Annotated in this window: 62 protein-coding genes and 1 tRNA gene (1 of these 63 cut by a window edge); 21 read left to right on the top strand and 42 right to left on the bottom strand. The window is 60.5% G+C overall.

Translation table 11 applies throughout. The features are described 5' to 3' along the window. A protein-coding gene (locus tag MESCI2_RS0116900) for an acyl CoA:acetate/3-ketoacid CoA transferase (RefSeq protein ID WP_027037608.1) crosses the window boundary here: on the bottom strand, nt 1-1028 show its 5' portion. Its footprint begins 574 nt before the window's first position; only the first 1028 of its 1602 coding nucleotides appear in the window; the start codon lies at nt 1026-1028; the stop codon falls past the left edge of the window. Next, nucleotides 1025-2083 carry a LacI family DNA-binding transcriptional regulator gene (locus MESCI2_RS0116895; RefSeq protein ID WP_027037607.1) on the bottom strand — a complete coding sequence of 353 codons (1059 nt, stop codon included), beginning with the start codon at nt 2081-2083 and terminating at the stop codon, nt 1025-1027. The genes MESCI2_RS0116900 and MESCI2_RS0116895 overlap by 4 nt, the downstream gene beginning before the upstream one ends. Before the next feature lie 239 nt (nt 2084-2322). On the opposite strand from MESCI2_RS0116895, the gene MESCI2_RS0116890 reads away from it, so the two are divergent. Continuing rightward, nucleotides 2323-3477, top strand: coding sequence for a dihydrodipicolinate synthase family protein (locus MESCI2_RS0116890; RefSeq protein ID WP_027037606.1), 1155 nt, complete (start codon nt 2323-2325; stop codon nt 3475-3477). A gap of 55 nt (nt 3478-3532) precedes the next feature. On the opposite strand, the gene MESCI2_RS0116885 is transcribed toward MESCI2_RS0116890, so the two are convergent. Continuing rightward, nucleotides 3533-5767: an alginate lyase family protein gene (locus MESCI2_RS0116885; protein ID WP_245270375.1), complete on the bottom strand. Its 2235-nt coding sequence runs from the start codon at nt 5765-5767 to the stop codon at nt 3533-3535. A 442-nt stretch (nt 5768-6209) separates the two neighbouring features. On the opposite strand from MESCI2_RS0116885, the gene MESCI2_RS0116880 reads away from it, so the two are divergent. The 3 genes from MESCI2_RS0116880 (at nt 6210) to MESCI2_RS0116865 (ending at nt 7536) form a co-directional block, all read left to right on the top strand. Then, on the top strand, nt 6210-6416 hold the full coding sequence (locus MESCI2_RS0116880) for a hypothetical protein (protein ID WP_027037604.1): 207 nt from the start codon (nt 6210-6212) through the stop codon (nt 6414-6416). A gap of 350 nt (nt 6417-6766) precedes the next feature. Continuing rightward, the gene (locus tag MESCI2_RS0116870; RefSeq protein ID WP_027037603.1) at nt 6767-7126 is read left to right on the top strand and encodes a lysozyme inhibitor LprI family protein; all 360 of its coding nucleotides are present in this window, start codon (nt 6767-6769) and stop codon (nt 7124-7126) included. A 14-nt stretch (nt 7127-7140) separates the two neighbouring features. After that, a complete protein-coding gene (locus tag MESCI2_RS0116865; protein ID WP_027037602.1) occupies nt 7141-7536 on the top strand; it encodes a hypothetical protein in 396 nt (131 codons plus the stop codon). A 386-nt stretch (nt 7537-7922) separates the two neighbouring features. Here the strand turns inward: MESCI2_RS0116865 and MESCI2_RS0116860 are convergent, their stop codons facing one another. Next, nucleotides 7923-9047: a glycosyltransferase family 9 protein gene (locus tag MESCI2_RS0116860; protein WP_155936627.1), complete on the bottom strand. Its 1125-nt coding sequence runs from the start codon at nt 9045-9047 to the stop codon at nt 7923-7925. Nucleotides 9048-10023: 976 nt separating this feature from the next. Here MESCI2_RS0116860 and MESCI2_RS0116850 point away from each other — a divergent pair. Continuing rightward, entirely contained in the window at nt 10024-10332 is a 309-nt protein-coding gene (locus tag MESCI2_RS0116850) for a hypothetical protein (RefSeq protein ID WP_027037600.1), read from the top strand. Between the two features lie 11 nt (nt 10333-10343). Here MESCI2_RS0116850 and MESCI2_RS0116845 read toward each other — a convergent pair whose 3' ends face one another. From MESCI2_RS0116845 to MESCI2_RS0116780, 9 genes are all read right to left on the bottom strand, one after another. Then, nucleotides 10344-11012: a Crp/Fnr family transcriptional regulator gene (locus MESCI2_RS0116845; RefSeq protein ID WP_050596582.1), complete on the bottom strand. Its 669-nt coding sequence runs from the start codon at nt 11010-11012 to the stop codon at nt 10344-10346. A gap of 938 nt (nt 11013-11950) precedes the next feature. Then, on the bottom strand, nt 11951-12160 hold the full coding sequence (locus MESCI2_RS0116830) for a hypothetical protein (RefSeq protein ID WP_027037597.1): 210 nt from the start codon (nt 12158-12160) through the stop codon (nt 11951-11953). A 497-nt stretch (nt 12161-12657) separates the two neighbouring features. Continuing rightward, entirely contained in the window at nt 12658-13065 is a 408-nt protein-coding gene (locus tag MESCI2_RS0116820; RefSeq protein WP_027037595.1) for a response regulator, read from the bottom strand. A gap of 340 nt (nt 13066-13405) precedes the next feature. Beyond that, complete coding sequence (locus MESCI2_RS0116810) at nt 13406-13918, bottom strand: hypothetical protein (RefSeq protein ID WP_027037593.1); 513 nt, start codon at nt 13916-13918, stop codon at nt 13406-13408. A gap of 95 nt (nt 13919-14013) precedes the next feature. Continuing rightward, nucleotides 14014-14679 carry a hypothetical protein gene (locus tag MESCI2_RS0116805; protein ID WP_210164813.1) on the bottom strand — a complete coding sequence of 222 codons (666 nt, stop codon included), beginning with the start codon at nt 14677-14679 and terminating at the stop codon, nt 14014-14016. Nucleotides 14680-14730: 51 nt separating this feature from the next. Then, nucleotides 14731-14889: a DUF3309 family protein gene (locus MESCI2_RS1000000136940; RefSeq protein WP_081738767.1), complete on the bottom strand. Its 159-nt coding sequence runs from the start codon at nt 14887-14889 to the stop codon at nt 14731-14733. 12 nt (nt 14890-14901) lie between these two features. Then, on the bottom strand, nt 14902-15090 hold the full coding sequence (locus tag MESCI2_RS1000000136170; protein WP_245270373.1) for a hypothetical protein: 189 nt from the start codon (nt 15088-15090) through the stop codon (nt 14902-14904). After that, complete coding sequence (locus tag MESCI2_RS0116790; protein WP_032900899.1) at nt 15053-15346, bottom strand: hypothetical protein; 294 nt, start codon at nt 15344-15346, stop codon at nt 15053-15055. Before MESCI2_RS0116790 ends, MESCI2_RS1000000136170 begins: the two co-directional genes overlap by 38 nt. Before the next feature lie 103 nt (nt 15347-15449). After that, nucleotides 15450-16301: a glycoside hydrolase family 108 protein gene (locus MESCI2_RS0116780; protein ID WP_027037589.1), complete on the bottom strand. Its 852-nt coding sequence runs from the start codon at nt 16299-16301 to the stop codon at nt 15450-15452. Nucleotides 16302-16362: 61 nt separating this feature from the next. Between MESCI2_RS0116780 and MESCI2_RS0116775 the strand changes: the two genes are divergently transcribed. Then, nucleotides 16363-16560, top strand: coding sequence for a hypothetical protein (locus tag MESCI2_RS0116775; protein ID WP_027037588.1), 198 nt, complete (start codon nt 16363-16365; stop codon nt 16558-16560). On the opposite strand, the gene MESCI2_RS1000000138840 is transcribed toward MESCI2_RS0116775, so the two are convergent. After that, complete coding sequence (locus MESCI2_RS1000000138840; protein ID WP_245270371.1) at nt 16557-16940, bottom strand: hypothetical protein; 384 nt, start codon at nt 16938-16940, stop codon at nt 16557-16559. The genes MESCI2_RS0116775 and MESCI2_RS1000000138840 overlap by 4 nt on opposite strands. Next, the gene (locus MESCI2_RS0116765) at nt 16940-18142 is read right to left on the bottom strand and encodes a hypothetical protein (RefSeq protein WP_155936625.1); all 1203 of its coding nucleotides are present in this window, start codon (nt 18140-18142) and stop codon (nt 16940-16942) included. Before MESCI2_RS0116765 ends, MESCI2_RS1000000138840 begins: the two co-directional genes overlap by 1 nt. A 210-nt stretch (nt 18143-18352) precedes the next feature. On the opposite strand from MESCI2_RS0116765, the gene MESCI2_RS0116760 reads away from it, so the two are divergent. Then, nucleotides 18353-18613 carry a hypothetical protein gene (locus tag MESCI2_RS0116760; protein WP_155936624.1) on the top strand — a complete coding sequence of 87 codons (261 nt, stop codon included), beginning with the start codon at nt 18353-18355 and terminating at the stop codon, nt 18611-18613. Between the two features lie 44 nt (nt 18614-18657). Further along, nucleotides 18658-18879: a hypothetical protein gene (locus tag MESCI2_RS0116755; protein ID WP_027037584.1), complete on the top strand. Its 222-nt coding sequence runs from the start codon at nt 18658-18660 to the stop codon at nt 18877-18879. Here the strand turns inward: MESCI2_RS0116755 and MESCI2_RS01000000134825 are convergent. The 10 genes from MESCI2_RS01000000134825 to MESCI2_RS1000000136150 form a co-directional block, all read right to left on the bottom strand. After that, entirely contained in the window at nt 18859-20889 is a 2031-nt protein-coding gene (locus tag MESCI2_RS01000000134825; RefSeq protein ID WP_050596576.1) for a hypothetical protein, read from the bottom strand. The two genes, MESCI2_RS0116755 and MESCI2_RS01000000134825, sit on opposite strands and share 21 nt — an antisense overlap. Then, complete coding sequence (locus MESCI2_RS1000000136165; RefSeq protein WP_050596575.1) at nt 20886-23276, bottom strand: glycoside hydrolase family 24 protein; 2391 nt, start codon at nt 23274-23276, stop codon at nt 20886-20888. The genes MESCI2_RS01000000134825 and MESCI2_RS1000000136165 overlap by 4 nt, the downstream gene beginning before the upstream one ends. Nucleotides 23277-23279: 3 nt before the next feature. Continuing rightward, nucleotides 23280-24293, bottom strand: coding sequence for a hypothetical protein (locus tag MESCI2_RS0116740; protein ID WP_027037583.1), 1014 nt, complete (start codon nt 24291-24293; stop codon nt 23280-23282). Beyond that, nucleotides 24286-24696, bottom strand: coding sequence for a GNAT family N-acetyltransferase (locus MESCI2_RS0116735; RefSeq protein WP_081738779.1), 411 nt, complete (start codon nt 24694-24696; stop codon nt 24286-24288). The genes MESCI2_RS0116740 and MESCI2_RS0116735 overlap by 8 nt, the downstream gene beginning before the upstream one ends. 26 nt (nt 24697-24722) lie before the next feature. Then, nucleotides 24723-26309 carry a hypothetical protein gene (locus MESCI2_RS0116730; RefSeq protein ID WP_032900898.1) on the bottom strand — a complete coding sequence of 529 codons (1587 nt, stop codon included), beginning with the start codon at nt 26307-26309 and terminating at the stop codon, nt 24723-24725. Beyond that, nucleotides 26306-27007: a hypothetical protein gene (locus MESCI2_RS1000000136160; protein WP_027037580.1), complete on the bottom strand. Its 702-nt coding sequence runs from the start codon at nt 27005-27007 to the stop codon at nt 26306-26308. Before MESCI2_RS1000000136160 ends, MESCI2_RS0116730 begins: the two co-directional genes overlap by 4 nt. Nucleotides 27008-27013: 6 nt before the next feature. Further along, a complete protein-coding gene (locus MESCI2_RS1000000136155) occupies nt 27014-27817 on the bottom strand; it encodes a hypothetical protein (protein WP_050596574.1) in 804 nt (267 codons plus the stop codon). A gap of 80 nt (nt 27818-27897) precedes the next feature. Then, nucleotides 27898-28413: a hypothetical protein gene (locus tag MESCI2_RS01000000134800; protein WP_050596573.1), complete on the bottom strand. Its 516-nt coding sequence runs from the start codon at nt 28411-28413 to the stop codon at nt 27898-27900. Nucleotides 28414-28425: 12 nt separating this feature from the next. Next, nucleotides 28426-29442, bottom strand: coding sequence for a phage major capsid protein (locus tag MESCI2_RS0116710; RefSeq protein ID WP_027037579.1), 1017 nt, complete (start codon nt 29440-29442; stop codon nt 28426-28428). A 20-nt stretch (nt 29443-29462) separates the two neighbouring features. Beyond that, nucleotides 29463-30641, bottom strand: coding sequence for a hypothetical protein (locus MESCI2_RS1000000136150; protein WP_027037578.1), 1179 nt, complete (start codon nt 30639-30641; stop codon nt 29463-29465). Between the two features lie 117 nt (nt 30642-30758). Here MESCI2_RS1000000136150 and MESCI2_RS0116700 point away from each other — a divergent pair, with 117 nt between their 5' ends. Then, nucleotides 30759-31022 (top strand): DUF6894 family protein, encoded by a 264-nt coding sequence (locus MESCI2_RS0116700; RefSeq protein ID WP_027037577.1) that lies wholly within the window; start codon nt 30759-30761, stop codon nt 31020-31022. Nucleotides 31023-31165: 143 nt separating this feature from the next. Here the strand turns inward: MESCI2_RS0116700 and MESCI2_RS01000000134790 are convergent, their stop codons facing one another. From MESCI2_RS01000000134790 to MESCI2_RS01000000134765, 13 genes are all read right to left on the bottom strand, one after another. Beyond that, nucleotides 31166-31486: a hypothetical protein gene (locus MESCI2_RS01000000134790; RefSeq protein ID WP_155936623.1), complete on the bottom strand. Its 321-nt coding sequence runs from the start codon at nt 31484-31486 to the stop codon at nt 31166-31168. A gap of 162 nt (nt 31487-31648) precedes the next feature. Beyond that, nucleotides 31649-32011: a hypothetical protein gene (locus MESCI2_RS0116685; protein WP_027037576.1), complete on the bottom strand. Its 363-nt coding sequence runs from the start codon at nt 32009-32011 to the stop codon at nt 31649-31651. Nucleotides 32012-32374: 363 nt separating this feature from the next. Continuing rightward, nucleotides 32375-33388: an acyltransferase family protein gene (locus MESCI2_RS0116670; RefSeq protein WP_027037574.1), complete on the bottom strand. Its 1014-nt coding sequence runs from the start codon at nt 33386-33388 to the stop codon at nt 32375-32377. Nucleotides 33389-33426: 38 nt separating this feature from the next. Further along, on the bottom strand, nt 33427-35349 hold the full coding sequence (locus MESCI2_RS0116665; RefSeq protein WP_027037573.1) for a hypothetical protein: 1923 nt from the start codon (nt 35347-35349) through the stop codon (nt 33427-33429). Next, on the bottom strand, nt 35346-37688 hold the full coding sequence (locus MESCI2_RS01000000134785; protein WP_050596571.1) for a hypothetical protein: 2343 nt from the start codon (nt 37686-37688) through the stop codon (nt 35346-35348). The genes MESCI2_RS0116665 and MESCI2_RS01000000134785 overlap by 4 nt, the downstream gene beginning before the upstream one ends. Next, nucleotides 37685-39214: a terminase family protein gene (locus MESCI2_RS01000000134780; RefSeq protein ID WP_197031559.1), complete on the bottom strand. Its 1530-nt coding sequence runs from the start codon at nt 39212-39214 to the stop codon at nt 37685-37687. Before MESCI2_RS01000000134780 ends, MESCI2_RS01000000134785 begins: the two co-directional genes overlap by 4 nt. Continuing rightward, on the bottom strand, nt 39189-39695 hold the full coding sequence (locus MESCI2_RS01000000134775) for a terminase small subunit (protein ID WP_245270369.1): 507 nt from the start codon (nt 39693-39695) through the stop codon (nt 39189-39191). The genes MESCI2_RS01000000134780 and MESCI2_RS01000000134775 overlap by 26 nt, the downstream gene beginning before the upstream one ends. A gap of 768 nt (nt 39696-40463) precedes the next feature. Then, nucleotides 40464-41048, bottom strand: a complete 585-nt coding sequence (locus MESCI2_RS01000000134770; RefSeq protein WP_032900894.1) for a DUF6456 domain-containing protein — start codon at nt 41046-41048, stop codon at nt 40464-40466. Continuing rightward, nucleotides 41048-41185: a hypothetical protein gene (locus MESCI2_RS1000000137955; protein ID WP_155936622.1), complete on the bottom strand. Its 138-nt coding sequence runs from the start codon at nt 41183-41185 to the stop codon at nt 41048-41050. The genes MESCI2_RS01000000134770 and MESCI2_RS1000000137955 overlap by 1 nt, the downstream gene beginning before the upstream one ends. 14 nt (nt 41186-41199) lie before the next feature. Then, complete coding sequence (locus MESCI2_RS0116625; protein WP_197031558.1) at nt 41200-42048, bottom strand: hypothetical protein; 849 nt, start codon at nt 42046-42048, stop codon at nt 41200-41202. Beyond that, nucleotides 42015-43460, bottom strand: coding sequence for a replicative DNA helicase (locus tag MESCI2_RS0116620; protein WP_245270367.1), 1446 nt, complete (start codon nt 43458-43460; stop codon nt 42015-42017). Before MESCI2_RS0116620 ends, MESCI2_RS0116625 begins: the two co-directional genes overlap by 34 nt. After that, the gene (locus MESCI2_RS0116615; protein ID WP_027037569.1) at nt 43457-43651 is read right to left on the bottom strand and encodes a hypothetical protein; all 195 of its coding nucleotides are present in this window, start codon (nt 43649-43651) and stop codon (nt 43457-43459) included. The genes MESCI2_RS0116620 and MESCI2_RS0116615 overlap by 4 nt, the downstream gene beginning before the upstream one ends. Continuing rightward, on the bottom strand, nt 43648-43959 hold the full coding sequence (locus tag MESCI2_RS01000000134765) for a hypothetical protein (RefSeq protein WP_032900891.1): 312 nt from the start codon (nt 43957-43959) through the stop codon (nt 43648-43650). The genes MESCI2_RS0116615 and MESCI2_RS01000000134765 overlap by 4 nt, the downstream gene beginning before the upstream one ends. Before the next feature lie 112 nt (nt 43960-44071). Between MESCI2_RS01000000134765 and MESCI2_RS0116605 the strand changes: the two genes are divergently transcribed. From MESCI2_RS0116605 to MESCI2_RS0116595, 3 genes are all read left to right on the top strand, one after another. Next, nucleotides 44072-44740, top strand: a complete 669-nt coding sequence (locus tag MESCI2_RS0116605; RefSeq protein ID WP_027037568.1) for a LexA family transcriptional regulator — start codon at nt 44072-44074, stop codon at nt 44738-44740. A 71-nt stretch (nt 44741-44811) separates the two neighbouring features. Next, nucleotides 44812-45156: a hypothetical protein gene (locus MESCI2_RS0116600; RefSeq protein WP_027037567.1), complete on the top strand. Its 345-nt coding sequence runs from the start codon at nt 44812-44814 to the stop codon at nt 45154-45156. A 119-nt stretch (nt 45157-45275) separates the two neighbouring features. After that, nucleotides 45276-45653 carry a hypothetical protein gene (locus MESCI2_RS0116595; protein WP_027037566.1) on the top strand — a complete coding sequence of 126 codons (378 nt, stop codon included), beginning with the start codon at nt 45276-45278 and terminating at the stop codon, nt 45651-45653. A gap of 8 nt (nt 45654-45661) precedes the next feature. Here MESCI2_RS0116595 and MESCI2_RS1000000136145 read toward each other — a convergent pair whose 3' ends face one another. Next, nucleotides 45662-46312: an Arc family DNA-binding protein gene (locus MESCI2_RS1000000136145; RefSeq protein WP_050596570.1), complete on the bottom strand. Its 651-nt coding sequence runs from the start codon at nt 46310-46312 to the stop codon at nt 45662-45664. Nucleotides 46313-46423: 111 nt separating this feature from the next. Here MESCI2_RS1000000136145 and MESCI2_RS1000000137950 point away from each other — a divergent pair, with 111 nt between their 5' ends. The 5 genes from MESCI2_RS1000000137950 (at nt 46424) to MESCI2_RS0116560 (ending at nt 48910) form a co-directional block, all read left to right on the top strand. Next, nucleotides 46424-46594 carry an Arc family DNA-binding protein gene (locus MESCI2_RS1000000137950; protein ID WP_155936620.1) on the top strand — a complete coding sequence of 57 codons (171 nt, stop codon included), beginning with the start codon at nt 46424-46426 and terminating at the stop codon, nt 46592-46594. A gap of 67 nt (nt 46595-46661) precedes the next feature. Continuing rightward, nucleotides 46662-47078 carry a hypothetical protein gene (locus MESCI2_RS0116580; RefSeq protein WP_155936619.1) on the top strand — a complete coding sequence of 139 codons (417 nt, stop codon included), beginning with the start codon at nt 46662-46664 and terminating at the stop codon, nt 47076-47078. After that, nucleotides 47075-47320, top strand: a complete 246-nt coding sequence (locus MESCI2_RS0116575; RefSeq protein WP_027037564.1) for a hypothetical protein — start codon at nt 47075-47077, stop codon at nt 47318-47320. The genes MESCI2_RS0116580 and MESCI2_RS0116575 overlap by 4 nt, the downstream gene beginning before the upstream one ends. Beyond that, nucleotides 47317-47556 carry a hypothetical protein gene (locus tag MESCI2_RS0116570; RefSeq protein ID WP_027037563.1) on the top strand — a complete coding sequence of 80 codons (240 nt, stop codon included), beginning with the start codon at nt 47317-47319 and terminating at the stop codon, nt 47554-47556. The genes MESCI2_RS0116575 and MESCI2_RS0116570 overlap by 4 nt, the downstream gene beginning before the upstream one ends. Before the next feature lie 181 nt (nt 47557-47737). Beyond that, a complete protein-coding gene (locus tag MESCI2_RS0116560; protein WP_027037562.1) occupies nt 47738-48910 on the top strand; it encodes a tyrosine-type recombinase/integrase in 1173 nt (390 codons plus the stop codon). A gap of 308 nt (nt 48911-49218) precedes the next feature. On the opposite strand, the gene MESCI2_RS0116555 is transcribed toward MESCI2_RS0116560, so the two are convergent. After that, nucleotides 49219-49293: transfer RNA gene (locus MESCI2_RS0116555), tRNA-Val, on the bottom strand. A 116-nt stretch (nt 49294-49409) separates the two neighbouring features. Beyond that, entirely contained in the window at nt 49410-49772 is a 363-nt protein-coding gene (gene cpdR / locus MESCI2_RS0116550; RefSeq protein WP_006199474.1) for a cell cycle two-component system response regulator CpdR, read from the bottom strand. Nucleotides 49773-49935: 163 nt separating this feature from the next. Here cpdR and MESCI2_RS0116545 point away from each other — a divergent pair, with 163 nt between their 5' ends. After that, on the top strand, nt 49936-50877 hold the full coding sequence (locus MESCI2_RS0116545) for an N-formylglutamate amidohydrolase (RefSeq protein WP_027037561.1): 942 nt from the start codon (nt 49936-49938) through the stop codon (nt 50875-50877). Between the two features lie 327 nt (nt 50878-51204). Continuing rightward, nucleotides 51205-51978, top strand: a complete 774-nt coding sequence (gene hisN / locus MESCI2_RS0116540; protein WP_027037560.1) for a histidinol-phosphatase — start codon at nt 51205-51207, stop codon at nt 51976-51978. A 101-nt stretch (nt 51979-52079) separates the two neighbouring features. Here the strand turns inward: hisN and MESCI2_RS0116535 are convergent, their stop codons facing one another. Continuing rightward, complete coding sequence (locus MESCI2_RS0116535) at nt 52080-53057, bottom strand: alpha/beta fold hydrolase (protein WP_027037559.1); 978 nt, start codon at nt 53055-53057, stop codon at nt 52080-52082. A gap of 480 nt (nt 53058-53537) precedes the next feature. On the opposite strand from MESCI2_RS0116535, the gene MESCI2_RS0116530 reads away from it, so the two are divergent. Then, the gene (locus MESCI2_RS0116530) at nt 53538-54005 is read left to right on the top strand and encodes an Hsp20 family protein (protein WP_013529716.1); all 468 of its coding nucleotides are present in this window, start codon (nt 53538-53540) and stop codon (nt 54003-54005) included. Nucleotides 54006-54104: 99 nt separating this feature from the next. Further along, a partial coding sequence (locus MESCI2_RS01000000134750) for a transposase (protein WP_027038413.1) occupies nt 54105-54328 on the top strand: 224 nt, incomplete at its 3' end.

Below are 54328 nucleotides of genomic sequence, written 5' to 3'. Positions count from 1 at the left end.
CAGCCGAATTTGAAGTCGAGCAGCGGCACGCCGCCGACCGCGCCCTGTTCGATCACCCAGGTAATCTTGCCGTGCTGTCCTTCCTCGAGAAGGATGCGCGGGACATTGGCGGAAATGCCGAAGCCGATGTTGACGGCCATGCCGTCGCGCAACTCCATGGCGACGCGGCGCGCGATCACTTTCTGGACGTTCATCTCCGGCGTGCGGAAGCTCGACAGCGGCCGGAAGATTTCTCCGGAGATGGCCGGGTCATAGGGTGTCAGCGTCGTCTGCAACTGGTCGGGCGCGACGACGATATGGTCGACCAGGACGCCTGGCACGCGCACATCATGCGGTTTCAGCGTGCCGTTCTCGACGACGCGCTTGACCTGCGCGATGACGATGCCGCCATTGTTGCGGGCGGCGAGCGCCTGCTCCAGCCCGCCGAGATAGGCGCCCTCATGCTCATAGGTGAGGTTGCCGCGCTCGTCGGCCGACGTGGCGCGGATGATCGAGACCTGCGGCACGATGGAGCGGAAATAGAGCCATTCCTCGCCGTCGAACTGCTGCACCGAAACGATCGGCTCGCTGGCGGCGGCGTTCATGGCGCAGCCCTGGTGGCGCGGGTCGGCGAAAGTGTCGAGACCGACCTTGGTCAGCACGCCCGGCCGCTTGGCCGCGGCTTCGCGGTGCATGTCGAACAGGATGCCGGACGGCACATTGTAGGCGGCGACCGAATTGTCGCCGATCATCTTCCAGATCTGCGGCGGTTCGGAAGAGGAGGGGCCGGACGGGTAGGAGCCGCACAAAGTACGCTTCAGCAGGCCGGGCTTGGCCAGATGGTCGATGCCTTTGATGCCGTACATGTCCCCGGCTGCGATCGGGTGCAGCGTGGTGATGTTCTTCGGATGGCCTTCCCCGTCGAAGCGTTCGCCGATCGCGGCAAGCACCGCGTCGGGGCAGCCGAGACCGCTCGACGACGACACGGATACGACCATGCCGTCCTTGATCAGGCCCGCTGCCTGCGCTGCCGAAACGACCTTGCTCAATTCGTGCTCCCCGAACCGGCCGTCCTGTTTCGGGTGCGGCGATCGGGGCCACAGCTTTCCCTGACCACGAGATTGACCGCGCCGATATGGTCTTCGGCGCGTGTGGTGCGTGACTGGATCATTTTCAGCATGACATGGGCGGCGCGTTCGCCGAGGCCGGCCGAATCCACCGCGACGCTGGTCAGAGCCGGCATGTAATGCTCGGCCTCGGCCACATCGTCGAAACCGACGATGGCGAAATCAGTTCCCGGCTCAAGCCCGCGCTTGCGCAGCGCCAGCATGGCGCCAAAGGCGACAGCGTCGTTGAAGCAGAGTGCCGCGGTCGGCGGTTCAGCCATTGCGAGAGCGGTTTCGAGGCATGCGATGCCGCCTCTGCGGCTGGTCTCTCCCTCGACGACCAGTGCGTCGCGGTCGGAGATGCCCTGCGTCTCGCAGGCTTCGCGAAATCCGCCAAGCCGATCGTGATAGACCACCAGGTCGGACGAACCGCCGAAGAAGACCAGCCTGCGATGTCCCTTGCCGATCAGATGGGCGGTGGCGAGATAGGCGCCGCGATGATTGTCGGGCGCGATAACCGGAATACGGCTCTCGGGAAGCCGGCGCATGGCGAAGACCACCGGCAGACCTGCCGTCTCGATCCGCCTGAAGGCGCCCGGCGTCGTGCCGCGAGCCGGCGACACGATGAGGCCGGCGACGCCTTGCTCCATCAACGACTTCAGCACTTCTTCCTGGCGTACGGGATTTTCCGCCGTGTTGGCGATGAACGGCACGATACCGGCCGACTGGAAGACCCGCTCCATGCCAACCGCCAGCTCTGCGAAGAAAGGATTGGTGAGATCGTTGATGACCATGCCGATGACATTGGAGTGCGCCTTGCGCAGATTGGCGGCGCCGCGGTTGTAGACGTAACCGACATCCTCGATCGCCTTGCGCACTTTGCTCGCTGTTTCAGGCCGGATCAGCCCGCTGCCCTGGAGCACGAGCGATACCGTCGATTTGGACACGCCTGCTTCGCGGGCGATGTCGAATATTGTCGCCTTGGCCCGGTTGGCCATCCAGATGCATCCTCCCCGATTGCAGGCCTAAACTATTGGAACGTTCTAATCTCTGCTCCGCTCGTGAGTCAATCGGGATTTTTCCCGCGCCTCGAACATCGATTGTGCGTACTCAAATGGCATGTCCTACAAGGCTTTTGTGTTGCAATGCAGCATTCTTGCTGCCGTGGAACCCGAATCCTAAAGGTTCTTGATTTATTGGAACGTTCCATTTAGTAGCGTTGCGAAGGGAGAGATGGATGGACATTTCCTTGCCTGGTGAGGGGGGCGGCAGCACCCGGTACGCGCTGGTCGGCGAACCGGTGCAGCCTGACATCGGCGCGCGATTTTCGCGTATCGCCTATGCCGCCGCGCACGTCGTTGCCGATCCGCTTGCCATGACCGATCCGTGGTCCAGGCCGGTGGTCGACTGGGACAGGACGATGGCGTTCCGTCACCATCTGTGGCGGCTGGGATTCCGCATCGCCGAAGCGATGGACACGTCGCAGCGCGGCATGGGTTTCGACTGGGCAAACGCGCAGGAATTGATCCGCCGTTCGATCGCCGAGGCGCGTACCGTCGATGGCGCCGATCTCGCCTCGGGTGCCGGCACCGACCATCTGGCGCCCGCCGCCGCCAGGACGCTGGACGATGTGATCACCGCTTATGAGCAGCAATTCGCTTTCATCGAAGGGCTCGGCGGCAAGGCGATCATGATGGCCAGCCGGGCACTGGCGGCTGTGGCCAAGGGGCCGGACGACTATGTCAGCGTCTACGACCGCATCCTGTCCCAGGCATCCGGCAAGGTCATCCTGCACTGGCTGGGCGACATGTTCGATCCGGCGCTCAGGGGCTATTGGGGCAGCGAGAATTTCGAGGCCGCGCTCGATACAGTTGTTGCCATCATCGAACGCCATATTGGCAAGGTGGAGGGAATAAAAATCTCACTGCTCGATGCCGGCAAGGAGGTCGCGCTGAGGAACCGTCTGCCGGACGGCGTCGTCATGTTCACCGGCGACGATTTCAACTATCCCGAACTGATCGCCGGCGACGAGAAAAGACACTCGCACGCATTGCTCGGTATTTTCGACGCCATCGCGCCGGCCGCCAACGCAGCGCTGGCGAAACTGGCGGAAGGCGACCGCGCCGGCTTTGACGCGTTGATGGCGCCGACCGTGCCGCTATCGCGAAAAATCTTCGAGGCGCCGACCGAGTACTACAAGGCCGGCATCGTCTTCATGGCCTGGCTGAATGGCCATCAGGACCATTTTGCGATGGTCGGCGGCATGCAGTCGGCGCGCGGCATCCGTCACTATGCCGACGTGTTCCGCCTTGCCGACCAGGCAGGATTGCTCGCCGATCCCGATCTGGCGGTGGCCAGAATGAAGAGCCTTTGCACCGTCGCGGGCGTTTGATTTCGGGAAAGTGCTTCTCAACATCGACGTGACAGGCCAGGAATGCCGGGCGTCCCTAACGTCTTCGCCACAGCCAAAAAGGAGCGATTGCCTCGTCTGGATGAAAAATGGGCTTGGTCGCCCTTCCCAGATCGGCAGGTGGCATCCCTGCGGGATCATGGTGCGTCAGGTCGAGAAGCAGCGGCCCAAGCCGATCCGGATCGACAGTTTCGGCCGACATGGTGTGTGGCTTGTTCTCGTGCGCAACAAGCCAGTGCAGCGCCTGGACCAGTCCCAGTCCCTCAGCTGTCTTGTGCTGCCAGAGGTTGTCACCAACCGAAGACAGGACACGGGCCAGCGACGTCCAGCCTTGCAAGGTAAACATGGCGTAGTGCCTGGGGCGCGTGCGGGACAGTTCCCTGGGTAAGGAGCCGTCGGCTGCGATCTGGGTCGCTAATCTCTCCCGAGCATAGAGGCTGATCTTGGCCAGGGTGGCGCTGTCGCCAAGAAATGTGGCGATCGATGCCCGCTGCAAATCGTAATACGTTCCTTGGTTGTTGTTGCTGCAGAAGGCCGTCGCGGCTGCCGGCGCGGTGTCCAGCCATTCACAGTAGGAACCGAGCCAGGTTCTGAACGCCTCGCGATCCTCGTCGCCCAGTACTCCCGTTCGCTCGATCAGGCGTACGGCATCCAGGAAGAAATAAAAATCCTTCAGCTCAATGATGCCGTGGCCGGCCCCTTCATTGTTGTCGTGGCCCGACCGCACCTGCGCATAGCGCAAATGCGGGTTCATTCTTGTCTTGGGATCGACAAACCATGCGCGAATGAGCCTTGCGGCGTGGACGGCGTAACGTCCACCAAGCACGGTTGCGGCGAGCGCAAGCACGGTTGTGTCGTCGAAGACGCGCTGCAAGCGTGTGCGATCGTAGGTTTCGCTTCCTGCTGCATACAATGCCGTGCCGGGCACGCGTTCGCCGTCGCGCCTGATATAGGGCAGGCCATCGGGTCTGTCGGGGTCGGGCCACCAGTAAGGCGCCGGGTGAAAATAGTCCTGGGGATCCCCGCTGGGGGCTAGGCCGGTCTTGTCGAGCACGCTGAACGGACCGCGGGTGAATGCCTGACCGGCCGCGGTTTCGAGATAGCGCAGGATGGGCCCGTCCTTTACCGCGTGGGCCAGGGCGTCTTCGTCATAAAAAGCCAGGCGGGAGGTATCAAGCCGAGCGGCGACTGCCTTGGCGTCACATTGATCGACCATATCGACGATCGCCTGGTCGCGGCTGACCAGACGCGCGACGAAGCCGGCCTTGCCGATCTCCAGATGCGAACGTCCTGAATCCAGGCGCGCCACCCAGCCCGCCTTCTGGAGCAGCCCGGCATCCGCTGCCCGGACCGGGCGTGGAAAATCCCAGGCGTCGTCGCGGTAGCGATCCCAGGGGCCGGGAACTGCCAACCGCCACAGCATCTCGATTTTTGGCCGCCTTCCGTAGCCATAGTTTTCGTCGAACAGTTGCGTGGTATCGGCTCGAAATATGATCTGCGGCTCTTCCTCGGCCGGCGGCTGGAAGCGCTGGTCCAGCAGAAGCGCATTGTCGACAATGCGCGCCATGGGCACCACAGCGTAGGGAAGGTGCGGGTTTCTCTCGATCGCCGACCGTATCCGCTGGAATGCAGAGCCTGTCAGGTAGCAGTTCCCGTCCCAGGGCATCAGCCATTTTGCCCTGCCGCGGGCAATCGCGAGCGCGGCGTTGCGAGCCCCATTGTTGTTCATCACATAGAGGTTCTTGCTGCGGCGGATGTGCGTTTCGTAACGCGCCGACTGTCCGCTCGCCCGGCCCTTCTCCGAGAATCTGAGGTCGCCGGCAACAAGCTGGTCGACGTCCCAGGATATCTTCCGGTACGCATCGAGTTCGAAGGGGATTGTATGAAAATTCTGGCGGCGGCTTTCGAGCAGGCCGATGATCCGGGCTTCCTCGTCGGTGTCGACTATCCGATTGACGATCCAGAATTTTTCGCAGGCGTCGAAGACCGGTTCATTGTCTAGAATGAACAGCACGTTGTCGAATGACTGGCCCTTGCGGTGTCGCGGTTCCAGATCATTGCCGATGATCCGGACGAGCATGAAGCTGTCGGCAATCTGCGAGATCGGCGACGCCGTGTAAGTCTCGCGGGCGGCTTCGATCCGCTTGCCGAGTTCGCGTCGGTATTCAGCGTTCTGCTTTGCGGAAATGAGCGCGTTGCCCAATGTCGACCACGGCGACTGCAATTGCGTTCGCACACGGTTCAGTTCGCGATGTATCTTCGGCCAGGACAACAGTTTTGCCCTTCCGGACTGTGAACTCATGACGGCACGCAAGGAGACCGGATCCCGATCGCCGCCTCGGGAATGCGCGCAGTTTCGCCAACCATTCCGACTTCGATTCTGGACCATTTCTGAGCGTGAGGCGACCAAGCCCTGAATTGTCCAACGCGATCAATCATGGAAATCGTCTCTCGCCTGCAATGTTGCGAATGTCCTGTTACGGTTCTGCTGCATCGGTCACGGCAGGTTGCCAGGCAACGCCGACAGGACAATGCGATAAATCAAATCCGAAAACCACATAGCATGGCAAATGCCACGCATCGGCGATGCGCCTTCACGCGAAGGCAAGCTCGCAAAAAGATTCCGCCGATGATCGCAATTTTCTTGTGAACCAATTCTCCCGGCGCGCGACCAAGCGATGTGTCCAAACATGGTCCATCAAGGAGAACGTCTGATGTTTACTGTTTCAAGAAACGTCCTTTTGGCCGCCATCGCCGTTTCGGTGCTGGCCGGCTGCAAGACAACCGCTCCCAGGGAGTGCGACAAGCTGAAGCCCGGCGTTACCTACAACGGCAAATGCTGCGGCATCGGCGAGCCTTGCCGCGAAGGCAAGGGCGGCGGCGACAGGCCGGGAAATTCGCCTGATCCAGCGCCGCAATGATCTGATTGCCTGTCGCCCGTTCCGGTCAGCGCCGGGACGGGCGCGCAGCTTCCGCGACGGCGTTTGCGTCCGGCGTCAGGTCTGCCAGGACCGGGTTGCGAAACTCGCCGGCGCCGCCCGCGACAATGGCGCTGCGGCAAATCTCAACGTCAGCTTGTGGCGGCCGCATTCGGCCGCCATTGCATCGAATGCATGAGTCATCTGCCACCCCCCGCACCTCACGGCCCCAGCCTCGTCCGTCCTGCATTGTTGAACCCGACAACCCTTTGCTTACTATACGGTTTTCCAGTCCTTGCCGGCTGCCCCCATGCGTGCTTACTTGTGGTTGTTTTCATTCCGGGGATACAATCATGCGTTTTCTACTTGCTGGCGTCGCCATGCTGTCGTTCGCCGCCACCGCGGCTCTGGCTGATCCAGCTTCGGACTTCAAAAGAGCCGATCAGGCGTTGAACCAAACCTTCAAGCAAATCCAGAAGCGCCTTGCGGATGATTCCGACGGCAAGGCACGGTTCGTGAAAGCGCAGAGAGCGTGGATTGCGTTCCGCAACGCCGAATGCACGTTTCAATCCAGCGGTGACGATGGTGGTTCCGCGGCGCCGATGGTTGCCGCTGCTTGTCAGGCTGAACTGACCAAGGCTCGCACCAGGCAGTTGAAGGCCTACCTGAACTGCCAGGAGGGTGACCTCTCTTGCCCGGTGCCATCAGAATGATCTGGAGTGACAGAATGCCGAATTTCAAGATGAGATATGTGCTGGTCGCGCTTGTGCCGTTGGCGGTTGCTGGTTGCGTCAGCGCTGAGGATCAGCGCGCAATGGATCAGCAACAGTGCTCTTCTTACGGTTACAGGCCAGGAACCAACAGGTTTGCCGACTGCATGATGCAACAGACTTCACAACGTTCAGAAGATGAGCAGCGCTCATTGGATCGCATGGCCGCGCAGGAACAGAGAGACAAGGATCGCAAGGAAGCGCGTCGAAAGAACGACAGCTACATCGACCCAAGGCCGAGTTTCGACAAGGACGGCAATCCGAATTTCGACACTCAAGGCAATTACCAGGGGTGTCACGGCGCGGGATGTTTGGTCGACAATCCAGACAATGACAATGACGATGACCAGTAGGCTGGCTCCGCAAGGCTTGCCCCTATAGTCCGGACCTCAACCCAATCGAGAAACCGTTCGCCAAGCTCAAGCACTGCATGCGGCGTTGCGTCAGGTGGCCGCGAAGGCAAGGGCAGCGGCGACAGGCAGGGAAATACGCCCGACCCAGAGCCGCAATGATTTGATCGTGCGCGCCGTCCTGGCTCAGCCGGGGCGGTTTCGCGCCAAGGAGCTTGCCCGTGGTTCCAGCCAAAGCTCTGTGTGCAAAACACCTGAGGGAATTCACCGGCATCTACCACGCTGGTGGAGGCGATGGCGCGTCAACAGCCATGGACGACTACAAAGGCGCTCTGGCTGAAAAGGCCAGTTGACCGCGGGCATTAGGTCATCGTCTGCAAGCGCCGGCCTCAGCTTGATTGGCGCTTCTCCCCCAACAAGGCTCGCAACTGCGGCAACGCCGCTTGCGCCACCGCCTTTGGTGGCTGCGTGAACATACAAGGCGGTTCAGTAGCGCCTAGAAGGCAGGTCTTTTGCCAATCCTCTGTGATGGACCAACAATTGCCGCAGACACGGGGCGAAATATTGATATTGTTCGGGTAGGCGTAATAGCCGATCGGCGTGGGACCGAAAACCACACAACACGGCGTCCCTACACAGCTTGCGATGTGAACAAGCCCCCCCTCCATGTCGAAATGCATGGACGAGTTCGCAACAACGGATGCGATTTGCGGCTGTGTTGTCTTGGAAGAAAGATTGTAGTCAGCCGAACTAAGGGTACCTCCTATCACGCCGACTTGAACAACTGCGAGACTTGGCAGCTGCAACTTCACTTCCTTCATGACATCATCCAAGAACGGATAATCGCGCGTAGTCCGAGGGCGGCCTGACTCCTCGCTGAAGGAATTGTGGACGGTAATGTAGGGTTTGCGATCCAGTCCCACGCTTTGAAGCAAAGATGCATCCTGGGGTAACGGATATTGATGACCGCCAAAGGGCACACCGCTGACATGGTTCAGAAAGGTGTCACGCCCCACGTTCTGAAATTGGGCTAAAAGTGCAGGATGAAAGTCCAAGTGTGGATGAGCTTTAATCGCATGCGAAAGTGTCTTCCGATACGGTGCGATGTTCTGCAGCATTGCTGCAAGCTTTGGCCACCGTTGGGCAGCGGCAGAATCCAAGTGCACAACATCTACCGTGTGCGTGATCTGCAAGGCTAGAAGATATCGGTTCGCGACCCAATTGAATACGCGTTTGGGAGCTTCAATGATACTCACATTCGATAGCGGCTCGTAGAGCCAGCCCATCCCTCCCGTTACGGAATAGACGTCGATCTTTGCGTGACCAAAGTGGCTCAGTAGATCGCGAATAAATCGCACTGCCACGATATGGTCGCCCATGCCGCCTGTTACACGAATAGCAATGCTGTCTCGTCGTTCTACGTTGACCACTAGATGAAGTGCCAACGCTGCATTCTTGAAGCCGTTGCGCGTCCTGCGTGCAAAGCGCTGAAGACCTCGATCTTGAATACTCATGCCGACATTCGAAAAGTTTTCGCTGAACTGCTCTCGTCATTTATCGGCATCTTTTCTCTTGCTCCCCCGTTTAGCTGTGATGCTCTTAGTCGGGAAAACGCTCCGGATCAAACGGGCATGCCCTGTTGCTCCAAATGCCGACAATTTCAATGATCGCTGCACTCCTGCGGGCACTCCCGAATCGCGTGCGATCGGGAGCTTCACGAACTGGCTGGACTGCTGGCGCTCAACAGGATCAATCTGCTTGCGAAAATGGATGGACCGTTCGAGACGGTGGATCATGAGGCAGCGGCAACGCTGACGCGGCTGGAAGCGCGTTGATGCTGCCGGCAAACCCAACGCCTGATCAGTGGCCAACGAAAATAGAAGACCTGGTGACGGGAGAGATAGGCCGGATTACGCTCCTCATGCATCCCCTGGATGCCTCACCAGCGAATGCTCAGCGTTACCATTGATCTTCAAGAGGATGGTGGGCGTGACAGGGATTGAACCTGTGACCCCTGCAATGTCAATGCAGTGCTTTGTTTGTTTTCATTGCCTAATACGCGCCAACAGAGCGTGAACGGAACAAAAACATTCAAACGTATCTGTGCCATTTCTGTGCCAACAATCCCATCTTCCTCGACGGAGTTTCACCGGGCGGGCAAAGGTGGCGGAGCGGGGAGGCGTCACCGTCAGGTACTGGTGCGGAAAAGGGCTCTACCGAAATAGCCGGAAAAAGAGAAAGCCCGCTGCCTGGCGGGGGGCTTGGGGTTTTAGGCAGCGGGCTTTTAGCGGGGTCCGGGGAGTTGCATGGACCCATGTCGACGATGCGCCCGCGCAGTGATCGAGACCTTAACCGGACGCCGACAATTTTAGCAAATGAGCGCCAGCCTGTGGATACGCCCCGGCAGCAACCCTTTCGAAACCATAGCGACAGGAGCAGTTTGCGCGCCTTGATCGACGGGCGGATGGTCGATGAAAGGGGGAAGTCGAGATGACCGAACACAGCTTCGTTCCATGCAGATCGTTCGTGGTGGTCCCGCCGATCGGCGCCAGGTTTGACGACCCGTTATTTCAGATGCGTATTGAGGATGAGCTGAATGTCGAGTTCTTCGGCTTTCAGTTCGTGATCTCGACACAGGGGTCTGATCGCTTCAAAGAATTTATGTTGATCCCAATGCTAGGCAAGGCCGGGGACAACGTGACCGAAGCGCTGGCGGCATATCCTGACATGGAAACGATAGCGGAGATTGCTACTTTTCTGGCCCGCTATGAATTGGACGCTCCAAGCCGATTGCACTGAACGATCCTTTTTCAGTGAATATGTCCGACCAGGCGTGCGTACTCGGCTTCGGGCTTACCATAAGATCCGTTTGCCATCTCGATGAGACCAGCCCGGTCACGGATGATGACCTCACCGCGGTTCGACCGGATCAGCCCGCGTCCCTCCAATGTCTGCAGCGCGACCGTGACGCCCGGCCTTCTGACTCCGAGCATCACTGACAGGAACTCATGTGTTATCGCCAGCCGCTGGCCGTCGACGCGGTCGCCACACATCACCAGCCACCTCGCCAGGCGATCCTCCAGTTTCAAACGGGCATTGATCAGCCCGGTGAAGCTCGCCTGGATGTAGAAGTAGTGGACATAGCGCAGCAGGAAGGGCCGCAGCGTTGGGCTTTCTGAAAGCACCGAGGTAAACGAGACAACGTCGATGCTAAGAACCTCGGCATCCAATTGAATGTAGCAATCATGCGCCGATTGTTCGTCCCCCATAACGAACGCAGAGCCGGTCATCCCTTCGAAGCCGATCATTCCGACCTCCGCGTCAACATCTGTTCGAAGTTTCGCCACCACCGAACCGATCCCGCTTTCAAAGAAGTAGACGGCCTTGATCGGAACGTTCGCCGTTTCGAGCTGCGTCCTGAGCCCCAGAAATTGGCGGTGCAGGTGAGGTTTCAACAGTGCGATGTCAGTTGGGGACATACGCCGCAACAGTTCATTTCGATAGGTATCATGCTGGATTTCGATCCGCTGGGTGGTGTCGAGATCATTTGGCGTGACGAGTGGGGCTTTGGACTGAGTCATAGCTTCGTCTCCCTTCTGGGGCGGAAGCATGATCTTCGCTCACAGCCGGCGATGCCCTGAAAAGTTGTCGCCGATGACGCGAACGTACTCCTCCAGGCTCTGAGAGTCGCGGAATTTCTCTGCCGAATGTACGATTATAACCTTTCGGCGCACTTCATTGACGTACTCCGGAAGAAGGTGTCGGATGAATGATGCTCATGACCCCGTCAACGGGCCGCTTGGAAATGCTCCGCCGCGAAGGCAAGGAATTGACTCACCAGGCGCACCTTCTCCGCAGTGAATGCGAGGTCTCCCGCACGCAGTTGGCCCACTCGTGCGCCGAACTTAGGGAGATGGTCGAAAAAGCTAAGACCCGTAGTGGCGCCATATTGGAACGCTATGAAAGACACGAATAGAGCCGGCCGCCCCTTATCCCGGCGCTTGTGTCGGCTGGATGATTACGGGCGAACGGGACTTGTTGATAAGAAAACCGGCGGTTAGCCAAAAGCCGACAGTCATAAAGAACAGGACCGCAAAGGCTACGAACAAAACTCGCATGCGGCGGAATATACCACGCCGGAAACGAAAAAGCCCGCCACCTTTCAGTAGCGGGCTTTCCAAAACTGCAATTCACTTGACTAATCGATAGTCCCGGATGAGCTGGGCGCCGCCGTCACTGACGACAGTCGCTCACGCTTCGTGAAAACGGGCTTCTGATAGATCTTCTTCATCGACATTCCCCTTTGCCAATCCGCAATGTGTCACTCTTTGCCTGCGGACGGGCAGCGTGTCAATCGAGCGACAAGAAGCCCGCCACCTTGCGGCAGCGCTTAGCGACTGCTGCCATTTGTTGCCTCCTAGCGGCCGAGCGGTAGCCGGGAGAGCGACACCAGTTCGGACTCATCGGTCACGCCGGCCATGAAGTTCGCAATGATCCGGGATGCGATGGCGTCGCGGGCATCCGTCGACTGGCCATCAAGCTTCAGTTGCTCGAAGACACGGCCCAACAGCGCCAGTTCCGATGGCTGCAAGACACCGGCTTCAGTCGCTTTCCGTCGAATTGGCATTGATCGTACCTCCCCGAAGGTCCGGGTAGAATGCCGCAGAGTCCCTCTAAACGCAAAACCCCGCCGACTGGGGGTCGGCGGAGCCTTGTCGGCGCTCAGGTGCCCGTTGAGGGTCGGGCATGTCAAAACCGCTCCACGGCCAGGATCGTTCCCCTCTGAAACAAAAAAGCCCGCCNCCTCGCGGCAGCGGGCTGGTTTGAAGTGTCGCTAGGGATCACCCAGCGGTACTAAAGTACACCCGCCTCGCCAAAAGGCAAATGTTAGATAAGGCTAATGGATGATTCGGATCCTGGGGGCCTAGCCGTGTCATATCAAATCCGAGAGTATCTTGCCGGCCAGGTGATTGCGGAATACCGCACAGAGGCTCCGACATCCTATCGTGCCGCCGAACAGGCTACGAAAAGGGTCGTGACGCTCCACCGATCTGGAAACTACTTCTTGGAGGTGACCGACGAGAGCAACGGGAGAGTGTTCGCCTACCAGTACGCCGACTTGCTTTACTGAGAAGGTTCGCCACCGTTCGACGCTGTTGGGTGTTGCTGATTGAGCAGTGTGGACAGTGCCGTAATGATCTGGGGAGGGAAGAACGGCTTGACGATCATCACGCTGTCTGGGACGCCTTCAGAGCCCCATGAAATCACACCATCGCCGCTGATGTAGACCACAGGCAGGGTTGGGTTGCTTCGCCTTGCATGCCTGGCTACTTCCCAGCCAGTTTGTCCAGAGCCGAGACGGATGTCCGTAAGGAGGCCGGCGAACTTGTTCGGATCCTCATCAAACGCCTTTACGGCGGCTTCGGCACTCGACACTCCTACAACGAGAAAGCCAGCGTCCTGCAAAGCTGTTTCAAGGTCGAGCAGGATCAAGAGTTCGTCTTCGACGACCAGAATAGCCATTTCGCTCATGAAGCACCCCTCTCGGCAGCGCCTTTAACGGAGCGAGTGAGCTTTAGTTCCATCCGTGGCACAGCGGAGAACAGTCAGCGGTTCCAACGCCGATAAATGTTGTCGTGCGGGCCGACATCGACCACGGCATATAAATCTTCAGCGTCCTTGCGTAGAATGACCCGGTCACCCTTATGTGGGTCGATAATGTAGTACCCAGGCGCCCCGACAAGTGAACGGAAATCAAGGCTGGGTAATGCCGGCTCTGTCATGAACTTCTGAAGTGCTCTGGCGACGGCACGTTGCCGGTCGGGAGGCAGGCGCTTAAGCTCCCGCTCAAACGTCTTCTCGACCGTTATCCTCATTCGGCGGCGACTGACAGAAGGTACTTTTCTAGCTCGTCCGGGTTATCGAAGGTTGGACCGCCTCGAGACTCTGGATCTAGCTCGGCGCGGTGCGCCCGCATGAACAGTGCGTAGTCCAGGCGTGCGGCGACAGTTCTTTGCAAATAAGCAAGCAGCCGATCGTCAACCTCTTTAAGCACGCGGCCGGCGGTCGCCGACATCCGCGCTGCGGCCTTTTGATCGCGCTTGAATGACTTCTGCATGCGCGCAATGTCTTTGGCCTCCGACAGGGCATTGGCCTCGTACGCATCGATGAAAGTGCCGATTATCTGTGCGCCGACCTCCGATTCCTCGCCTGCTCGGAACCCATTCCAAAGATTACGCTTCACCGCCACTCCCTCGACAATCCAAGCGTCAAGGTCCGCTTCGAGTTGGGCAATTTGTGCCAGAGATTCCGAACGAAACTTTATCCCGTCCGCTTCGAATGCAGACACGGGGGCGCGCAGAGCAGCCGTAGGCTTCCACAGCATGTGTCGAATTACGTCCCCAAAATCCTGGGTAGCAGCGATAGCGGTCATGAACGATAATATAGACGATGAGTGGTGAGTAGTCACGGCCGGGCAGATCATGAGCCAGCCAGCGTCTTCCGACGCAGGTCGTCAAGCTCCCGCTTCATGTCTTGGATCACGTCGCGTGTTCCATAGACAGAGCCAAAATCCTGCCGAAGTTCGTCTAGCCGGCGGTTGAAGTCGGCGGCTTGCTGATCATAGGCGCGGTTGCGTTCCATCCATTCGTTGCGGTCGACCGTGCTGGTTCGCAACTCGACGACAGCAGCCTCCATGCGGTTGCGATCCTCGATGCCGCGCTGGGCTCGCCAGTCCATTTCTTGCCTTGTGACCGTGTTGGCGGCGAGGCTCTGAATTGCCTTGCTCGTCTCGCTGGTGAGGCTCTGAATAAGACGGCTGGTCTCGATGTCCTGTGCCTTCAGGTCGTTCGTGCTTTCCCGAATCGGCCAATAGACGAGCCCGCCCAAAACAACGACCACCGACACCATGACACCCAGCGCCTGCCATTGCGGTCGGCTTCGTTCGGCGATCGAGGTGTTGAGCGTGGTGAAACGCTCATCCATTTTCGTCAAGAGCGAGCTAACCGACGCGTTTACGCTGGTGAACTGCTGGTTCACCTCACGACGGAAGTCGACGAAGCCGCTTTCCAGATTGGCCGTACGCTGTGACAGGACGCCGACCCTTGTATGGGTGTCCTCCTGCACTTGATTGTTGCCGTTTGCCATGTCGTCGCTCACCATCTGCCCCGAAGCCCTATAAACGCACTGCTATTGAGTTCAGATGCGGCCGAGCAGCATCAAGATCAGGACGGTGGCGAGCACCAGGGCGACAGCGCCACCGGGGGCCGGTCCCCAAGTCGCGGAATAGGGCCAAGTCGGTAGGGCGCCGACCAGTACGAGGATCAGGATGATGATCAGGATTGTTGCGATAGACATTGCACTGTTCTCCTACTGAAGTTCGGCCCGGCGCGCGGCGCTGGCCTTGGTGTGGCGGTCGCACTCGGCGGCCGTGTAGAGCTTGACGGCGCACCCCGGCGCCATCGTGCGGTCGATCTTGTTCTGATCCTCGACTGTCTTGCCCTTGGCCCCGGCGAGGCTGTTACCGACCGCCGCCCGGAGGGCTGGAACACCGTTCACGCCGGAAGTCCCACAGCCCGCCAGCAGAATTGCAGTCGTCAAAATTCCGGCTGGCATCAATGCCTTTGCGGATCGCATCCTGATTGTCCTTCTCGATCTTGGCGCGGACCTCGTCGGCGCCCTTTTGTTTGGCGAATTCGTAGACCCCGAGCGCCGCGCCCGAGGCGATCAAGGCGATGGCCGCCCAGCCGATGACGCCGCCGACCAGGCGCGAGACGCCAAGCCGGTCGACAAGAAAGGTGATGAGCAAGCTCATTGGCCGAGCCACCAAAAGAAGATGATGCCTTCGACCGCGCCGAGCCCTACAGCGCCGGCCGCAGCGCCCAGCAGGAAGGCGATCAAGGGCTTCATGGGCGCGCTCATGCCGGCACCGTTCCCAGCGCTTCAGCAAGGCGCTTTGCTTTGCGATTGGCGTACCAGCGATAGCCAAGCCCACCAATGGCTAGCACCGCGCTTGCGAGCGCCACGACCACAACCACCTTGCCGATCCACTCGCTCGTGTAGGACAACGGCGAAAGCTGGTTCTGCAGATCGTAGAGGTAGCCAGACAGACCGAGGCCGCCGGTGCCAGCGCCTGTTGCCAAGTCGGCCGGCGCGGTCGAAGGTGCAGCATTGGCGTCCTCGACAACGGCTTTTGCCTGGCCGCCGTCGACAAAGTTGGCCGCCTGCGGTATCTCGCCCGTCGCCCAAGCCTTACCGATCGCCCGGACCTCGGCAACACGTGCCGTCCAGCCCTTGCCAAATGTCGGGAACGTCCCGAGGTGGCGCAGGAAGTTCATTCGTGCATCGCAGATCCGGTCAATCAGCGCGTCATTGTTGTTGATCGCTTTCACCGCGGCAATCGTGCCCATGCCCATGACGCCGTCGATACGTCCGGTGTAGACAGGCCGTAACGCCTGCTGAAGCCACATGATCGAGCGGCCGGGACCGGAGTTCACGCCGCCGTCAAAGACGACATAGTCGACGCCGTCGGGCAGCAGATCGCCTTTCACGGCATCCCAATACTGCTTGTCGTAAATGTCGTTCAGTTCGTCCGTGGTCAGGCTCTTGACGGATCGGACCGCCAGACCTTTGCCCCGACGATAGGCGTCATAGACCCGCTGGGTCACCCCTTTCATCGTAGGGCCACCGGGATCCTTTTTGTTGTTCGAATAGCCGCCTTCGTGCGCAAGCACGCGGGCAAGCGATTCCTTTTCACGGGAAATTGCCATGGCAGTTCCTTTCAGTTTTAGAATTGGCTAATGATCTGGATGGGTGCGGGGATTTGGGCAGATGAAAAGCTTCAAGGTCGAGGCGATGCACGGCGACAAGGCGATCAGCAGCGCCTTAGTCGAAGCGCAAAGCCATGTTCATGCCTTGGTGAAATCCATCCGGAAGCCACTCAAACCAGGTCGCACGCCGGGCAAGCCGTGGATCCGCGTCACGGATTTGGCAAACCTCAAAGCTAGTGAGTTTCAGAAGGTGGATTAGAGATCTGCCGCAGCAGCGAAGAACTGGTCAACTTGTTCTTCGGTGAAGCCGAGCGCGGCGAAGCCAGCCGCCATCATCGGTTCCGAACGCACGAAGGTGCTGCTGTATTGGAACGAGTCCTGCACAAGGGGATTTTGCGCGGCGACCCATCCTGTCACCGCGGCAAGCAGCCCGGATTTCCGAAGCTGCATGCGGAACTGCCGAGCGGAAACCCTGTCAGGCGGGGGGATAGGCTGGGGTATCGGCGGCGAGAAGCCTTGCCCGTCAAACAGGTAGCCTGGGCATACCTCATCGGGAGCTTCAACGAACCCTTCTGGCTCCGCGCCGGACCTGTCCGATTGGAGGACAACGCCATCTCCGACAAGCACGAAATTGGTCATTACGACCTCCAAAATTTGAGGCGGGAGTAAATTTCGATGTTGCCAAACGCAGCAGCGTCACCAAAGCCGTCGCCGCCTCGGCTGACCCCGACCCGATGCTCCAGTCGGTAGACATGCGCAGCAACAACCGGCGCCCCGCCATAGCTGGTGGACTTGGCCGAATCGTCCGCGTTCCCGCTGGCGCCATACCCAGCAACAGTGCCGCTGGTGACATCGAAGAGGCGCGTCTGATGGTTGTTGTTGTCGTCTTGGCAAGCTGGAGCAACCCATTCACACCAGCCAGACACGCTAACGGTAAAGTTGGGGTCGGCTAGCGTGACGAGGTTCTGCGGGTCCCGCACCTTTGTATTGAGCGTGCGGATGAGCCAGGAACCGGCTGTAGCCGTCCCACCATCCACTCCCGACGCTTTCTGATCTTCGATGACTACATCAGGAACGCCATTGCCGCCGCCCCATTCTGGAGCGGTCGCGCCGGCATTCATGCGCAACGTCTGGCCGGCCGCTCCTTTTGCAAGCCTGGCTGGCAGCTTGGCACCGGACAGGTAAAGGATATCGCCGGCTGCGGTCGAGGCCGGGATCGGCACGAATATCTGGGTTGCCGCTCCATCGCCAACGGCAATCACGTTGTCGTCGGTGTCCCACTGAATTCGGCCTTCCGCCGTCGGCGTGGGCGCTGCGCTCTGTTCCAGCGTCAGAGCTGGTTGCGTCAGCGTGTTGCTTACGGCAACGCCACTCGCGCGCTGATAGTCCCGAATGCGCCAGTTGCCGCCCCCAAGCGATTGCGCCATGGCCGTGTCGCCGGCCGCCGTGACGATGTTGGCGGCACCAGGCAGGATCAGGCTGGTGGCATTGTGGGTGAGCGTCGAGCCTCCGGCAAATGTCAGAAACCGCAGAACGCCGGATGGGACCGTTCCGAAGGCGGTAATCGTCGCCGTGCCGGTGATGGCGACGGAAACACCGGTTGCCGTCGCAAGGTCGGTGGTTGCGGCCGACGCGATGTTGCCGCCGACAGCATTGAGTTTGTCCAATGCGCCGACGGCCGTGTTGGCACCGGTACCGCCAGCCGGGACCGGTCGTGCAGCATTCAGGTCGGACAGCAGGTCCGCACGGAAAGCATTGTACTTCCCGGAATCAATGGGCGTGTTGGGAATCGCGTTGCCATTGGCCGGCCACGACATAATTCCAGAGCCGTCACGGGGCATTGGCATTCTCCATGGCAAAGCGCCCGCTCGACTCATCGGGCGCGGCGCGTCATGATCAGGGTTTGGGGATGGGGAGCGGTTCGTGGACGTTAAACGAGCACCGAAATTCGTCACACTGGCCAGCAGTCGCGCCAACGTTGAAAATCGGACAGTTGAATTGCTTTTCGGCAGCGTGGACGGTGGCGCTTACGCGGTCGAGTTAGCACCCACGTGATCACGCCGATGCTTGTGACCATAATTGGCCATGCCACAGACCTTCTTGCCAGCCTCCCTGAAGGTCAGACACTTCCGACCCAGGCGCTGGTGGCGACGAAGGTTGAGATTGCGATGAACCCTCATGGGGATCTTGCTTGGAAGATGACGCTGAAATCTGGATTGGAATTGGTTTACGAAATACCCAAGGACGAGTTCCGGGCGCTGGATGCCACAATTGCGGCGATGCGTGAGTTGATGGATCGCAAGACGCACTGACGACATCTTCCGTTTTCATCCGACTTCTCCTATGTTCGCTGCCCATGCAGCAGATCGACCACAATCCGAAAGAGAGCCGGCCGACCAACACCATTTGGTGGGTGTTGGTCGCGATCCTCGCTGTCAACTGGATCGGCTATTTGTACTTCAATGCTGCCGATGTCTGGGCCTTGGCCGTTGGTGGCGGTACCGGCTTGATCTTCGCTCTGTGGGCGATCGAGATCAGCGGTAACAAATGGCCGTTCTCACCGCCTGGCCGCCGTTGAAGATCCCAGATTGTTGAGGATCGATGCCACGACAGCGCGCCGGCCGGCCTTCGCCGACTGACTTTCGGCGCCAGCCGTCAAAGCCTGCCGCGCCATGCCGGGATCGGTCTGCATGAGCGCTTCGCCAACCTTCGAAAGCACGCTCGGCGGCAAGCCCTTGGCCTCATTCAGCGTCTTCGCCAGCGCTGCGGTAATCGTGCCCCAGGCATCGCCCCTCATGAGCCGCGCCATGACCTGCGGATCGAACTGAGCCATGTCGGCGGCGTCGGCCAGATTGTCGGCCGTCCGCGATCCACCGGTTGCAGCGTTGCGGGTTTCGAACATGGTCTTTTCGCGGCCGAGCTGGTTCCACAATCGCGGCCCGCGACCTGGTGCCGTTACGACAGGGAATTCCATTCCGGTTGCGTCGGAAATGAGAGGGCGCGACTTGTCGACGCCGACGGCGGCCGATTGAGCCTGCTCGATAAGTGGGTTTGCATAGCCGACGCGGAAGGCTGCCTGCTCTTCGGGTGTCATGGCGTTGTAAACGTCGATGGTGTCGGGCGCGCGGCCTCGCGTGGCAGCGGTCTTGCCGGCGCCAACCGCCTCGATACGGCGAGACGCGGCTGCATATGCGTCTCGCGCGGCGGCATAGGGCGGGGATGCATCGGCCAAAGCGTCGTCGAGGACGTTTTTAACCTGCGTTAGATAGTGGGCGCGATTGCCAGCACCTTGGTTTGTCGCCTTCTGGATCATGTCGTCGAGTTCGAACTTGACCCGGTGAACGCCGTTGAAATCGGTGAGGTTTGACCGCCCATCACTCAGCATCGAGCGGACCCGCGAAAGCGAGCCTTCAATACTGTCATTGGCGATCTGGTTGTTCGGACGGGCGATTGAATGGACACCAGGCGTCAAGGTTTCGTCGATCCTGGCCAGAGTGGGCGAGATGTCGACCGGCCCAGCATTCCTCCGCGCCTCCGCATAAGCGGCATTAGCGGCGGCGCCTCGGGCTCCGGTCAAGGTATCCACACGCTGTGCAGCCGTATCTGGCGCGTCGAAAGCCTCTGTCAGCGAATTGACGATCCGGCGGCCCTGTCCCGCCTGACGGGCGTTCAGCGCCTCGACGACGGGCTGGCGAGCCTCGTTCGGATTGCGCACGACAGTCGATAGCAGGCGCTGCCCAGACTGTCCCATAGCATCCGCGACAGTGAACACCGGCTGATTTTCGGCGCGGGCGTCGATCAGCGCTTGCGTGATGTCATCAACGGTCGAACCCGAGCGCTTCAGGCCCTCACCAAGCGCAGCATTCGCATAAGTGTCCGGTCGCAACCGGGCCATGATCGGCGCCACAACAGGTTTGACTAAGTTCGCCGCGCCAGACACAGCTAGAGGCGTTACGCCACCTGTCACCGTGCCTACGGCGGTGCCGAGGAGGCCCTTTTTGGCCCTATCCTCAAGCCCCTCTCCGCTACCAAAGCCGGTGATCCCGCCAAGGATTGACCCATCTGCCGCACCGCCCGCCGCGATGCGCAGCAGTGGCGCGCCGGCTTCAGCCGCACGAACACCGAACGACAGACCGCTTTTTGCCATGGCCGCGCCACCGGCAACGCCGGCCGCTCCCATGCCGGCGATGTACGATTTCGGATTGTCGTCATAGGCCTGCTGCTGATCGCCGCGAATGTCCTTCAGCGCCTGGTCGTATGTCGTGCCGCTACGGCCGGGAAGTTTCTCGATCGCAGAAACAAGGCCGGCCGCTGCTTCATCGCCGAACCCCATGCCGGCCATATCAGCGGCACCCATGCCGGCCGAGCCAAGCTTCCCATACTTATGCATTTCGCCAGTCTTGGGATCATAGCCGGGGACGCCAGGATCATAGGCCGGAACACCCGCCGGCTGGTTCGTCGCCGGGTCTACCTTCGGCGCCATACTGCCGGCGATTTCCTCGACGGTGGCGCTTTGCTGCTCGGGCGAAAGCTTCAAAAAGTCGTCTGAAACCGTCACCCGCTTTCCACCGATGTTGAGTATCGTCACTGCTCAATGCTCCAGTCGATGCCGGTGGAGGTCTTTTTCGAACCCGCTGGCGCTTCATCTTGAATATCGCCGCGATTGTTCTTGATCGCCTCGACCATCGTATGAATGCGGGCCAGCTTGTCGTCGATCGAGGGTTTCTTCTCGCCAACCCTCGGAATAAGGGTGGCAGACAGGTTCTCGACCTCGCCCGGTGTCGCCGTCGCGCCGGACACGCTGTAGAGGTAGGACGCAACGACGGTGCGAAGCGAGTTCGCGGCCTGCTGGTATTCCTGTGTCGTGGCATAGTCAGCGCCCACCGGAAGGTTTGACCAAAGCTGATTGCTCGGGTCTGACATCGCGCCGAAGGTCTGATCGATCCGCTCAACTTCGGGCTTCACGACGGTGTAAAGCTGCTGGTTGCGCTGCTGAGCCTCGTTAGGCGCCTTTTTGAGCGACTTCGGATCGGTCAGCGGAATCATGCCTGGCCGCGCTTGCGACTGCTGCTGCTGTGGCGATGCGGCAGGCGGCGCTACAGTGCCGGGAGCGGCCGGCGCGGTGATTGGCGCGGCCGGAGCCGGAACGCTCTGCGCAGGGCTCGCCTGTGGCACGGGCGACGGGGTGACAGGCTGGGCAGGGCCGCCGCCAGCAGCCTGACCAAACACGCCCTGCGGCGTCATGAAGATGATTTCTCCATTCGGTCCGGTGATAGTCTTGCCGGCGCCGACCTGAGCGGCTTGCTCTGGCGTCAGCTTGCCATTCTTGATCAACCAGTTGAGTGATTGGCCCTCAACGGACTTGCCGTCGAAGATGTCGCCGGACGTGGCGCCATTGATAGCCTTGGTCTCGCCCGAGGTGGGATCAAACAGCGTGTTGTCGTCCAGCTTCTGCCACTGCTTGGGTGGCGCCGCCAGCGACTTGCGCGCTGCTTGGATCTGGAGTTGCCGCAACGGGTCCTGTTCCTGCATCCGCTGCTGAAGCATCATGTTCGCCATGGCCTTCTGCTCGGGCGAAGCCCAAGGATCGGCGGCAACTTGCATTATCTGCTGAACCGACGGGCCGGCCTGTCCCGGCTGGATCGCGTCGGCGCTGCCACCAGCAATGACCGGCAAGTCATCTGTCTGCGGCTGTGCCTGGGCCTGCTGCTGGGGCGCCAAGGCCTGAGCGACCTTCTGGACGGCCGGAGAGACCGGCGCGGCCTGCTGGGGCTGCTGTGCGCTTGCAAGGGCTTGCACGACCGGAGACGGGGCCGCTGCGGCTGCTGGGGCCGGCTGATTGGCCGCGCTAAGAGCCTGCACGACGCCACCGGCGCCCGACAGAGGCGTTTTGTCCATCATGGTACCGAGGACGCGCTGGCCGGCTGGTGTTACAGCTTCAGGCCCGCCGACCTCGCCGGGTTGTGGCGCCGGTGCGGCTCCAGAGGGCGCAAGATCCTCGCCGGGGCGGTTCATCGCTTCCCACTGCTGCTGTGTCATGCCGTTCTGGGCATACTGGGGCGGCATGGGGCGCGCCGTGGCCGTCGTTACACCAGCGGAGGGATCGAGCGATGCGACCTGAACAGGCTGCTGTGCCTGCTCTGTGGCGGCGACCTGTGTGGCCTGGGCCGGCGTGGCCCCCGCGCCAAGCGCTCGCTGATAGGTGGCGACGAACCGATCGGTGTTGGTCCCCTGCTCAATGCCGCCCGGAAGACTGGTCCAGATCGGGCTCAACACTTGGCCGACTTGGGCGATGGCGTTCGGATCACCCGACTGCAGGACAGTATCGATGTCCTGTCCGGTCTTGGCCTTGTAGGTTTCTGCGGCAAGGTTCCATGCGGCCTTGTCCTGATTGATCGGGGAGAAGTCTGGCAAGCCGAGTTCCTTCGCCTGTTCATCCCAGGTCGAGCCAAGAAACTGGTATTTGCCCGCCGCCGACGACGTGCGCCCGGCATTCGGCCCGGTTTGGATGCGCACTGCCTGATTGGGATGGCGGGAGAAGTCATCGAACTTGCCGCCTCCATAGATGACGTCATACCGACCCCCGCTTTCGGGTCCGGAAATCGTGTTGAGCAATGCCTTCTGATAGGGCTTTGCATCGGTCCACGCGAGCTGATCACCGCCATAGTCCGCGGCTTCGCCGACTGAGGCTGACGAAGCAGCATCGCTTCCGGTCGCCGAGGGTGCGGCCGGGAAGGAGCCGGCATTGAGCAGATCGCCAAACGTCGATTTTGCCCCTGCCTGGCCGGCCTGCTCTGCCGTATCAGCGCGCCGGTTGAGCACGTTCATGACGATGCCGTCGCCAAGCGCGTTCAGGCCCTCGCCGAGGTTGCGCGGAGTGCGCGACGAAGACATGAGCGCTTCGACAACGGCGCGCTGCTTGGCAACGGATGCCGGCGTTTCCTTGCTGGCATCGAAGATGAAGGACAAGGCCATTGATCAGGCTCCCAGCGACAAAGCTTTGCCGTAATCGACCTGGCGATAGCCGTCCGGTCGGCGCGAGACAGCATCCGGGCGGACCTGTTCGACTTCGCTGGCCATGAGACCCAGACGCATCGGCGCGTCTTTCGCCTCGCCCTTGTAGTGGAATTTCCACAGGCCCATTTCCGGCGTGATGTCGGCAAGGCGTTCCTTGTCTTTCTTGGCATCGTCGTCGGACAGGCCGATCAGCTTGCTGCCGAGGCCGAACAGACCACCAATCAGGCTGTTGGACTGAGCCGCTTCCTGATTGTAGTTGTTCATTTTCTGCTGATAGTTCGTGTTGATCAGGCCGGCGACATCCGTGGTCGGAATGTTGCTCTGATTGTACCCAGCCGCCTGCGGGTTAGAGACCTGAGAGCCCGACAGCAGCGCCGTGATTTCGTTGATCGGCTGGTTTCGGATCGCCTGGGCTTCCGAGAATGCTTGCCCATGCCCAGTCAAGATCAGCTGGTTGAGAGCGTCATTCGCGTTCTGACCTTGCTGGGTCATGGCGCGGTCATAGGCCGGCGAGCCCTGCTTGATGCCCTGGTTGGAAAGCCTGGTCGACAGAGCGTCGGACTGCTGGGCAAGGATCGGGTCGAGGCGTTCGCGGCCGAGCTGCAGCAACCGCGCTTCTGTCGCATCATTCGAGCCGTCGAAGGGCTTGGCCATATAGTCGTTGAGGAACGACGACTGTGTATTGGCCAGCGTGCCGAGGTTCAGCTGCGCGGCGTCGGTCTGGCTCTTGATAGCCTTCTGGGCGTCGGAAAGCGTCGTCGTCGCGGTGAAGCGCGGGATGTTGTAGGACTGCCCCGTATAGGGGTCTTTCCACGTATAGCTGCCGGTCTGATCATAGTTGATCGTCCCGTCAGGCGTGACCTGATTGGCGTTGTTCAGATAGGAATTGGCGATGGCCGTGCCGACATTGGTGGATGTCGAGGCCGCCGAGGTTTCCTTGGGATCTGGCGGTTCAGGTGCTGAGGGTTTACCCATGGATTTTCCTCGTGAACTTGCTGTTTCGCCAGTCGTCGTCGGTCAGGGTGAAAACGAACCCGTCCTCGTCCCGGCCGCGCATGCGTTTGATGAGGTAAGGAGTGAAGCCGAAGGCCTTCGCGATCCGCACCATGCGCTCGTTCCTGGCCGACACCTGAAGAACGACCATCTGGCAACCGAGCTGGTCGAACGGATAGGAAAACATCATGTGACGGACGTTCGCCGCCAGCCATCGCGCCGTGATTGACGCGCTCGAAATCTGGATCAGGCCCGGTCCCGGTTGCCAGTCGTGAAACACCATGCCAGCGACGAGCTTGTCATCGTCATCGAGGACGCCGATCGCCTTGCACTTCCCGAATCCGGCTTCGCAGCCTGGCGTAAGGTCGACGACGAATTGCGCCACCGCCTCGTCATGCCCGAAGAGCAGTTTCAAACGACGACATCCCCGACTTCGTAGGTCATGTCGATCGCCACCAGTTCGGCGTCGGGCGTCGGTGTCACGCCGCAGGTGACCTGAAGCTGCCAAGCAATGGAGAAGCCGGATTGCCCGACGGAAGTCCACTTTGTCGAAACCGTCTTGGTGGTGCCGGCATCCCATAGCGCGACATCCCAAAGACCCGTGTCCCACTCGTCAAGCGTCACATCGTCGGCAACCGATGCCGGTGGCGACGGCAACGACACCTGATAGTTCGTCGAGACGGACAGCTTGGCCAGGAATTTGCGACTGGCCAGGAAGACCGTCCGCGCCATGTGGATGATCTTGTCTCGGGCCGGCGCCTTCAGGTGATCGAACAGGCCGACGGCGGTGGCGGTGTACGGCATGCCGTCATCATTGCCGCCGACCTCGCATTGCATAATCGTGCCGTCCGACGTGCCGAAATAGGCGCGGCCATCGTGCAGAGCCAGGCAGCGCGTATCCCAGCCGGTATAGTCGGACCATGCGCCAGTCTGGAGGTTGACCACGAAACATTTCTTGTCCTGGCCGCTGTCAGCCGGCAGCGAGACAATGCCCATGTTGAACAACGGCCATTTCAGGAATTCCCACGGCAGTTGGGTGCGCGAAGCGGCTTCAGCCCTCCAATCCGGTTCGATGTTGCGCGATACGCTGATCAGCGCCAGCGCGGCGCGGTCCTTCTGGATAGCCTGCGATATCGGAATGATTCCGTCGTCCATGGCAATGAGCAGTTCGCCACCGGCCTGCATCGTGGCGCGCGGCCCGCGTGGCGGCGACATGTCATAGCGACCGACGAGCGACCAGTTATTCGGGTCGCCTGGGTCTGATCCCTCGTACACCGCGACCTCGCCGCGATCCGAGAAGAAGACGCATTTGTCGTCGACACCGTCGCCGGCATCGAGCGACCAAGTGCCACCGAACAGAAGCGAGCCACCTTTCTGGAAAACACCGGCAAGGGAGAAATCAGCCGCGGTGCCGGCGATGGTGTCGACGGGCAGATACCAGGCGACCATCGTTCCCTTCTGCACGAAGAATTCGCGATTTCGATAGGTCCAGACAAACGACAGCTTATTGGTGAGGATGCCAACGCCGAGATTGGCCACCGTCGTCCATGTCGTGCCGTCGAACTGGCGCATGCTGTCGGTGCCGTTGACGGCGGAGAGATAGTCCCCACCAGCCGTCTCGTACTGGACATAGGAGAAATAGCCGCTGGTGAGGCCGGTCTGGACCGGTGCAGGCGGAATGGTCGGGCTTGCGGGCGCGGTGACATCGAAGATTTTCGAGCCGTCGCAGGCAAACATGAATTTTCCGGCCGAGGCGTCATAGGTCAGCATGCTGACAACCGGGATTGTGCCGATCGTCGCCTGTTTCTTGCTGCCGCCACGCAACCGGATACCGGTGCTGGTGACGAACCAGTTTTCGAGCACCTTGGCGCCTTGCGGTTTGGCCGCCGCAAGGTTTTCATTTGAAATCTTGCCACGGATCGGCGCCGGGAATGTCGTCGTGCTGTGATGCTGCTGCGCACCAGCCGCGACGGGCACGCGCCGGAAACCCGCCCTCATGGGACGATCACCCCAGGATAGGCAATATTGGCATCGATCGACGAGCGGCGGCGACCGACAGCGAGGATATTGGAACCCTTGTCAGCGCCAGCAGAGACCGCCAGCGCGTCCTCATAGGTCGCCATGTCTTCGGCGTAGGCGCGGCCCTTGTTGGCCTTCCACTGCCAGATCATGCCGAGCTTCAGCACGCGTTCATCGAGGCGGAAAACGTCATCGTCGGCGGTGAACGCGACCTTTGCGACCCCGTCCTTGTCCCTGATAATCTTGTTCGTGAGATAGTAGAATTGCGCGGTGGCGAGGTTGGGGATCGCCGGCTTGATCAGCACTTGCTCGCCGATCATCGTCCATGCGCCGACAAGGTTCTGGAAATTCTGCACCGTGATTCCAAGCCACTGGTCACTGTCGGGGTAATGCGTGAACGGCGCGTAAGGGCTTGCAGACGGCCATAGCGCGGCCTTTTTCAGCATCCGCTTGTAGTCGCCGGGAAGATCGAAGCTCTGGGCAGTGCCGTCCCCGGTCAGAGTGCCGAGCACCTTCAGCTTGGTCCAGTCCCGGCCGTCGAAAGCGATCCTCTGCGCCATCTCGTTAGCGAGCGATTTCAGTTCGACCAGTTCCCGGTCGCTCTGAGAAAAGACAGATGTCGGCACGGTCAACCCAATGACCGTGCAAGCATCCTGAATGACATCGAGGATCGCCATGATGGATCAGTCCACCATCGCCAGTTCCTTGGCCGCAGCGACCAAGGTTTCGTGGTTTGGGTTGCCGCGCGGACGACTGCCGGTTTCCTTGGCGATGTAGACCTTCAGGGCCTCGTCATCCATCGCCTCGATCTCTTCGACCGTCGGCGGGATGCCATGATCCTGCTCCTCCTCTTCGTCGTCGGGGTTGGGCTGCTCGTCGTCCTGCTGTTCGGGTTCATCGGCAGGGGCGGCCGCACCCTTCAGGGGCTTGCCGTTCTCCATGAACTCTTCGCGCAGCCGGCGTTCCTCGGCCAACTGCTGGCGAAGTGCCACGACTTCGGCGGCAAGGTTGGTGATATCGGCACTGCCGGCGGCGTTGTCGAGATAGGCCTGTGCCTGGTTCTTCAGTTCGCGGCCGCCCATGCCGAGCTGCTTCAGCGGGGTGCCATCGAGCGATGCCAGTTGCTCGACCGTATGGACGCCAAGGGCCTTCAGTTCGCGGCGCTTGCCTTCCTTCAGGAACGGCGCTTCGGAAAGCGGCGTGCCTGACAGCGGCTGCGCATTGCCATCTTTGAAGGCAAGATACTGCTTGTTGTAGAGCTGTGCATAGGTGACGACACTGCCGCCCGCTGCAATGCTCTCGCGGGTGGCGTTCGGCTCGGCATCGTGCGCCGGATAGGTCGCCTTCGTCTGGCGGTTCGCCGGGAACGAAAGGTCGCAGACTTCCATGTCGTGGAAGATTGGCCGGCCGGCTTTGCGGCTGGCATTTTCGTCGGGGATCACGTGGTTGCGGAATGTGACATTGACGGTGTTCTGGTTCGCGCTCATCGGCGGAAACTCCTGTCTGAGAGGGTGCAAAGAAAAACGGGAGCCGAAGCCCCCGTTTCAGTGTCGAGCTGTGTGGCTGGTTACGCGGCCAGACCATCGTCGGCGAACGGCCGATCGATCTCGAATTCGGCGAGACCGGCGGACGGCACACCGACCGCAGACGCGCCCTTGGCGTTCTTGACGCGGTCGCCTGCAACAACGGCATCGTCAACGCTGCCGGGTGTGGCTGTGGCGTAGACGTTGGCATTGTCGAGGAAGCCGGCCAGAGCCTTGCCGATGGCCTTGCCCTTGATCTGGTACCAGCCGAATTGCCCGTTGATATTCGCGGACATTGCGACGGCAACAGAGCCGATCATGTCCGGGCCGAGCAGCACCGTCGACCAGTCGTCGGGGTTGTAAACCACCCACGAACCGACGCCGGTGGCGGCAACGCCTGCCAGATAGATGAACTCGCCGACGCCATAGACGGGATCCTGCGCCCGGATGACATCGCCGAGCCAAGGGCCGGGAGTAGAACGCCCGGCCGCATTCGAGGCCGGAAGCGTTGCAGCGATCGGCGGGAAGCCGAGGTTCGGGGTGTGAGGAACGTAAGCCATTTTCTGTCCTCCTTACGCGGCCGGGTTGCTGTCGATGAGCTTCCACTGGAACAGCGGATTGGTCATCGTCAGTTCGCCCATGAAGCCGATGTACTGGACATTCGCGTCCTGATTGATCGGCATGAGCGTCTTGCCGATTTTGTTGAAGTTGCGTTCCGGGTGGTAACGGACCCACAGGTTGTCCGTGTCCAGGCCGTACGTGGTGTTCGAAGGCATGTTCGAACCGATGCCGCCTTCCTGAACGATTTCAGCAGAGCGACCGGCGCCGAAATATTTCAGCGACGTGAAGCCGAGCTTGCCCAGGCTGGAGGTATCGTTGACGCGCTGGATTGCCACGGTGGCCGCGTCATAGGCCGCGTAATGCTCCGGCGACATCAGCAGAAGATCGGCGGCCTTGGTGCCGCGCGACCGCTGCGTCATGATCGAGTTGAGCATCGGGCGGATGGTGGTCGCGGTGACCTGCGTTCCGATGGCCGGAAAAGCAGAATTCGCATCGAACACCGAAGTGCGCCAGATCGGGTTGAGACCGCGATCGATGCCGGCATAGGTGCCGGAGTTGACCACGGTCGGAACGGCCAGCTGCATGCCGCCCAGTTCCTTGCCGCCGAAGCGGGTGCCGTTGCCGTGCAGCGAGATGTCGAACTCGTCTTCAAGCTCGCCTTCCGCAGCCGCGATGTGCGACTCCAGAATATCCATAAGCTGGTTTTCGCCCTCGTTGTTGAGGATGTCCTCGTTGGCGAGAGTGACGGCGACTGCCACCATTTTCGGGGTGTATTCGGCATCGTTGAACAGTTCGGCCGGGACCGGGTTCAGGAAGTCGAAGCCGTTGTACCAGACCGCCGATCCGGTCTTGGCATAAAGGAGCCGTTCGCGGATTTTCGGGCCGGAATACTCCTTGAACTTGCCCTTGCGCTTGAGCACGTTGAGCAAGGCGTTGGAATTGGAGACCAAGTCCTGATAGCCCGAGGACCGATCCTCAAGCGCCAGGGACAAAATCTCCTGGTTTTTTTCAACTGAAGTAAGAGCCATGTGGCCCTCCTATGTTCGGATCATCCGGCTTGAGCTACAGCCCGCCGAAGCGAATCCTTGATTGAGGTTGAAGCTCGCTTCGTCGCTGGGTCTGAGCCAGCCGAGGGCGCGCCTGATACGGATTTCTGGCCCTTCAGGGTCTGAGCCTGGGGGTCGGGAGCGGTGCGCGTCTGAGGCGCTGCTGAAACTGTCGTGGCGGTCGCCGCCGTCGGGTCGGGGTTGAGCCGTTCCGCAAGGGCGTAAGCTTCGGCCAGATCGGTGGTCTTGCCCGATTTGAGGAAGAACGCGATGTCTTCGGCCAGATCGTCGAACCGGGGATGATTGGCTTTGAATTTGTCGACCTGGGCCTCAATGGTCGCGACGTGCTGGTTTTGAATGGTGGTGGTGACACCGCCGATGCTCTGCTGAAGCTGCGCGACCTGCTGGCGAAGCTCGCGGATCGTGGCGTCGTTCTGTCCTTGGACCTCATCGGGCTTTTGCCCAGTGACATGGGCGGCCAATTGGCGAAGCGAGATCCCGGCATAGTCGCAAACTTGCTGAATGCCTTTGATCGGATCGGAAATCAGCGTCCGCTCCAGATTGGTGTAGCGGGTCATTGCATCGCGCAGTGAAGTGTTGTTGCGCTTTGCCAGCTCGTCGAAGTCGCGGACCTTTTCGAATTCCTCGGCCGACACGCGATGCTTTTCGATGCCCGCTTCCAATTCGCGGAACGACCGGTGAACCGCAGCCTTGACCGGCTCGGGTGCCTTCTCCCATTCCGCCATCGCTGCGGCATCGCTCTTGAAGCGTGCCGGCGCCTCGTGGTTGCTCTGCGCAGCGGGCTTGCCAGGCTCCGTCTTTACGGTCTCTGCCGGCTTGGCGGGCTGCTGTGTCGCGTCCTTGGCCGGCTTGGGATCGGGAAGCGTCTTGTCGGCTGCTGCCTTGTCAGCGGGCTTCTCTCCCGGCTTGGGTTGGCTCTGGACCGGCGCGGTTTTCTTGTCGGGATCGGCCTCGCCGGCCTTCTCCTTTTCAGCGACCTTGTCGGCCGCTGCCTTCAGTGCTTCACGAGCGGTCGGAGGCTTCTTCGCCTCCGGCTCGGGCTTTGCCCCGACCGTCTTGGGATCGGTGCTGATTGGGTTCGGCGGCGTCGACGACACGTCATCGGCGGCAACAGCAGAGGTATCGGCGGGCGCCGAGGCGCCTCCGTTCAGGTCTTCCATTTGGATTGCTCCGTCTGAGGGATTGCTGGGCTGGTGGTCCGGGCGGCTGCGCCTGGTCGGTTTGCACGGTAACAACCGTACATTGAACTTTTTGCGTTGGTCGGAATTTACACGCGTATGGCCCGCTTCTTTTTCGATCTGACCGACAATGGCGAACTCTACCCCGACCCTGAGGGCACCGATCTTACCGACTTGGAAGCGGCCGAAGATGAGGCAGCAAGGGCACTACTCGAAATAGCAAAAGACCAGATGCCCGACGGCACTTTTCGCGAAGTCGCCTTGCATGTTCGCGATGCCGCCAGCAGTCCCCTCTTCGTGGTAAAAGTCACGTTCGAACTGATACGCAACGGACCTACCAGCAATGAAGCCACGGGAACTTGACACATTTTATGCTGAAAGTGCGCGCCGCTACCAAATCCGAGCGGCGGCACACGTGGAAGACTTGCATTCAAATATCGTACAGACGCGCCGGGCAATTGCAGCGTCTCGGAAACTGCTCGAGCGGGTAGCCGACAAGTCAGGTGTCACCTCAGCCGTTCGCCGCGGTTAAACCGGGCCGCTGCTTTCTCCACGGTGTCCCGTACCGCCATGCGATCGATCTTCGGACGCTTGCGCGGGCGAAGCCTTGCCGGATCGTTCCCGACTTCCTCCAGCCCAGCCGCGCGATAGGTGGCGCGCAAAGCCGATTTCGAGGTGTAGAATTTACCGTCGTGCATCGACTGGACTGCGGACATGGTGTCCGAATTGATCATAGGTGCCGGCAGTGCCGAGCGCTTAGGCTTGGTTGCCTCGACCTTGCGGAAGACTTTCCGGCCACCGCCCACATCAAACCACGCAAAAGTCATTTAAGCGTTTCCTTGTGCATGCAGGGTTTCGTGTGCCATGGTCAGGGCCAACGCGGGGGCGTGGGGAATGGCAGCTAACTGGTTTTTGATAGGGCTCGCGGCGTTCGCGATCCTGATACCGCTCTATTTTATCCTGAAGTAGAAACCGGCTCGCGTTTTATCTCATGCCGCCAACAGCAGGATTGCCAACATCTCGTCTTCGTCGTCGGCCGCGATGACTGGCCGGGGCATCGAATTCGCGACCAAAGCGGCGACGAGCGCGGCATAGTCTTTTGGTGCCAGCACCGGCTCATCAAAAGGCGCTTCCGGCTCTTGCTCCGGCGTATCCGGCTCGACCTCGCCGTTTGCCTTCCGCCTGGCCTTTGCGAGTGTTTCGCGGAGCCGTTCCGCCTTCTGACGATGTTCTTCCCAAGCTTCGGAACTCGGCTTTCCGTCGTGTCCGTCGTCGATGATGACGACTGGGACGTAGACCTGAAAGGCATTTGCCTGGAACGCATTCCCCTGAAAGGCTGTGGCAAAGGCCATCACGCCAATCCTATAGGCCGGACGCTGCCACGAAAAACGCGTCGATCTGCCCGTCGTCGAAACCGAGCGCGGTGAAGCCGGCCAGCATCATAGGCTCCGTCCGGACGAACGAGCCGCTATTCTAAGCGAGCGCGCGAAGTTGCGGTCCATGCCGGTTTCCTTCTATGGTCGGGGAATGAGGTTCAAAGTCGAACAAATGCGCGACGGCATCACCCTGAAGCGCACCGAGGCTCAGGGCAGCGATCTGGAAGACGCTAAGGTATGGGGACCGGTGACTGCCCCGAATGATCCCGAGCCTATCGACGGCGAGTGGATACGGGTGACACACCTTGCCAGCGGCAGGACGAGCTGGTTTAGGCCTGGCTAGGCAGCCTGCTCTTGTGCCTTCATCCGCCAACTACCGCGAACGCTATCTCTGATCGGGTCGATGTAAGCGCGTTGGAGCATTACAAGCACCTGGGACAGCACCAACATCAAGACCAACGACACTGAGAACAAGAGTACCCCACGCGGCATGGAATCGAGGATCAGGCGATGAGCTACTACCGCGACAAGGTAGTGCGTTAGGAAAACCGGGTAAGCCAATTCACCCAGCGTTTTGTCGAAGCTCCCGGCCTTGAGATCACTCAATGCGACGATGAAAGCGGCCATGGTCAGTATCCCGAGATAGGAGACAACTTCAGGCGCCAGGCGATCAATCGCGCCGAGATGGAACGCCAAGGCAAGCGTGCCGACCCACGCCGCCGCCACGAGCCAGCGCCAGTGCCTCCCGGCTTTCATCATGCCATGTATGATCTCAGCGCCGTGGAAGTAGATCAACGCGCCGACAGAAAACGGCAGCATCGCCGCGTACCATGGGAAATAGCGGACGTTGTGGTCACTGGTGATCAGGAACGCCACCACATGGACAGCCACCGAGACGGCAAACGCGGTCCAGGCGAAGCGCGGATTTCTTGCGGTGAATGCCCAAAGGATGGCGTAATTGACCACCTCGACGGCAATCGACCAGCTAACAGGTACCAGCCGGAATGGCGGCATGATGACGGTCGGCATCATCAGAAAGCTCTGTAGCCACGGCCAGGCGCCATTTGGCATTCCAAACCTGTTGTTGAATTCGCCGGGGTCAGGCAACCAAAGCACCGCCGGAACCGACAGGACAGCGACCACGATATACATCGGGTAAAGCCGCAAGAGCCGGTTGAGCGCGAAGGGCGCGGCTCGGAACTGATAGACCTCATTCAGCACGCGCGTCATCAGATAGCCGGACAGCACATAAAAACCGAACACCGCATGCTTTCCTAAAGAGGATCCATGCGGCGGCCCGAGGTGCGTATAGACGACAAGTATTGCGAGGAAGAGCCGAAAGGTTCCGAACATAGACCACGCTATAGCAGCCGTAGAGCGACAAATTCTAGCTAGAAAATAATCCAGTTCGTACCGTCACTGATCAAGTCAGCCTTCGACCCCGCCACCGCCGCGAGAATCGCGGTACCTGCGGCGCCACCGGCGGCAGGCACGACATTGGACGAGGCAGAAACCGTGGTGAATGCGACTGTCGTTTTAATTGTCACTTCGCGACCTACCCACAAAGACGCGGATGGCAGCGTCACGACGCAACTCGATCCCTTGGTGACGATGATCGAGTTTTCGGTGTCGGCCAGTGTGAAATCCGCGTTCTTCGTGACTGGCGCGCCACGACCGAACGACCCCGACAAAGAGGTAAACCCTCGGCAGTCGATTACTGCCCGCGTCGTCACTGTCGAAGCGCCGTCTGGCGTCGTCGCCAATTCGATCCGGCCCGGCATGTCAGCCAATCCAGGCGTACCATCCACTACAAACTGAATGCGGGCCGCTGCCGGGGAATTGGTACCATCATCAGCGAACGCCTGAAGGGCCCCAATGGTGTCCCCGGACGCTACGATGGCACGAGTGCCGGCGGCGGCCCCTCGCGATTTGAACAGGCCGAGTGTCGCGCCTCCAGTCGATGCTGCCCAACGGTAAACGGTTGCTTGAGCATCCGTTGATAGGCCGTGGACCTGTAGTGTTGGTACCTGGTTACTCGTTGCGCCAACCGCGATCGATGTAACGTGTCCGAACAGCCATTGGCCTAGTGCGGTCAGGCGCCCCTTGATGGATGTCGCCGTTGTGCCGGAATTGGTGCGGAAATTGATCGCGGAAGGCGTGCTGTCGAGAGCTTGCGCGCCATCGGCAACGGCCTGGATGCTGGTCCCGTCGATGAATTTCACGCCATCCGAAGCGCCAGAGATCCACGACCCGATGCCGTCGCCATCTGCCAGCAAAGCGTGCGTTCCGACCGCCGCGCCTCGGCTATGGTTGAGGTAGTGCTGAACACCTACTGAGTTAGTCTCCCAACGGGTCTGTGCAATTGTGGTGGTGTCAGTGTTGACGCCGTGGACCTGGAGACGCGGATGCGTCCCGATGATGTTCATTGCGACGGACGCCGTAGCTCCCATAAGGAACCGCGCTGACGTGTCGAAGCGTGCGGCTTCGGTGGCGCCGGCATTGCCGACCAGAAAATTGATAAAATCAGTCGCGCCGACACCCGAGGTCGATTGCAGGCTGAGAGATGACCCTACGCCCGTCCCGCCGATCACTTTAGGCGAGGTGACCTGTGTGGAGAACGTAGCGACGGCATCTGTCGTCGTCATCGCGGTCACGGTGACGCCATTGATCCGATAGAGCAACCCGGCAGTAGTCGTCCACATGTCACCATTGGTCGGCGATGACGGCGCTACGCCGTGGGGCATGCGGATCGAGGCTGCCGTGGTCGAGCTGGTTTTGAAGTTCTGGATGATCGTCCATTGAGAAGCGTTATCGAGAGACACCATCGCTTTGGTGACGCCATTGACCCGAGCGTATATGCCGAATGCCGACGTGGACCATATGTCCCCATCGACCGGCGTTGTCGGCGCAACGCCATGCGGGATGTTCAATCCGGCTCCGGCGACTGCTGCCGTGGCGAGCGTGTTCAGCTTGCCCGTCATTGTGCCGCCAGCGAGAGGCAGGCAGACCAGGGATGCCGCCGTCGAGAAATTCGAAATCGTGGCGGCAAGCTGTGTGCCGGTGTGGTTCGCTCGGGCGAGCAGGAAGGCATCCGTGCTGTTCGACGTTGCGCCGTCGGCGACGTTGAGCAGCGTGCGAGCCTGTGCGGGCGTCAATTCTTCGGTGTCGCCCGTCAAAGCGCTCACGCGGCCTAGGATGGTCGCTGTGGCCTGGGTCAGGGCGTGTTCATCGTTCCAGTTCGAAGGCTGGACAATGTTCGGGTCACCCGCGTCGGGGATAGCCGACTGAAATTTATGCTTCACCGAAAGGGTCATTGCATCGGCACCGTTTCAACGCCGGCAGGCTTGCCATCCGGACCGCGCACAATGCGCTTGGGAGCCGTCATCGCTGCGGTAATCGTCTGCATGAACTGCGCCATGGAGTTCATCAGCATGGCGTTCTGCTGCTGGATCTGGGCCACCACGTCGACATCGGCCGACGGTGGTGTTGGCGGCTCGATATCGGGCAAGCCGACCTTGATGCGCTCCAGCGACCGTTGATCGCGGCGCGCTGCCGCCTCTGCGGCGTACTTCGCGGCTTCCGAACGTTGCTTCGCCCTTGCGTCGACCTGCTTGGCCTCGATGTCGGCCGCCTTTTCCTTCATGGTCATGTCGTGCAGCTGGGTTTTCATCTGCATTTCAGCCTGACGGTCTGCCGCGTCGGCTTCCATCTTCTGTTGCTGTGCCTTGGCGTCGGCCTCGGCCGCCAGCGCAGCCGGGTCGGGCTGTTGCGGCTTGGGCTGCGCGCCCATCTGCTTCATCTTTTCGGCAAACTCGTCGATCGCCGCGTCCATGCTGCGACCTGGCCGGAAGGGCGCGACAGCGAACTTCAGCAATTCGGCGGCAAAGGGAGCCGTTTCCGGGCGTTCCTGCACCATTGGGGCAAGCTGGGCCAGCGTGCCGCCCAATGCCGTCAGGAACTCGCTGCGGCGCTGTTTCTCGGCATTCTCGTCGGGCTGGATCGTGCTATCGGTCTCGATGTCGAGGCTGAAGGGCCGGATTTTCTGATCGTGCAGGAAATCCATCACCTGTTCGATAGTGACGGTCTTTTTCAGCTCGTCGATCTGCTGGGCAATCTGCGCGATTTGGCCCTGGGCCTGCTGCATGATCTGCTGCGCAGCGTCCGGGTTCTGCTTGGCCATCTGGACGACTTCAGGGTCTTGCTGGGCCTGCGCCAGTTCCTTCTCAGTCGCCTTTGCCTGGGCCTCCAGCGGCTTGACCTGCTTGGCGATATCCGCGTCGGTCGGCAACTCCATCTGGGCCATGTCGACCAGCGTTGCCTGCTGGAAATTCTCGGCCATGATCTCGGCGACGATGCGCGCCGCGTCACGGGCGATGCGCACGAGCTCGTTCTGCCGGTCACGGATGCGAACTGACCCGTATTGCGTCTTGATCTGCTGCGCGCCCAGCGTCTCGTTCGGGTTGCTCTCGCCCCGCATGATGTCCGACAGGCCGCTGATCTGGTAAATGTCTTCGATCAGTTGCTTACGAAGCGCAATCAACTGGGTGATGGTCGAGGCCACCATGTCAATCGGAAGCCAGACAATCGTGTCCTTGGCCGCCCCGTTGCCGAAAGCTGCCCAATTGCTGATCGGCACCATGATCTGGCGCGGATCGCGGGTCTTCACCGCGGCCTCGATCGCATCGCCGATTTCACCAGCACCCGCCGGATAGAAGCCGCGAACCTGAAGCGCTTCGGTCAAGGCCGAAATGCGGTTGGTGATGTCGTTGATTTCCTCGATCTGGTCTTTGTAGAAGACGTAATCGGGGACCGGGATCAGGCTTTCGGGCTGCAACGTGCCATAGGCCGGCTGAGGGCACGGGAAGAAGTCTTCAAGGTTCAGGTGCGGCTTGCCTTCGTCCAGCACCACGTCGACACCGGGGGAAATCCAAACCACCTTGTTTTCGGACTTCGACCACAGTTCCCAAACGCGAGCCTTCAGCTTGCCGTCGCTGTTGTTCTTGTCGTCTTTGCGCTTGGCGAAATCGGCATCCTGATACGCCTTGCCCGATGTCGCTGCGAAACGCTTGCGCATCTCTTTGCGCGTCATCCAGGCGCCGCCGGCCACCCAGTCGACTTCCTTCCAGTTCCGGGCCGGGTCGTGCGCGAAGTCGCGACGGTTCTTGAACTCGATGCAGACCGATTCCGTGTACCCGTTTTCCTTGCTCTTGGTCTCGTACCGGATCCACATGCAACCGCGTGCCAGCGTGGCCAGGTCGTCGCGGACCAGGCGCATCACGCCGTCAATGTTTTCGCGGTCGAACGTGACACATGTGGTGCGCTCCAGAAGCTCCGAGGCTGCGCGCTGGAGTGGGCGCCTGTCCTGAAACCGTGGCGCTACAGCAGGCACCGGTGGCCGGGAATACATCGACGGCTTCAGAACCTCGATGTTCGCCCAGAAGATTTGAAACTCGCGGTCGCGGGTCGCGTTGGCCAAGCGCTCCAGATCGGCATAGCGCTTCTGAATATTGGTGCACCGGGTCTGATAGTCGGCAAAGCCGGCCTTTTCGAAATCCGTGATGAGCTTCAGCCATCCCTTGGAGGCCTTCGGCTTCAGCGACGGGTCGATCGCGTCGTCGGCAGCGCTGTCGATATCGTCGGTGTCGTCGCTCATATGGCAATCCTTCGGCCGCGACCGCTGTCAGGCGGGGGAGGCAGCTTGACGTGGCCTTGCGGCACTGTCGGATCAGGAATCTTGCTCTTGGCCGCCCATGGCCTCGACATGCACGCATATCGCGTCTCGTCGGCGGCATGGTCTTCCTGGTCGCTGTTCAGGTCTTCCGGGTTAGCCTCGTCATGTTGAAGCGCCGGCAGGGTCCGAATTGTGTGGATGCAGGTTTCGAAGAAGAACAGCATAGGCCGCCCGTCTTCGTCGCCTGTCAGTCGACCGCGAAGTTGATCCCAGCCGCCCATGGCACCACGGCCAGCAGTTCGCTTGTTGTCCGCCCGCCTGAAGGTCGCACCGTTCGTGTTCGTCCCGTTGGCCATGCGCTCGGCGAGTGAAGGACCGCCGTCCTGACTGAAGGCTGCAGGGTCGAGAACGCCGTAACTGATCGTGTCGTCATAGTCGCGTTGACGGACACCAGCGCCGACGGCTTCAGCATGCAGCTTCAGGCCGACATTCGGGAGATAGCGACCCGACTTGTCGATCTTGACGCCGTACCATTCCCGGTATTTGACCAGTGCCCCGCGCGGGATGACGATGCCCGGCGCGCCTGCCACCCCAGAAGGGACGATCGTGTCGTCGGATGCCACCGCATACCAGCCGAAAGAGAACGGCTTGGCGCTGCCCCAGTCGCCCGCCCTGAATCGTGTCCAGTGGTCGGGAATGTGGAAGGGCTTCACCACATGCCGGCGGCGTTCGAAGTTTTCGAAATAGGCGCCCTCGACCACGTCCCAATCGCCATAGCGCATTGCGCGCACCAGGCTTTCCGAGCCCAGACCCATGAGGCGGCTTTCATAGCCTGGGTCGTTGTCGTTCATGCTCGGGTTGTCTTCGAGCTGGGCCGGGATGAACTGCCGTTGCATGCCGCCTTCGCTGACATCGGCCTTGTAGACCGCCAGCGGCAGCGCTCCATCAATGAACGTGGCCTTGACGAACTGGTGACCGATGCCACCCGGATTGGCACCACAGAGGATGCGCGGGAACCGGCCGGCATACTGTGGCGGAACCTTGATTCCGACCATGCGGACACGGTTGCGGAGGAACCGGTAAATCACTTCGGTGAAATGGGTGAGCTCGTCGATCAGCAGCACGTGAATTTCGGCGCCCTGATATTTGAACCGGTCCTTCTCGTCTTTGCAGTGACAGAGGTAGATCCTCGATCCGTTCCAGAATCGAATTTCATCTTCGACGATGGTGACGAAGCCGCATTCCACCCAGCCGGCGAGCAGCGCGCGAAAACCTTGCGGGCCTTCCATATGGTTCTTAATCAGGTCGTCCCGAATCCGTCGGAAGAGATAGACCTGAAGGCCGGGGATTTCAGAGCACCACGTGATGGCGGCCGCTCGCATCAGGTGCGATTTGCCGCCTCCCGCCGCGCCACCATAAAGCGCCTCGGTCGCGTCGGTCTCGAATGCCAGCGCCTGCTTGTCGTGCAGGTCGAGATTGATTTCAGCTGCGCTTGCGGAGGCGGACATTGATCACAGGAACGAGTGGCGCGCCATCCTTGCCGGTATGTTCGATGCGTTCCTTGAACATGCCTAGATGCTTGCCCAGGTCGACCAGTGCCGATTTCTTGTCGTGCATCTTGATCTTGATGCCGGTCTGGGTAAGCGAGACCTCGGACACCGCTGCGGCTGTGTCGTCGTCGATCTTCTCACTCGGGACCAGTTCAACCGGGTAGATGCTGAGACCGTTCGGGCTGGCGTTTTCCGATTCCGTGTCGATCGGGCTCTTACCCCAGCGAACAGCCTTGCGAATGTCAGCAAAGGCGATTTTGGCCAGTTCGGCGACGATGCGCTCCTGGGTGACGCCGAGCTTATGAGCGATGGCCGCCTGCCTGGCTGCAATGGCAGCAGCAACACCAACATTCCCTAACAGGCGCGGACCCTGCACATCTGCAGTCAATTCGCTGTAGCCAGCCCGGATTGCGGCCTGTGTGGCGTTCAGGTCGATCATGAATTCGTCGACGAAGCGTGCTTGCTTCGGGGTTAACTCGTTTGCGGGCATTGGGCACCTGTGCGGTCTGAGCGCATGCGGGAGTTTGGTACGTTTCGGACATTGATCAGCGCTGCCGAGCGTGATTGTTTTCTCTTTCGGTCTTTGTGGAGTGCGGCGGTGGACGACCATCCGAAGAACAGTGTCTCGATTGAGCAGCTAGACGGCCAATGGGCGGTGCAGATTGTCGAGGATGGCTTGACCACCCAGCAGCTTTTCGAGAGTGAAGAATTCGCGAGGAATTTCGCTGCCGGTCAGTGGGTGAGGCTCAACCCTCGACCGGTCCCACCAAAGCCAAGGCGGCGGCCCGCGATTTAGTTCGCAACCAGGTGGGTGGATGGCCCGCGAAACCATTCGTAAACCATGCCAACACGGTAAATATTTTATGTCGAACTGATCGGGTTGCAGGAGGTTGTGGGCGGGTCTGCAACAAAGAGGCCCAGCCGATCCATGCACCGCTTACCCATCTTGCCCGCCCTGTTGATCTCCTTCTGGATTGCCTACGGAATTTGCGCCTGGGCGACGTCGGATAAGCCGGTCAGCTTCTTTCAAGCCCAGGCATCCCCGCTGCTGCAAATGCGCGGGACAATCGGCAATTAACGCACCGACCCGTGAGGAGTCTGAGCGCTGCCCGGTCCGGAGCCGGCAATAAAAAACCCGCCTGAGTGGGCGGGTTCCCGGCGCATCTCTACACCTTGCCCAAATCACTACCATACGTGACGGCACGTTTCAACCATGACGAGATGCCGCCTGCGATCCGTAGTGCACAACCAGACGTTCAAGACCCATGCGCAAAAGCTGGGCCGGGATGTCCCGCACGACGTTTTCGGCGGTGGCGACATCCTTGATTGTCATCCCAAGGCCGCAGACCGCATCAAGCACGCGAATGATTTCCGGGTAGCCGATCGATTTCTTGGCATGGGCCATTGCCGCGTGGTTGTCGATCAGCCTGGCCGGAACAGAAGCTGAGGCGCTGCCACTGCTGACGCGCTCGCCCATGCCCATGGCTTTCAAACCCTCGCGCGCTGCCAGTTCGAAATCGGCACGATAGCGGGCGCCGGCCTCGCGCTGCTTGTGCGTCAAACTCAGGATGCCTTTTAGCGGATCCACATTGCGAACGCGCACGATACCGCCTTTGCTCAGGTCGTACTCGCGAGCGGATTCGGCGGTTCCTTTGATGAGGCGCTGGCGGCCATGCTGGTCGAGCTGCAAGGCCTCCTCATGGCCGGCGGCGCGGCGGGCGCGTACCTGTTCTTTTTCAGGCGCCGGCACCTTCGGCTTTTCCGACTTTTGAACCTTCTTCTGTTTCGCCACTATTGCCGACCTCCAGAAATGATGAGCGCCGCAGCGCCGATGATACAGGTGAAGACGCCACCGAAGACCAGTGTGCCGAGGATAAGTTGCGCGGCCTGGATCACGAGGCGCTCCGCTTGGCAGACCTTTTCAGCCATTCCATGCTCGTCTCTCATGCTGCCAACTCCAGCTCCCGCCAGCCTTGGCCGTCGCTTTGTTGCAATAGACCCTTGGGAACGAGACACCCCGGCTGTCCGGGAGATGGGCCCCAATCCTTCGTCGACCACCGCCCTTCCTTTCGAGCATAGCCGAGCCGTCGTAACCATTGGTCGGGCGCCAGCGCCGCGTTATCGGTTGCCGTTGCCGTGAACCCTTCGAACCGCCGTTTGCTTATGAAGCGGCAGGCATGAATGGTTTCGAGATCGGGTTTGGTTTTCAGGAACGCGACGTAAGGCGCTATGCCGGACACACAGGCGGCGCGCTCTTCGTCATCGAGCTTGTGCCATTCAACGAAGGCCTCTGACTTCGACATGTTCGGCGTCTTGGGATACGCCTTCCAGAAGACTTCGAAGGCGTTGGTGTAGGAAACCTTTCTCTTCGGTTTGACGACAAGGTCCGGAATTTTTCCGGACAAATCTTTCCTTTCTGTATCTGTCTCTGTCTCTGGTCTAGCATCCGCTTGCGGCGCGCTAGCAGTCGCTAGCACTTTTGATAAAAAACCACATGAAATCAGAGGCTGTAGGTTAGGGGTCGTGTCGAGATAGGCTAGCCGCTTCAAGTAGGCTGGATTGTTCGGGACCATCCCGCCATTCCGGGACGCCACAAGCATGCAAACAATTGCTAGCAGCTTGCTAGCATCGTCTAGCGTCACCCAATCCTCGCTAGCGAGCAGCGCAAAATGGAGTTTGATCCAGGGTGGATTGCGGTCTTTGTAGTGCTGGAACTGCTCCCAGTTGCGCACCTTCAGGAACGTTTGCTTCGCTGCCATCATAACCTCGCGGCGTTTCGGACGGCCGAGCATGCGATGTCCACGAACAGATCGACCGTTCTGACCGGGCCGTTGCGCTGCTTGCCTATGATGAATTCCAGCTTGTTCTGGACATCGACAAGGCGCTGCACGCGGTCCATCTCTGCTTCCGCGTCCTTGCCCTTCTCCTTTTCGAGATAGTAGGCCTCTCGAAAGAGGAAGATTATCGTGTCCGCGTCTTGCTCGATGGCGCCGCTGTCGCGCAAATCTGACATAATCGGCCGGCGCTCGTTCATTGCGCGGCTTTCGATGTTGCGGCTCAGTTGCGACAGTGCCACCACCCCAACATTATATTCCCGCGCCAGCTCGCGAAGGCCCCCGGAAATCTCCGTGATTTCGTTGTTCCGGTTGCCTTGGTATCGGGCAGAAGGGCGGATGAGCTGAAGGTAGTCGACGAATAGCACCCCCAGTGGAGATCCGACCGCTTCGGCGTCTTCCATCATCCGTTCGGTTTTCACCCGGATATCGGACATTGATAGGCCAGGCTGTTCTTCGATCCACAACGGCAAGCTTTCAAGGTCGTGGTTCGCGCTCTTCAGGGCGTCGACCTCGCTCCGCTCAACTCGACCCGTAATCAAATTGCTGTAGGCGATCTGCACGCCCCAGTCGTAGGCGATGTCCGTGAGCGCTCGCATGGCAAGGCGCTTGGCGCCCATCTCCAACGAGATAAACCCTGTTCCGGCCCCGCTTTTTGCCGTCCGGATTGCAACGGACAGGCCAACTGCGGTTTTGCCCATGGAGGGACGCGCGCCAATGACGGTCATTTCCCCGCGCTGAATGCCACCAGTCGATCGATTAACATCGGTCAGGCCCCAAGTGATTCCTGTCAGGCCATTGCCGCGAAGCATGGCTTCATCGATTTCGGCAAATGCACCTGTGGCGGCTTCGGCCAACGTCACGCGAGACTTCCGGCGCGGGCCGGCGCGAAGCTCTGCGGCGATGGCATCGAGTTCGGCGGCTATCCCCTGGATAGTTGCCTTGGTGTCAGACGTTGCGTCGTGCGCAGTATCACGTAGGAGCTTGCCAACCTCGGCCGCCTTCAATCGAGCCCACTGGTTGACGACCGCCTTGCCGCCGCGCTCCAGCCCAGCCGGGCCGTTGACGACCGACGCGGCCAGTTCCGCCATGTAGGCGGCGGGATACTGCTCAGTCTTTTGGACGAACAGGATCTTGGCATCTTCCGGCATCAGCCGAAGAACAATCGGCATCGTCGTCGAGCCGTACTGTTCATGCGCGGCCCTGATCGCCCGATAGATCAGCCGATGCACGTCAGGGATGAAATGTTCTTCCCGCAGGAAGCCCATCACCTTCCGAAAGTCGCCGCCGAAAAGCAGCGTGCCAAGCACGTCTTGCTCTATTTCCGGGACATAGGCGCCGTCTGGGATCGTCTTCGCCGCTGCGGTCAAGGACGGTGCCCCGTCTCTTTGGTGGGGCGATAGGTGTTCGCGACGTAGGTGTAGAAGAATGCCCCGAAAGCTTTGCCGGCGGCGTGAGCGTCGGCCATGTCGCCGGTCTCTTGCGCCTTGTTGCGAAGGTCGCGCCACTCGATAAACGCGCGTTCCTGTTCCTCGTTCATGGCGTCGTCGATGTCGCTCATGCCGCTTGTCTCTCAAGCAGGCGCCTCAATTCGGCGTATGCCTCAGGCAGGCTTGGCCCCGACGCTGTGACACCAGTTTCCATATCGCGAATGATCACTGTGCCATCAGCGGTGGTGATGTGGGTGTAAGCCGCCGCCATGAAGTCGCGGACCTTCTTCGCGGTCTCGGGCCAGCAGCGGCGCCCTTCCCGCAGCCGCGTAACGAACTTCGGGTCGTTTAGTGCGATTATGCCAATCTTGGAGTCCGCCATCTTCAGCTTGTCCTGGAAGGTGGCGATCTCGCCGAGGAGTTCCGTCCTGGTGTCCATAGGGTGCCTCAAGGGGTTATTGCCTATTAACCAATAGGCTAAAACCCTAGTGACGGTCAAGTCTCAATAGGCTAAAACCTCCTGAGCGTTTAGCGTAAGGGGAAAAAACACGGTGAATAACGAATGGGACGCTCGTTTCCGCGAGCGGATGGAGGCCCAGGGCCACACGATGAAATCGTTATCGCTGGCGGCGGGGCTTAATGAATCGTTTGTCCGCGACATGCTTCAGCGGGGGCGCCGCCCGAGCTTGGACAAATTCTCTCGCCTAGTGGCGATCCTTGGCACGACTGTCGCTGAGATCATGGGCGAGGACATTCCAGCAGACAGCCCGCGCATGGTTCCGCTTATGGGCTTTGTGGGCGCTGGTGCTGAGGTGGAGCCGGATTTCGAACAGGTGCCCGAAGATGGTCTGGAGCAGATCCCCGTGCCTTTCGCATTGCCCGCTGACATGATCGCATTCCAGGTGCGCGGTAGTTCGATGCTCCCTCAGTTCCGTGACGGCGCTGTCTTGATCGTCTACCGGGAGCAGCGCCGATCAATCGAAAGCTTTTATGGCGAGGAAGCCGCCGTTCGAACGAGCGACGGCAGGCGGTTCATCAAAACCATCCTCCGGGCCAATCAGAAGGACCGCGTCAACCTCATGTCGTGGAACGCCCTGCCAATCGAAAACGTCCACCTTGCCTGGGTCGGAGAGATATTCACGGTGTTCCCGCCCAAGTCTCTACACCGGGTCGCAAAGCAAGGCGGCATCCAAGGCAATCTTGGGCTGAAAAGCGCATAAGGGGAAATAACCTATTGACCAGAGGGGAAATTACCCCTTAGTGTAGGCTTCATCAACTCGATGGAGCCACCATGCACACCGCCGCCGCTTCGGTCTTCGCCGATCTCGCCCGCCCGCTGGGCCTCAATGTCGAGGCTCAAGGTCGTCTCGCCACCGCGTGGCGCTACTCGCTGCGCGAAGTGGCCGACCATCTTCTTTTTATCAAGCAGCACCTCGCCACCATCGCCCAGCGCGACGAGCTGTTGACCACCACCATCCGCCGCCACAGCCCGAAGTTTGTCGGCTATGCCCGTCAGCAGCTCGCCTATCGCCTGCCGCTGTACCTGGCCGCTGTGCGCCGCGTCTCCGAATACGAAACCAAGATGGACCTTCACGGCGTGGCTTACGCCCGGTCCAGCAATGCGTGGGAGACCTGATCCCGACACCGGAAATCGGATTTCTCCGACGAGAAGTCGGACACCGCCGACAAAATCCCTGCTGAAACGCAACGCGAGTTCTTCGCGCTGATCATGCGCCAACAAATTGGAGAACGAAAATGGCCTGCACCGCCCATGTCCGCATCATCGCACAGGAGCAGCATCCAGACGCGGAACTGCTTGCCCTTCGCGCCGAGTTTCTTGAGGCTTGGGCCGCAGAGCGCGCCGCCTTTGTTGCGGCCGATCTGGCGAGCATCGGCAACAGCACCCCTGAAATCGACAGTGCCCACGATCGTTGCGCCATGCTGGCGCGGCAGATGCTTGGGCACCGGCCGGTGACGCTAGAGGGTGTCAAGGCCACGGCGATGATTTGGGGCTGGCTGCACTACCAGTCGTCGAGGCCAGGAGACTACGAAGGCGGCGAGCATGGGAACAACACAGACGAGCGGGCTTCGCACGCCGTCATGACGTTCCTGCTGCGGGATGTCGCGGCGTGAGCGCACCCTCAATCTCTGTCGCGATCCGCCCACGGCTCGTATTCCTCGTCAGGGTCGCCCCAATTTTCGGAGTAGCGATCCCGAAGGCGGCTGACGATGAGCTTTATGGCTTCGTCCGGCTCAGCAAACCGCACATCCGCCAAGCGCAATATCTTGAAGGCGAGGTCGATGCGACCCTCTTTGAAGCGATCAAGGGCGGAGCGCACCGAGTCGCGACCAAACATATCCAGGAGCCCACGGTCCAATTCGCGCTGAAGATCCGAGGTCTCAACGCCGGTGGCGCTGACCCTTCGCCATCTGTGAAGCCGATCCATAAACCCATCAAGACCTACGGCGCTTGGTGGAAGAGTTTTCGGGGAGTACTGATCGAACTCAATTCCCGAACTCAGTCGCTCAGACAGTTTGTCGAGGGCTTCGATCAGCGTGGCCCTGTAAGGGAAGCTATTGGCTGTCTGTGCGCTTGCAATCGCAGAATGCACCTTGTCGAGCACCTCAATGATATCGGGCTCCGGTGGGAACAGTTGCTCCAGCGCCTGCACAATCTCGGCGTTCATCGACCGCTTGTTGGCTTCAGCCGATTTCGAAATGCGGTCGCGCATACCTGTCGGCAGGCGAAGAACAAACTTGTCTTGGTCCTTGGCGAGCGGCTCTTTGGTCATGTCAAATCCATAGTGGCACCATGCCATAAAATAAATGGTGGCATAATGCCATCAGCGAATTGACATCCGTAATGGCATTGTGCCATCTTGGTTAACGGAAAGGAGAACAGCTTGTCCGACAGAACCGCCCTCCAGCTTCGCCTGCCTCAAGATGTGAAGGCATTCATCGAAGCCCAAGCCACCCGAAACGCATCTTCGCAGAATTCAGAAATCGTGCGCTGCATCCGCGAGCGCATGGATCAAACGAAAACGGCGACCAGCGAGCTTGCAGGCTCGAACTGATCGCCGTTCCGAAATGAAACCGCCTTGCAGGGCGGCTCCCCACATCATCAACGCCTAGGAGCAGAAGATGACTAAGACAGCAAATAGCACGGTAAACGTGAAAATTCCAGCCCAGCCGGCCCGCAAGGTCCCGCATGAGGCTGACACCTTGTCATTCATGCATCGCAAGCCCCGCGATGTCGGCGGCATCAACTACTGGAACGTCGAGGCCACCGGCCATTTCGGCAAGGACTGCGACAAGGGCCACGAACTGGCGCGCGAATATCTCGACTTTATCGGCCGGTACCCGACCAACGGCAACGCCACGCTGCTGGGCTGCATCGTCAACGACATGTGCCGTCTCCGCCAGGAGGAACGGAAGCCATCCGGCAACCATCTGACGGGCGTCGAAATCGGCTTCCTGGGCGAGGTCAATCGCTACACCATGGCCACGATGGTCGCTGTGGTCAAAATGCTGGGCAAGTCGGAAGGCGGTGACGCATGACCGCGCCGTCCTACAATCTCGACGATCTCCAGATTGATATCTGGGATCTGCACAGGCTCATCGCCGCTACCTACAGCATAGTCCATGAAATGCCCTACGAGCGCGACGGCAAGCGCGATGACGAGCTTGATCGTGTCGCCTCCTTGCTGCGCATAGCCCAGGATTTTTCAGAGAGAGTAAGCGCCAACACCGATCAGCACTATGACGAGATCAGGTCCGGGCGGACAGGCGGTGCGATATGAGCCCCGCCTTGAACCACACCGATCTGGAAGGCGAAGTGCGGGACGCCGTGTTGGCGGCCCGTCTGGTCCTGAATTGGCTCAACAGCCATTTCGAAACGCAAGCCGAAAACAGCAACTACCGCGTTCATGAGAGTGACGCCGAAATGCTGGTTTTCGCCGGCAGGATCGCCCTGGAAAAAAGCGAGGCCGTTCTGACCAAATGGGAGGCTGTCCACGCGGGGAGGGTCGGTGGATGACGCGGGCCGATCAGTTCGAGGATTCGCCTCTGACCCTAAAGGAGGCTTGCCAGCTTTTTTTCAGGGACCGCATCACTCCGGCCACGTTGCGAGCCGAGGCCCGCCGTGGCAGGCTTAATATCATGCGTATAGGCAGGGCGGATTTTGTGTTGCCCTCGTCGGTGAGAGGAATGATGACCAAATGCCAAGACCCGCCAAAGGAGCCCGGCTCTATCTCGACCCGAAACGACGCGAATGGGTCATCCGCGATGTCGGCGAGGTCTTCGAACGCACAGGCTGCGGCGAACCAGATCGCGCAGGAGCTGAAAAAAGGCTCGGGGAGTACATCGCGGAAAAATTCAAACCAGTCACCCGCGAAAGTGATCTCGCTCGCCTCTCGGTCGCCGAAGTCCTGACCGCCTACGGGCGGGAGTACGCGCCGCACAAGAAATCCGCCGAGCGAAGCGGCTACGCCATCGCCGCGCTCGTGCCCTGGTGGGGATCGAAGACACTGGCGGATGTTCGCGGCGAGACATGCCGGGCATACGCAAAGGCACGGGGCAAGACCGTGAAGCCGGGGACGATTCGGCGCGAACTCGCCGCACTGTCGAAGGCCATCAACCATTGGCACAAAGAACATGGCCCGCTGGCATCAGTGCCGGAAGTGACCATGCCTGATGTTCCGCCCGTCCGCGACCGATGGCTGACGAGAACGGAGGCAGCGATGCTGCTTGCTGGCGCACTGGGCTTCTACCGTGAATTCTGGTGCGACGTGGCCAGCCGTCGAGAGCACTACCGGTGGCGCCGGAACCGGTTTGCGATCAACCGCCATTTGGCCCGCTTCTTACTGCTCGGGCTCTACACCGGGTCGCGGCGCGCGGCGATCTGCAACGTCCAGTGGATGGCGAACACCACGGGCGGTTGGATCGACAGCCAGCGCGGCGTCATGCATCGGCGAGGGGAGGGCGTAGCGGAAACGAACAAGCGCCAGCCGCCCGTGCGCCTTGGAAAGCGAATCAGCGCGCATCTGCGCCGATGGAAGCTTATCGACGACAATGCCCGTGACGAAGCTGCCAGGGAGGCCGGCGAGCCCGTTGCGGTCAATCTGCATGTTGTCAGCTACATGGGCCGTGGCGTGGCCTCTGTCCGTACCGCATGGGAAATGGCGATTGATAACGCTTGGCTAGATCCAGCCATCACCGGGCAGTCGGCGATTACGCCGCATGTGCTGCGCCACACGCGCGCAACCTGGATGATGTTCAAGGGCGTAGATATCTGGGAAGCGGCCGGCGCGCTCGGCATGTCGGCGAAGACCCTCGACAAGGTGTATGGCCACCACCACGTCGACTTTCAGAAGAACGCGGCGGAAGTCTGATGACTACACCTGTTGGATGGTTTGTTCGAGTTTGGGTCGGCGAAAAAGAATCGGACGACCCTGCCTACGACACAGCCCTTTACATGGCAGGCTACCCAACGCCGGCCGAAGCTGAGGCTGCAGTAAGACGTGCCCGCCCGAAGAGCGGCGAACGGATGGAAGTCCTGGACGGGGAGATCGTGCCTGGCATCGGCCCCCAACCGGCGCCGGGTGAGGTTCAGAGACTTCGAGGCGCAGTCTGAATAAACGAGTTTCTGTGCCGTTTCTGTGCCAGCCAGATCAGCGAGTTAGCTAAGTTATTGAAAGGATGGTGGGCGTGACAGGGATTGAACCTGTGACCCCTGCAATGTCAATGCAGTGCTCTCCCGCTGAGCTACACGCCCATCCGAAGCCGCGCATACACCATTTTTGATCCAGCGCGTCAATAGCAGGAAAAAGGAAAGAAGGCGTCGTCTCGCCGCAGTGGCGAAGAGGTGCGGCGCCTCGCCTGGAAAACGGCTCAGGCCGCCTGCAGCATCTTCTCGACCTCGTTGACGAGGTCACGCAGATGGAACGGTTTCGACAGCACCTTGGCGTCTTTCGGCGCCTTGGAATCCGGGTTCAGCGCAACGGCGGCGAAACCGGTGATGAACATGACTTTCAAATCAGGATCGATCTCGGTGGCGCGCCGCGCCAGCTCGATGCCGTCCATCTCCGGCATGACGATGTCGGTCAACAGCAGCGAGAAAGGCTCCTCGCGCAGCCGCTCATAGGCGCTGGCGCCATTGTCGAAATCACTGACCTGGTAACCGGCGCGCTCCAGCGCCTTGACGAGGAACCGACGCATATCGTCGTCGTCTTCCGCCAGAAGAATGCGTGCCATGATATCCCGTCCGAATCACCCGCCCGAGATTGCCGTTGGGCAAGCCCGTTAACCATCCTGTATATGAGGAGGTGAGGGTAAACATCAAGTGAACGCGGACGGCGATGATCCATATTTGCCGGGCGTATGCCGCCGCTGAAATGCTGGACACGCGGCCTGCAAGGTGGCATTTTCAGATCATGATGCACTGGTGTTTTCGGGTTCGCTCAAATTGAAGACGGCAGCCGAGGATTTTTCGGTCTTTCCACCCTTCGAAATCCGGTCGGGCGCCGAGCAGCGCGTCCCCTTCCTCTTCAACTCGCCGCATAGCGGCCGCTACTATCCGGAGCGCTTCCTTGCCATGGCGAGGCTGGACCGCAACGCCATCCGCCGGTCCGAAGACTGCTACGTCGACGAGCTGTTCGGCGGCGCCGTGGCGCTCGGCGCACCGTTGCTGGCGGCGAATTTCCCGAGGGCCTATCTCGACGTCAACCGCGAGCCGTGGGAGCTCGACCCGCGCATGTTCGCCGAGCCGGTGCCGTCCTTCTGCAACATCCGCTCGGCGCGGGTGGCTGGCGGGCTTGGCACGGTGCCGAAGCTGGTGGGCGAGGGGCTCGACATCTATTCCGGCCGCCTGCCGCTGGCCGAAGCCGTCGCCCGCATCGAGGCCGTCTACAAGCCCTATCACGAGACACTGAAGCGGCTGTTGACCCGGACCCATGCGCGGTTCGGCTTTGCCGTGCTGATAGACTGTCATTCAATGCCGGCAAGCATCCGTGTCGGCGACAGCGGTCTGCGGCCCGACTTCATCATCGGCGACCGCTTCGGCATCTCGGCAACCGCCGCCCTGACCGAGACCGCGATCGGCCTGCTCAGCGCCATGGGCTATTCGGTCGCCCACAACAAACCCTATGCCGGCGGCTTCATCACCGAGCATTACGGCCGCCCGGCGCGCCATCTGCATGCGCTGCAGATCGAGGTCAATCGCGGGCTCTACATGAACGAGCGGACCTTCGAGAAGGCCGCCGGCTTCGATGCGCTGACCGACGATCTGACGCGGTTCTCAGCCGACCTGATGTCGATGCCCGACCATCATTTCATCGACCTTCCGCTGGCCGCGGAGTGAGCGGCCTGCCGCTGGCAGCGGACTGAAATCGCGGCGTAAAAAAAGACCGCATCGTTTGCACGATACGGTCGAAGTCTAGGGAGGAAACGCCCAAGGAGGGCATGGACAGGAAACCCTGTCCGAGGTCGAGGGTATTGTGCGCTGCACAAATGTCAAGCGACCTTCAGGCTTTTTTAATTCACTGTGATGTGGAAATTGCGTTTCGACGACGCTTGTGTGACATCCGGGCAACAGATGCCGTCGCGGAAAAGTCGTCGAATACGCTTGTTTTGGTACGAAATTGGCGGCAGAGCACGGCTCGGACATGCTGCAGTGCGGGAGAATCAGTTGGACATCAGTGTCGATTTCATGCGCCGCATCGCGCAGGTGGCAGCGGCGGAGACCTTGCCGCGCTTTCGTGCCCAGGGTGCGGTCGCCAACAAGGAAAAGGGCAGTTTCGATCCGGTCACCGAGGCCGATCGCGAGGCCGAGCGCGCCATCCGCGCACTGATCTCTGCCGAGTATCCCGACCATGGCATTCTTGGGGAAGAGCATGGCAGCGAGAACATCTCGAGCCGGCATGTCTGGGTGATCGATCCGATCGACGGTACGCGCGCGTTCATTTCCGGCCTGCCGGTGTGGGGCACGCTGGTTGGGCTGACGGTCGACGGCGACGCAGTGGCCGGCATGATGGCGCAACCCTTCACCGGCGAGTTGTTCTACGCCAACGCCTCGGGTTCGCACTATGAGGGGCCGGGCGGGCCTCGCAAGCTGACGACCCGCAAGACGACGAAGCTCGCCGAGGCGACGCTGTTCACCACCACGCCGGCGCTGTTCAAGGGCGCGGCGCGCGAGCGTTACGACCAGTTCGAAAAGCAGATCCAGCTCGCCCGCTACGGAGCGGATTGCTATGCCTTCGCCATGATCGCCTCGGGAAGCGTCGACATTGTCGCCGATCCCGGTTTGAAGCCCTACGACATCGTGGCGCTGATCCCGATCATCGAAAAGGCAGGCGGCGTCGTCACCACATTCGATGGCGGGCCGGCCGAACAGGGCGGCGACGTCCTGGCGGCTGCAACGCCGGAACTCCACGCAGCTGCCATGGCCGCCTTGCGCGGCTAAACGATAGCCCGCCGCCATTCAGGTGATGTCGACCGCTTGACGCCGTCCTTTTACTGTCTCGCGGCACCCCTTGGGAACCGCGGGCCAGCGACCGGCGCCTGTCAGGCTGTGGGGTCGTCGCTGCCGGGAATGAAGGCGTCGAAGGCGGCGAGCAATTGCTCGCGGTAGATGTCGGCTTCCTGCAGGATTTCGTGACGGGAGCCATCGATCATCAGCAATGAACCGAGCCGCAGACGTCTGGCGTAGGCTTCCACGGCCCTGGTCGAGACGACCTGGTCGGCGCCGGCGGCGATGACCAGCAGCGGGACCTGGATCCGAGCCATGAAATCGGGGTCGCTGACGGCTTCCGATGCTTTCGCGGCTGCCTGCAGCCAGCGGATCGTCGGCCCGCCAAGCGCCAGTTGCGGGTATTCTTCGTAGAGCCGCGTGTTGCGCCGATAGCGTACCGGGTCCGACGTCAGCTTGTTGGTCTCGAAAGGGGCCGTCACCTTCGGCCGCGGACCCCAGGCGGCGTAGAGCCGGCCGAGGCCGAGAGCGCAGAACAAGGAACAGACGCGGCGAACCGTCGAGATCGAGACCGGCAGGTCGGGCAGCGTCAGGAAGGGCGCGATCAGCACCATGCGCCGGATGCGGTTCACCATCGATGGGGCGGCAAGCAGGGTGATCAAGGCACCTGCCGAATGGGCGAGGATGTAGTACGGTCCGCGGCAATCGGGCAGCACGATCTCCTCGAAAAACTGTTCGAGGTCGGCGGTGTAGTCGCGGAAGCTGCTGACGTAGCCGCGCTGGTTATCGTGGATCAGCCGGTCGGAATCGCCCTGGCCGCGCCAATCGAGCGTGGCGACGCCAAAGCCGCGATCGGCAAGGTTGCGGATGGTTTCGAAATATTTCTCGATGCACTCGTTGCGGCCGGTGAGCAGGACCACGGTGCCCTTCATCGGGCGAGCGACCGCGCCGAACAGGCCATAGCGGATATTCTTGCGGTCACGCGTGGTGAAGAAGCCGCCGGTGGCATTTTCCGGCCGCGGATTGCCCTCGACTTCGTGAAAAAGGGAGTTTTCGGTGAAAAGATCCGTCATTCGGCGCTTCGTGCTCGGCGTCTCGCATGCCCGCCTGCGCTGGCCGGCTCCGCTAAGGTGATAGACGCCCATGCGCCAAAAGCCAAGGAATTCCCGGTGAAGGGGAGGCTGCATCAGGGAAGGCCGGAAGCCGCTCGAAAGCGTGCTTCCGGCCTCTGTCGATCCGGGAGGAAGGGACGTTACACCCGGTCGGCCTCGTTGCGGTGCCTGTTGTGCAATCGGCGCCGCCAGTCCTTGATCCTGGAATGGACTTTAGCGCCGGCTGCCTGAACGCGCGCCGAAGTGCCGGTTCATCTGCCGTTCATCAAGGGTCCGGGCGCCGTGGCTTTTGCCGCCAGGTGAAATCTTGAAATGCTTTCCTGCGCTCCCCAAATGTCTCGTGCGGTCGCCAATGTCGGGGCCGCTGGCCCACCCGAAACGCCGCTCAAGGGTTTCGCACCGGCCATACGCAAACCATGTTGCTCAACAGGAGAACACCTCATGCGTCACGTTGATTTTTCCCCGCTTTATCGCTCGACCGTCGGCTTCGATCGTCTCTTCACGATGCTCGATTCGCTTGCGCAGCCGGATGGCGCGCAGACCTATCCGCCCTACAACATCGAGCGCACCGGTGAGGATTCCTACCGGATCTCGATGGCGGTTGCCGGCTTCTCGGACGAGGAAATCTCGATCGAAGCCCATCGCAACGTGCTGACCGTGAAGGGTGAGCGCAAGGACGAGGGCACCGGCGAAGGGTCCGAGCTGCTCTATCGCGGCATTGCCTCGCGGGCCTTCGAACGCCGCTTCCAGCTTGCCGACCACGTCGAAGTTGTCGGTGCTTCGCTGAAGAACGGCCTTCTGTTCGTCGACCTCAAGCGCAACATCCCCGAGGAGCTGAAGCCGCGCAAGATCGCCATTACGGCGTCTTCGGCCAAGGCCAAGCAGATCGAGGCCAAGACCGCTGCCTAAATACAAGTCTCCTCCCGAGACGGAAGCGGCGCCGAAAGGCGCCGCTCAGGCTGCTGACAAACCCCTGGCATTTGCCGGGGGTTTTTGATTCACTGGGTCATGTTGAAGCGACCCGCCCCTGAACAGACCGCCCTCGAGATGGTAACGCTGGATCAGTTGGTTCCGGCTGATCACCTGTTGCGCAAGATCGACCGTGTGATCGATTTCACCTTCATCCATGATCTGACCGCGCCGCTTTATTGCCCCGACAATGGCCGCCCGCCGCTCGACCCTACCTTGATGTTCAAGGCGCTGTTCATCGGCTACCTGTTTGGAGTTCGCTC

The sequence above is a fragment of the Mesorhizobium ciceri WSM4083 genome, from assembly GCF_000519305.1.
GTDB classification, from domain to species: domain Bacteria; phylum Pseudomonadota; class Alphaproteobacteria; order Rhizobiales; family Rhizobiaceae; genus Mesorhizobium; species Mesorhizobium ciceri_B.
This window is presented reverse-complemented; position numbering and strand designations above follow the sequence as displayed.

What these genes read in the sequence shown, in the direction of transcription:
- MESCI2_RS1000000136940 (WP_081738767.1), bottom strand. Translation starts at nt 14,889, where the DNA reads ATGTCTATCGCAACAATCCTGATCATCATCCTGATCCTCGTACTGGTC.
- MESCI2_RS0116860 (WP_155936627.1), bottom strand. Translation starts at nt 9,047, where the DNA reads ATGAGTATTCAAGATCGAGGTCTTCAGCGCTTTGCACGCAGGACGCGC.
- MESCI2_RS0116870 (WP_027037603.1), top strand. Translation starts at nt 6,767, where the DNA reads ATGCGTTTTCTACTTGCTGGCGTCGCCATGCTGTCGTTCGCCGCCACC.
- MESCI2_RS0116810 (WP_027037593.1), bottom strand. Translation starts at nt 13,918, where the DNA reads ATGCTGTGGAAGCCTACGGCTGCTCTGCGCGCCCCCGTGTCTGCATTC.
- MESCI2_RS0116880 (WP_027037604.1), top strand. Translation starts at nt 6,210, where the DNA reads ATGTTTACTGTTTCAAGAAACGTCCTTTTGGCCGCCATCGCCGTTTCG.
- MESCI2_RS01000000134790 (WP_155936623.1), bottom strand. Translation starts at nt 31,486, where the DNA reads ATGACTTTTGCGTGGTTTGATGTGGGCGGTGGCCGGAAAGTCTTCCGC.
- MESCI2_RS0116625 (WP_197031558.1), bottom strand. Translation starts at nt 42,048, where the DNA reads ATGCTCGGCCGTCCGAAACGCCGCGAGGTTATGATGGCAGCGAAGCAA.
- MESCI2_RS01000000134775 (WP_245270369.1), bottom strand. Translation starts at nt 39,695, where the DNA reads ATGATCGACCTGAACGCCACACAGGCCGCAATCCGGGCTGGCTACAGC.
- MESCI2_RS0116535 (WP_027037559.1), bottom strand. Translation starts at nt 53,057, where the DNA reads ATGACGGATCTTTTCACCGAAAACTCCCTTTTTCACGAAGTCGAGGGC.
- MESCI2_RS0116820 (WP_027037595.1), bottom strand. Translation starts at nt 13,065, where the DNA reads ATGAGCGAAATGGCTATTCTGGTCGTCGAAGACGAACTCTTGATCCTG.
- MESCI2_RS01000000134785 (WP_050596571.1), bottom strand. Translation starts at nt 37,688, where the DNA reads ATGAGCGACGACACCGACGATATCGACAGCGCTGCCGACGACGCGATC.
- MESCI2_RS01000000134765 (WP_032900891.1), bottom strand. Translation starts at nt 43,959, where the DNA reads ATGGACACCAGGACGGAACTCCTCGGCGAGATCGCCACCTTCCAGGAC.
- MESCI2_RS0116740 (WP_027037583.1), bottom strand. Translation starts at nt 24,293, where the DNA reads ATGGGTAAACCCTCAGCACCTGAACCGCCAGATCCCAAGGAAACCTCG.
- MESCI2_RS0116775 (WP_027037588.1), top strand. Translation starts at nt 16,363, where the DNA reads ATGAAAAGCTTCAAGGTCGAGGCGATGCACGGCGACAAGGCGATCAGC.
- MESCI2_RS0116570 (WP_027037563.1), top strand. Translation starts at nt 47,317, where the DNA reads ATGAGCCCCGCCTTGAACCACACCGATCTGGAAGGCGAAGTGCGGGAC.
- cpdR (WP_006199474.1), bottom strand. Translation starts at nt 49,772, where the DNA reads ATGGCACGCATTCTTCTGGCGGAAGACGACGACGATATGCGTCGGTTC.
- MESCI2_RS0116710 (WP_027037579.1), bottom strand. Translation starts at nt 29,442, where the DNA reads ATGGCTCTTACTTCAGTTGAAAAAAACCAGGAGATTTTGTCCCTGGCG.
- MESCI2_RS0116850 (WP_027037600.1), top strand. Translation starts at nt 10,024, where the DNA reads ATGACCGAACACAGCTTCGTTCCATGCAGATCGTTCGTGGTGGTCCCG.
- MESCI2_RS1000000137955 (WP_155936622.1), bottom strand. Translation starts at nt 41,185, where the DNA reads ATGGCTGAAAAGGTCTGCCAAGCGGAGCGCCTCGTGATCCAGGCCGCG.
- MESCI2_RS0116595 (WP_027037566.1), top strand. Translation starts at nt 45,276, where the DNA reads ATGGCCTGCACCGCCCATGTCCGCATCATCGCACAGGAGCAGCATCCA.
- MESCI2_RS1000000136155 (WP_050596574.1), bottom strand. Translation starts at nt 27,817, where the DNA reads ATGAGCGCGAACCAGAACACCGTCAATGTCACATTCCGCAACCACGTG.
- MESCI2_RS0116755 (WP_027037584.1), top strand. Translation starts at nt 18,658, where the DNA reads ATGCAGCAGATCGACCACAATCCGAAAGAGAGCCGGCCGACCAACACC.
- MESCI2_RS0116805 (WP_210164813.1), bottom strand. Translation starts at nt 14,679, where the DNA reads ATGGCAAACGGCAACAATCAAGTGCAGGAGGACACCCATACAAGGGTC.
- MESCI2_RS0116685 (WP_027037576.1), bottom strand. Translation starts at nt 32,011, where the DNA reads ATGGCCTTTGCCACAGCCTTTCAGGGGAATGCGTTCCAGGCAAATGCC.
- MESCI2_RS1000000136145 (WP_050596570.1), bottom strand. Translation starts at nt 46,312, where the DNA reads ATGACCAAAGAGCCGCTCGCCAAGGACCAAGACAAGTTTGTTCTTCGC.
- MESCI2_RS0116575 (WP_027037564.1), top strand. Translation starts at nt 47,075, where the DNA reads ATGACCGCGCCGTCCTACAATCTCGACGATCTCCAGATTGATATCTGG.
- MESCI2_RS0116890 (WP_027037606.1), top strand. Translation starts at nt 2,323, where the DNA reads ATGGACATTTCCTTGCCTGGTGAGGGGGGCGGCAGCACCCGGTACGCG.
- MESCI2_RS1000000136150 (WP_027037578.1), bottom strand. Translation starts at nt 30,641, where the DNA reads ATGGAAGACCTGAACGGAGGCGCCTCGGCGCCCGCCGATACCTCTGCT.
- MESCI2_RS0116670 (WP_027037574.1), bottom strand. Translation starts at nt 33,388, where the DNA reads ATGTTCGGAACCTTTCGGCTCTTCCTCGCAATACTTGTCGTCTATACG.
- MESCI2_RS0116790 (WP_032900899.1), bottom strand. Translation starts at nt 15,346, where the DNA reads ATGAGCTTGCTCATCACCTTTCTTGTCGACCGGCTTGGCGTCTCGCGC.
- MESCI2_RS0116730 (WP_032900898.1), bottom strand. Translation starts at nt 26,309, where the DNA reads ATGAGGGCGGGTTTCCGGCGCGTGCCCGTCGCGGCTGGTGCGCAGCAG.
- MESCI2_RS0116895 (WP_027037607.1), bottom strand. Translation starts at nt 2,083, where the DNA reads ATGGCCAACCGGGCCAAGGCGACAATATTCGACATCGCCCGCGAAGCA.
- MESCI2_RS0116765 (WP_155936625.1), bottom strand. Translation starts at nt 18,142, where the DNA reads ATGCCCCGTGACGGCTCTGGAATTATGTCGTGGCCGGCCAATGGCAAC.
- MESCI2_RS1000000138840 (WP_245270371.1), bottom strand. Translation starts at nt 16,940, where the DNA reads ATGACCAATTTCGTGCTTGTCGGAGATGGCGTTGTCCTCCAATCGGAC.
- MESCI2_RS0116700 (WP_027037577.1), top strand. Translation starts at nt 30,759, where the DNA reads ATGGCCCGCTTCTTTTTCGATCTGACCGACAATGGCGAACTCTACCCC.
- MESCI2_RS0116615 (WP_027037569.1), bottom strand. Translation starts at nt 43,651, where the DNA reads ATGAGCGACATCGACGACGCCATGAACGAGGAACAGGAACGCGCGTTT.
- MESCI2_RS01000000134800 (WP_050596573.1), bottom strand. Translation starts at nt 28,413, where the DNA reads ATGGCTTACGTTCCTCACACCCCGAACCTCGGCTTCCCGCCGATCGCT.
- MESCI2_RS0116830 (WP_027037597.1), bottom strand. Translation starts at nt 12,160, where the DNA reads ATGCCAATTCGACGGAAAGCGACTGAAGCCGGTGTCTTGCAGCCATCG.
- MESCI2_RS01000000134780 (WP_197031559.1), bottom strand. Translation starts at nt 39,214, where the DNA reads ATGTCCGCCTCCGCAAGCGCAGCTGAAATCAATCTCGACCTGCACGAC.
- MESCI2_RS0116665 (WP_027037573.1), bottom strand. Translation starts at nt 35,349, where the DNA reads ATGACCCTTTCGGTGAAGCATAAATTTCAGTCGGCTATCCCCGACGCG.
- MESCI2_RS1000000136165 (WP_050596575.1), bottom strand. Translation starts at nt 23,276, where the DNA reads ATGGCCTTGTCCTTCATCTTCGATGCCAGCAAGGAAACGCCGGCATCC.
- MESCI2_RS0116530 (WP_013529716.1), top strand. Translation starts at nt 53,538, where the DNA reads ATGCGTCACGTTGATTTTTCCCCGCTTTATCGCTCGACCGTCGGCTTC.
- MESCI2_RS0116865 (WP_027037602.1), top strand. Translation starts at nt 7,141, where the DNA reads ATGCCGAATTTCAAGATGAGATATGTGCTGGTCGCGCTTGTGCCGTTG.
- MESCI2_RS0116600 (WP_027037567.1), top strand. Translation starts at nt 44,812, where the DNA reads ATGCACACCGCCGCCGCTTCGGTCTTCGCCGATCTCGCCCGCCCGCTG.
- MESCI2_RS1000000136160 (WP_027037580.1), bottom strand. Translation starts at nt 27,007, where the DNA reads ATGGCGATCCTCGATGTCATTCAGGATGCTTGCACGGTCATTGGGTTG.
- MESCI2_RS0116780 (WP_027037589.1), bottom strand. Translation starts at nt 16,301, where the DNA reads ATGGCAATTTCCCGTGAAAAGGAATCGCTTGCCCGCGTGCTTGCGCAC.
- MESCI2_RS0116580 (WP_155936619.1), top strand. Translation starts at nt 46,662, where the DNA reads ATGACTAAGACAGCAAATAGCACGGTAAACGTGAAAATTCCAGCCCAG.
- MESCI2_RS0116845 (WP_050596582.1), bottom strand. Translation starts at nt 11,012, where the DNA reads ATGTCCCCAACTGACATCGCACTGTTGAAACCTCACCTGCACCGCCAA.
- MESCI2_RS0116560 (WP_027037562.1), top strand. Translation starts at nt 47,738, where the DNA reads ATGCCAAGACCCGCCAAAGGAGCCCGGCTCTATCTCGACCCGAAACGA.